General features: G+C 71.4%; 55 protein-coding genes (1 of these 55 cut by a window edge). 28 read left to right on the top strand and 27 right to left on the bottom strand.

The features are described 5' to 3' along the window. Positions 1-124: 124 nt before the first annotated feature. Positions 125-760, bottom strand: coding sequence for an alpha-ketoglutarate-dependent dioxygenase AlkB (locus ACIA5D_RS04140; protein ID WP_396028332.1), 636 nt, complete (start codon positions 758-760; stop codon positions 125-127). A 440-nt stretch (positions 761-1200) separates the two neighbouring features. Here ACIA5D_RS04140 and ACIA5D_RS04135 point away from each other — a divergent pair, with 440 nt between their 5' ends. Continuing rightward, positions 1201-3441, top strand: coding sequence for a beta-glucosidase (locus ACIA5D_RS04135; protein WP_396028331.1), 2241 nt, complete (start codon positions 1201-1203; stop codon positions 3439-3441). A gap of 231 nt (positions 3442-3672) precedes the next feature. On the opposite strand, the gene ACIA5D_RS04130 is transcribed toward ACIA5D_RS04135, so the two are convergent. Continuing rightward, entirely contained in the window at positions 3673-5193 is a 1521-nt protein-coding gene (locus ACIA5D_RS04130; RefSeq protein WP_396028330.1) for an MFS transporter, read from the bottom strand. An 87-nt stretch (positions 5194-5280) separates the two neighbouring features. On the opposite strand from ACIA5D_RS04130, the gene ACIA5D_RS04125 reads away from it, so the two are divergent. The 4 genes from ACIA5D_RS04125 to ACIA5D_RS04110 all read left to right on the top strand — a co-directional run bounded on the left by ACIA5D_RS04125 (position 5281) and on the right by ACIA5D_RS04110 (position 7698). Then, positions 5281-6057: a TetR/AcrR family transcriptional regulator gene (locus ACIA5D_RS04125; RefSeq protein ID WP_396028329.1), complete on the top strand. Its 777-nt coding sequence runs from the start codon at positions 5281-5283 to the stop codon at positions 6055-6057. Between the two features lie 34 nt (positions 6058-6091). Then, a complete protein-coding gene (locus ACIA5D_RS04120; protein ID WP_396028328.1) occupies positions 6092-6856 on the top strand; it encodes a class I SAM-dependent methyltransferase in 765 nt (254 codons plus the stop codon). 102 nt (positions 6857-6958) lie between these two features. Beyond that, a complete protein-coding gene (locus ACIA5D_RS04115; protein ID WP_396028327.1) occupies positions 6959-7183 on the top strand; it encodes a hypothetical protein in 225 nt (74 codons plus the stop codon). After that, on the top strand, positions 7156-7698 hold the full coding sequence (locus ACIA5D_RS04110) for a GNAT family N-acetyltransferase (RefSeq protein ID WP_396028326.1): 543 nt from the start codon (positions 7156-7158) through the stop codon (positions 7696-7698). The genes ACIA5D_RS04115 and ACIA5D_RS04110 overlap by 28 nt, the downstream gene beginning before the upstream one ends. A 253-nt stretch (positions 7699-7951) precedes the next feature. Here ACIA5D_RS04110 and ACIA5D_RS04105 read toward each other — a convergent pair whose 3' ends face one another. The 8 genes from ACIA5D_RS04105 to ACIA5D_RS04070 all read right to left on the bottom strand — a co-directional run bounded on the left by ACIA5D_RS04105 (position 7952) and on the right by ACIA5D_RS04070 (position 18767). Beyond that, a complete protein-coding gene (locus ACIA5D_RS04105; protein WP_396028325.1) occupies positions 7952-8962 on the bottom strand; it encodes a succinate dehydrogenase/fumarate reductase iron-sulfur subunit in 1011 nt (336 codons plus the stop codon). Continuing rightward, a complete protein-coding gene (locus ACIA5D_RS04100; RefSeq protein ID WP_396028324.1) occupies positions 8962-10884 on the bottom strand; it encodes a fumarate reductase/succinate dehydrogenase flavoprotein subunit in 1923 nt (640 codons plus the stop codon). The genes ACIA5D_RS04105 and ACIA5D_RS04100 overlap by 1 nt, the downstream gene beginning before the upstream one ends. A 14-nt stretch (positions 10885-10898) precedes the next feature. Further along, entirely contained in the window at positions 10899-11705 is an 807-nt protein-coding gene (locus ACIA5D_RS04095; RefSeq protein ID WP_396028323.1) for a hypothetical protein, read from the bottom strand. Positions 11706-12017: 312 nt separating this feature from the next. Then, positions 12018-13028 (bottom strand): hypothetical protein, encoded by a 1011-nt coding sequence (locus tag ACIA5D_RS04090; protein WP_396028322.1) that lies wholly within the window; start codon positions 13026-13028, stop codon positions 12018-12020. A gap of 237 nt (positions 13029-13265) precedes the next feature. Next, positions 13266-14816 (bottom strand): TldD/PmbA family protein, encoded by a 1551-nt coding sequence (locus ACIA5D_RS04085; protein WP_396028321.1) that lies wholly within the window; start codon positions 14814-14816, stop codon positions 13266-13268. Continuing rightward, positions 14813-16249 carry a TldD/PmbA family protein gene (locus tag ACIA5D_RS04080; protein ID WP_396028320.1) on the bottom strand — a complete coding sequence of 479 codons (1437 nt, stop codon included), beginning with the start codon at positions 16247-16249 and terminating at the stop codon, positions 14813-14815. Before ACIA5D_RS04080 ends, ACIA5D_RS04085 begins: the two co-directional genes overlap by 4 nt. Positions 16250-16281: 32 nt before the next feature. Beyond that, positions 16282-16836 carry a Uma2 family endonuclease gene (locus ACIA5D_RS04075; protein ID WP_396028319.1) on the bottom strand — a complete coding sequence of 185 codons (555 nt, stop codon included), beginning with the start codon at positions 16834-16836 and terminating at the stop codon, positions 16282-16284. 68 nt (positions 16837-16904) lie between these two features. Next, positions 16905-18767 (bottom strand): prolyl oligopeptidase family serine peptidase, encoded by a 1863-nt coding sequence (locus tag ACIA5D_RS04070; RefSeq protein WP_396028318.1) that lies wholly within the window; start codon positions 18765-18767, stop codon positions 16905-16907. An 83-nt stretch (positions 18768-18850) separates the two neighbouring features. Here ACIA5D_RS04070 and mshB point away from each other — a divergent pair, with 83 nt between their 5' ends. From mshB to ACIA5D_RS04055, 3 genes are all read left to right on the top strand, one after another. Further along, a complete protein-coding gene (gene mshB / locus ACIA5D_RS04065) occupies positions 18851-19744 on the top strand; it encodes an N-acetyl-1-D-myo-inositol-2-amino-2-deoxy-alpha-D-glucopyranoside deacetylase (protein ID WP_396028317.1) in 894 nt (297 codons plus the stop codon). After that, positions 19741-20220: a hypothetical protein gene (locus ACIA5D_RS04060; RefSeq protein WP_396028316.1), complete on the top strand. Its 480-nt coding sequence runs from the start codon at positions 19741-19743 to the stop codon at positions 20218-20220. Before mshB ends, ACIA5D_RS04060 begins: the two co-directional genes overlap by 4 nt. A gap of 136 nt (positions 20221-20356) precedes the next feature. Then, complete coding sequence (locus ACIA5D_RS04055; RefSeq protein ID WP_396028315.1) at positions 20357-20827, top strand: hypothetical protein; 471 nt, start codon at positions 20357-20359, stop codon at positions 20825-20827. Here the strand turns inward: ACIA5D_RS04055 and ACIA5D_RS04050 are convergent. Then, the gene (locus tag ACIA5D_RS04050; protein ID WP_396028314.1) at positions 20824-21789 is read right to left on the bottom strand and encodes a GNAT family N-acetyltransferase; all 966 of its coding nucleotides are present in this window, start codon (positions 21787-21789) and stop codon (positions 20824-20826) included. The two genes, ACIA5D_RS04055 and ACIA5D_RS04050, sit on opposite strands and share 4 nt — an antisense overlap. Before the next feature lie 83 nt (positions 21790-21872). Here ACIA5D_RS04050 and fdxA point away from each other — a divergent pair, with 83 nt between their 5' ends. From fdxA to ACIA5D_RS04035, 3 genes are all read left to right on the top strand, one after another. Further along, positions 21873-22196: a ferredoxin gene (fdxA, locus tag ACIA5D_RS04045; protein ID WP_396028313.1), complete on the top strand. Its 324-nt coding sequence runs from the start codon at positions 21873-21875 to the stop codon at positions 22194-22196. Continuing rightward, positions 22193-23284, top strand: a complete 1092-nt coding sequence (gene dapC / locus ACIA5D_RS04040) for a succinyldiaminopimelate transaminase (RefSeq protein ID WP_396028596.1) — start codon at positions 22193-22195, stop codon at positions 23282-23284. Before fdxA ends, dapC begins: the two co-directional genes overlap by 4 nt. Positions 23285-23383: 99 nt before the next feature. Then, on the top strand, positions 23384-23803 hold the full coding sequence (locus ACIA5D_RS04035) for a hypothetical protein (protein WP_396028312.1): 420 nt from the start codon (positions 23384-23386) through the stop codon (positions 23801-23803). A gap of 43 nt (positions 23804-23846) precedes the next feature. Here ACIA5D_RS04035 and ACIA5D_RS04030 read toward each other — a convergent pair whose 3' ends face one another. Next, entirely contained in the window at positions 23847-24047 is a 201-nt protein-coding gene (locus tag ACIA5D_RS04030) for a hypothetical protein (protein ID WP_396028311.1), read from the bottom strand. Here ACIA5D_RS04030 and ACIA5D_RS04025 point away from each other — a divergent pair. The 7 genes from ACIA5D_RS04025 (at position 24031) to ACIA5D_RS03995 (ending at position 30113) form a co-directional block, all read left to right on the top strand. After that, entirely contained in the window at positions 24031-25269 is a 1239-nt protein-coding gene (locus ACIA5D_RS04025; RefSeq protein ID WP_396028310.1) for a hypothetical protein, read from the top strand. The two genes, ACIA5D_RS04030 and ACIA5D_RS04025, sit on opposite strands and share 17 nt — an antisense overlap. A gap of 116 nt (positions 25270-25385) precedes the next feature. Further along, complete coding sequence (locus ACIA5D_RS04020) at positions 25386-26366, top strand: S8 family peptidase (protein ID WP_396028309.1); 981 nt, start codon at positions 25386-25388, stop codon at positions 26364-26366. Positions 26367-26630: 264 nt separating this feature from the next. Then, the gene (locus ACIA5D_RS04015; RefSeq protein ID WP_396028308.1) at positions 26631-27083 is read left to right on the top strand and encodes a hypothetical protein; all 453 of its coding nucleotides are present in this window, start codon (positions 26631-26633) and stop codon (positions 27081-27083) included. Then, entirely contained in the window at positions 27083-27412 is a 330-nt protein-coding gene (locus tag ACIA5D_RS04010) for a hypothetical protein (RefSeq protein WP_396028307.1), read from the top strand. Before ACIA5D_RS04015 ends, ACIA5D_RS04010 begins: the two co-directional genes overlap by 1 nt. Beyond that, the gene (locus ACIA5D_RS04005) at positions 27412-28065 is read left to right on the top strand and encodes a hypothetical protein (RefSeq protein WP_396028306.1); all 654 of its coding nucleotides are present in this window, start codon (positions 27412-27414) and stop codon (positions 28063-28065) included. The genes ACIA5D_RS04010 and ACIA5D_RS04005 overlap by 1 nt, the downstream gene beginning before the upstream one ends. 5 nt (positions 28066-28070) lie before the next feature. Beyond that, positions 28071-28712, top strand: a complete 642-nt coding sequence (locus tag ACIA5D_RS04000; protein WP_396028305.1) for an SIMPL domain-containing protein — start codon at positions 28071-28073, stop codon at positions 28710-28712. Between the two features lie 48 nt (positions 28713-28760). Continuing rightward, the gene (locus tag ACIA5D_RS03995; protein ID WP_396028304.1) at positions 28761-30113 is read left to right on the top strand and encodes a DUF4407 domain-containing protein; all 1353 of its coding nucleotides are present in this window, start codon (positions 28761-28763) and stop codon (positions 30111-30113) included. Here the strand turns inward: ACIA5D_RS03995 and ACIA5D_RS03990 are convergent. The 8 genes from ACIA5D_RS03990 to ACIA5D_RS03955 all read right to left on the bottom strand — a co-directional run bounded on the left by ACIA5D_RS03990 (position 30110) and on the right by ACIA5D_RS03955 (position 35412). Continuing rightward, a complete protein-coding gene (locus ACIA5D_RS03990; protein WP_396028303.1) occupies positions 30110-30721 on the bottom strand; it encodes a hypothetical protein in 612 nt (203 codons plus the stop codon). The genes ACIA5D_RS03995 and ACIA5D_RS03990 overlap by 4 nt on opposite strands. Before the next feature lie 294 nt (positions 30722-31015). Then, on the bottom strand, positions 31016-31411 hold the full coding sequence (locus tag ACIA5D_RS03985) for a RidA family protein (protein ID WP_396028302.1): 396 nt from the start codon (positions 31409-31411) through the stop codon (positions 31016-31018). Positions 31412-31464: 53 nt separating this feature from the next. Beyond that, positions 31465-32172, bottom strand: a complete 708-nt coding sequence (locus ACIA5D_RS03980; protein ID WP_396028301.1) for a carbon-nitrogen hydrolase family protein — start codon at positions 32170-32172, stop codon at positions 31465-31467. Positions 32173-32179: 7 nt separating this feature from the next. After that, positions 32180-32938: a class I SAM-dependent methyltransferase gene (locus tag ACIA5D_RS03975; RefSeq protein WP_396028300.1), complete on the bottom strand. Its 759-nt coding sequence runs from the start codon at positions 32936-32938 to the stop codon at positions 32180-32182. Positions 32939-33006: 68 nt separating this feature from the next. Then, positions 33007-33387 carry an SRPBCC domain-containing protein gene (locus ACIA5D_RS03970; RefSeq protein WP_396028299.1) on the bottom strand — a complete coding sequence of 127 codons (381 nt, stop codon included), beginning with the start codon at positions 33385-33387 and terminating at the stop codon, positions 33007-33009. Continuing rightward, positions 33384-33698 (bottom strand): metalloregulator ArsR/SmtB family transcription factor, encoded by a 315-nt coding sequence (locus ACIA5D_RS03965; RefSeq protein ID WP_396028298.1) that lies wholly within the window; start codon positions 33696-33698, stop codon positions 33384-33386. Before ACIA5D_RS03965 ends, ACIA5D_RS03970 begins: the two co-directional genes overlap by 4 nt. Positions 33699-33731: 33 nt before the next feature. Beyond that, the gene (locus ACIA5D_RS03960) at positions 33732-34754 is read right to left on the bottom strand and encodes a MerR family transcriptional regulator (protein WP_396028595.1); all 1023 of its coding nucleotides are present in this window, start codon (positions 34752-34754) and stop codon (positions 33732-33734) included. A gap of 61 nt (positions 34755-34815) precedes the next feature. After that, entirely contained in the window at positions 34816-35412 is a 597-nt protein-coding gene (locus ACIA5D_RS03955) for a LysE/ArgO family amino acid transporter (RefSeq protein WP_396028297.1), read from the bottom strand. Positions 35413-35492: 80 nt separating this feature from the next. Here ACIA5D_RS03955 and ACIA5D_RS03950 point away from each other — a divergent pair, with 80 nt between their 5' ends. Next, on the top strand, positions 35493-36296 hold the full coding sequence (locus ACIA5D_RS03950; protein WP_396028594.1) for a LysR family transcriptional regulator ArgP: 804 nt from the start codon (positions 35493-35495) through the stop codon (positions 36294-36296). Between the two features lie 13 nt (positions 36297-36309). Here ACIA5D_RS03950 and dapD read toward each other — a convergent pair whose 3' ends face one another. Then, complete coding sequence (dapD, locus tag ACIA5D_RS03945) at positions 36310-37257, bottom strand: 2,3,4,5-tetrahydropyridine-2,6-dicarboxylate N-succinyltransferase (protein ID WP_396028296.1); 948 nt, start codon at positions 37255-37257, stop codon at positions 36310-36312. 75 nt (positions 37258-37332) lie between these two features. Between dapD and dapE the strand changes: the two genes are divergently transcribed. After that, positions 37333-38412 (top strand): succinyl-diaminopimelate desuccinylase, encoded by a 1080-nt coding sequence (gene dapE / locus ACIA5D_RS03940; protein WP_396028295.1) that lies wholly within the window; start codon positions 37333-37335, stop codon positions 38410-38412. Positions 38413-38445: 33 nt separating this feature from the next. Here the strand turns inward: dapE and ACIA5D_RS03935 are convergent, their stop codons facing one another. Then, the gene (locus ACIA5D_RS03935) at positions 38446-38631 is read right to left on the bottom strand and encodes a hypothetical protein (RefSeq protein WP_396028294.1); all 186 of its coding nucleotides are present in this window, start codon (positions 38629-38631) and stop codon (positions 38446-38448) included. A gap of 190 nt (positions 38632-38821) precedes the next feature. Here ACIA5D_RS03935 and ACIA5D_RS03930 point away from each other — a divergent pair, with 190 nt between their 5' ends. From ACIA5D_RS03930 to ACIA5D_RS03910, 5 genes are all read left to right on the top strand, one after another. Continuing rightward, positions 38822-39601 carry a TIGR00730 family Rossman fold protein gene (locus ACIA5D_RS03930; protein WP_396028293.1) on the top strand — a complete coding sequence of 260 codons (780 nt, stop codon included), beginning with the start codon at positions 38822-38824 and terminating at the stop codon, positions 39599-39601. A 1-nt stretch (position 39602) separates the two neighbouring features. Beyond that, positions 39603-40145, top strand: coding sequence for a TIGR00730 family Rossman fold protein (locus ACIA5D_RS03925; RefSeq protein ID WP_396028292.1), 543 nt, complete (start codon positions 39603-39605; stop codon positions 40143-40145). 303 nt (positions 40146-40448) lie between these two features. Next, positions 40449-41471 (top strand): LacI family DNA-binding transcriptional regulator, encoded by a 1023-nt coding sequence (locus tag ACIA5D_RS03920; RefSeq protein ID WP_396028291.1) that lies wholly within the window; start codon positions 40449-40451, stop codon positions 41469-41471. A 29-nt stretch (positions 41472-41500) separates the two neighbouring features. Beyond that, a complete protein-coding gene (locus ACIA5D_RS03915; protein WP_396028290.1) occupies positions 41501-45412 on the top strand; it encodes a PD-(D/E)XK nuclease family protein in 3912 nt (1303 codons plus the stop codon). After that, positions 45409-48840: a UvrD-helicase domain-containing protein gene (locus tag ACIA5D_RS03910; RefSeq protein ID WP_396028289.1), complete on the top strand. Its 3432-nt coding sequence runs from the start codon at positions 45409-45411 to the stop codon at positions 48838-48840. The genes ACIA5D_RS03915 and ACIA5D_RS03910 overlap by 4 nt, the downstream gene beginning before the upstream one ends. On the opposite strand, the gene ACIA5D_RS03905 is transcribed toward ACIA5D_RS03910, so the two are convergent. Then, positions 48837-49202 carry a pilus assembly protein CpaE gene (locus ACIA5D_RS03905; protein WP_396028288.1) on the bottom strand — a complete coding sequence of 122 codons (366 nt, stop codon included), beginning with the start codon at positions 49200-49202 and terminating at the stop codon, positions 48837-48839. The genes ACIA5D_RS03910 and ACIA5D_RS03905 overlap by 4 nt on opposite strands. Before the next feature lie 265 nt (positions 49203-49467). Here ACIA5D_RS03905 and ACIA5D_RS03900 point away from each other — a divergent pair, with 265 nt between their 5' ends. Further along, positions 49468-49671 (top strand): cold-shock protein, encoded by a 204-nt coding sequence (locus tag ACIA5D_RS03900; protein ID WP_030442529.1) that lies wholly within the window; start codon positions 49468-49470, stop codon positions 49669-49671. 83 nt (positions 49672-49754) lie between these two features. Here ACIA5D_RS03900 and ACIA5D_RS03895 read toward each other — a convergent pair whose 3' ends face one another. Then, complete coding sequence (locus tag ACIA5D_RS03895; RefSeq protein WP_396028287.1) at positions 49755-50468, bottom strand: lysophospholipid acyltransferase family protein; 714 nt, start codon at positions 50466-50468, stop codon at positions 49755-49757. 113 nt (positions 50469-50581) lie between these two features. On the opposite strand from ACIA5D_RS03895, the gene ACIA5D_RS03890 reads away from it, so the two are divergent. Both ACIA5D_RS03890 and ACIA5D_RS03885 read left to right on the top strand, forming a co-directional pair. Continuing rightward, positions 50582-50782: a hypothetical protein gene (locus ACIA5D_RS03890; RefSeq protein WP_396028286.1), complete on the top strand. Its 201-nt coding sequence runs from the start codon at positions 50582-50584 to the stop codon at positions 50780-50782. Positions 50783-50816: 34 nt separating this feature from the next. Beyond that, positions 50817-51701, top strand: a complete 885-nt coding sequence (locus ACIA5D_RS03885; RefSeq protein WP_396028285.1) for a hypothetical protein — start codon at positions 50817-50819, stop codon at positions 51699-51701. On the opposite strand, the gene ACIA5D_RS03880 is transcribed toward ACIA5D_RS03885, so the two are convergent. The 3 genes in view from ACIA5D_RS03880 to ACIA5D_RS03870 are tightly spaced (at most 14 nt apart) and all read right to left on the bottom strand, a layout consistent with a single transcriptional unit that may run on beyond the window. Further along, a complete protein-coding gene (locus ACIA5D_RS03880) occupies positions 51698-52564 on the bottom strand; it encodes an ABC transporter permease (protein WP_396028284.1) in 867 nt (288 codons plus the stop codon). The two genes, ACIA5D_RS03885 and ACIA5D_RS03880, sit on opposite strands and share 4 nt — an antisense overlap. Beyond that, entirely contained in the window at positions 52554-53330 is a 777-nt protein-coding gene (locus ACIA5D_RS03875; RefSeq protein ID WP_396028283.1) for an ABC transporter ATP-binding protein, read from the bottom strand. The genes ACIA5D_RS03880 and ACIA5D_RS03875 overlap by 11 nt, the downstream gene beginning before the upstream one ends. Before the next feature lie 14 nt (positions 53331-53344). Further along, positions 53345-53754, bottom strand: partial view of an ABC transporter substrate-binding protein gene (locus ACIA5D_RS03870; RefSeq protein ID WP_396028282.1) — the 3' end only. The gene runs 661 nt beyond the window's last position; 410 of the gene's 1071 nt are visible here — the last part of the coding sequence; its start codon lies beyond the right edge, outside the window; it ends in the stop codon at positions 53345-53347.

The following is a 53754-nucleotide window of genomic DNA, read 5'->3' as shown; positions in this document are numbered from 1 at the left end:
CGTTGCGCCCCCCGCGCTGCCCCGCGCCCCTCGCGCCGCGCCGGCCTTCTGTTGCGCTGCCTCGGCCCCCGCGATGCCACCGCGTCGGCCGGCGCCATCTCCTGTCGCGTAGCGCCCGCTGGGCTCAAGACACGTTGATCGGGCGGAACTGGACGCTGATGCGGGGGCCGACGGGCCTGGCCGTCTTGAGGATCGCGTGTTCCCACGTGCGCTGGCAGGAGCCGCCCATGACGATCAGGTCGCCGTGGCCCAGCGGGAAGCGCAGAGTGTCGTGGCCACCGGCTCGTGGGCGCAGCGACAGGTAGCGCGGAGCGCCGAGCGACAGGATCGCGACCATGGTGTCGTGGCGGGCCGAGCGGCCGATGGTGTCGCCGTGCCAGGCGACGCTGTCGCGGCCGTCGCGGTAGAGGCACATGCCCGCGGTCACGAAGGGCTCGCCCAACTCGTCGGCGTAATGCTCGGAGAGCGCGGCGCGGGCCTCGGTGAGCGCCGGGTGGGGAAGCGGCTCGTCGCCGCCGAACCATCGCAGCAGGCGAGGGACGTCGACGACGTTGTCGTACATCTGGCGGCGGTCGGCCCGCCAGTCGATGCCGAGCAGGGTGTCGAAGACCTCGTCGGAGCCCTGGAGCCAGCCGGGCAGCACGTCGACCCAGGCGCCGGCGGTCAGCCGGTGGCGGGTCAGACGGTCGGCGAGCGACTCGAGGACGGGGGCGGGCCCGGCCACGAGGTCGAGCATCGACGGCTGGTAAGCGCTGGTCACCCGGCCATGTTAGTACATCCGTGCGAACGGTGGCCACGTGTCAGGCCGGACCTGTGGATAAGGTCCGGATCGATCAGCTCGCCTGATCTGTCCGCCTTCCGGCGAGCGCCGCCGCCTCGGCCGGCGGTGCTTGTCATTCCTACCCGCCAGTCTCTTCCGGCCATGCTCCCACCCATATCCAGCTGCGCAAACGCGCCCTCTTGGCCTTCCGCCCCCGTGGGGCCGGGTGAGTTTTGTGCTAACGCCGGTTCAATTTGGACTAGGTCCGCGGCTTCCCGCGGACGCATGATCAGGCGTGTTCACCGGCACGAAACAAGCCGGTGACAATCGGCTGATCCGCAGGCGCGAATCGGCGTTTTCTGGACCATCTCCTCTCTCGTTCGCACCCCCGCGAACCTCGCATCCCGCCGGATGCCGAGGTCCGATTAGGAGGCCGGAAAGTGAAACGTTCCAACACCTTTAGCCGCCGGAGAGTCGGTGCCGCCCTGAGCGTCACCGCCACGCTCGGCACGTTGCTGGCCACCGGCGCGGGCGCCCCCGCCGCCGGGCTCGCCCACTCCGGCAAGTACCCGGCCGGATGCCCGTGGATGGACACCCACAAGAGCGCCGACCAGCGCGCCAAGATCCTGCTCGAGCACAGCACCCTCGGGCAGAAGCTGCGCTGGCTCGACGAGCAGGCCGCGAACTCGCCGGCCCAGACCACGTTCAGCGGCGTGACCTACTCCGTCCAGGTCGCCTGCACCCCGACCGTGGTCTACGCCGACGGTCCTGACTACGTACGCGGACCGGCCGGAGTGACCGTCTTCCCGGCGCAACTCGCGCTGGCCGGCACGTGGAACGACAAGCTCGCGTACACCAAGGGCAAGACCCAGGCCGACGAGGCGTTCCGGGCCGGCAAGAACGTGCTGCTCGCGCCCGGCATCTCGAGCTCGCGCACGCCGCTGGCCGGCCGCACGCCCGAGTACCTCGGCGAGGACTCGCTGCTCAGCGGCAATCTCGCGGCCGCGTCGATCAACGGCATGCAGCGGGGCAACAAGGACCAGCCGGTGATGACCGTGGTGAAGCACTACGTCGCCAACGAGCAGGAGCTCGACCGGCAGACCAGCTCGTCCAACATCGACGGACGGACCCTGCGCCAGGTGTACGACCTGCCGTTCGCGATCGCCGTCGACAAGAGCGACCCCGGCGGCATCATGTGCTCCTACAACCAGATCAATGGCGCGTACGGGTGTGAGAGCCCGATCCTGAACAACCTGCTCAAGGGCGACGGCGGCTTCGACGGCTATGTGACCAGCGACTTCGGCGCGGTGCACTCGACCGCCCCGTCGCTGAACAACGGCCTCGACCAGGAGCTGAACCGGCCGCGGTTCTACACCCCGGCGAACATCGAGGCGGCGCTGGACACGGGCCAGGTCTCGATGAAGCAGATCGACGAGGCCGCCTTCCGGGTGGTGCGCGCCTACCTCAAGGCCGGGCTCTTCGACCACCCGCTGCCGGCCACGCCGTCGACCACCACGTCGACGGCGGCGAACAAGGCGGTGGCGCAGACGGTCGCCGAGCAGGGTTCGGTGCTGCTCAAGAACGAGGGTTCGGTGCTGCCGCTGACCAGCCGCTCGAAGACGATCGCGGTGATCGGCCAGACTGCCTCGAACACCCCGACGGACGGGGTCAACGCGGGCACGATCTGCGCGGAGGGCCGGAACAACGCGGCCGCCTGCCCGAACCCGGTCGCGCCGCTCGACGCGATCACGGCGCGGGCCGCGACGTCGGGCCAGACGGTCACCTACAGCAACGGCGCCGACCCGGCTGCCGCGGCGGCGGTCGCGCAGAGCGCGGATGTCGCGGTGGTCTTCGGGTACGCGAAGCAGGGCGAGTTCGCCGACCGTACGACGCTGGCACTGGACGGGAACGGTGACGCGCTGATCGCCGCGGTCGCCGCCGCCAACCCGAACACCGTGGTGGTGCTGGAGACCGGCACCGCGACGACGATGCCATGGCTCGCCGACGTCAAGGGCGTCATGGAGGCGTGGTACCCCGGCGACCAGCAAGGCACCGCGATCGCTCGCCTGCTGTACGGCGACGTCGACTTCACCGGCCGGCTGCCGATGACCTTCCCGAAGTCGCTGGCCGACACCCCGACCAACACCCCCGCCCAGTACCCCGGCACGTTCGCCGACGGCTCGACGACCCGCCCGGCCGGCAGCACCGCGATCCGCCAGGTCAGCTACAGCGAGGGCTTGAAGGTCGGCTACAAGTGGTACGACTCGCAGAACATCGAGCCGCTCTTCCCGTTCGGCTACGGCCTGTCGTACACGACCTTCGACTACAGGAACCTGAAGGTCACCCCGCGCCTGCACGGCAAATCCGGCACGGTGACCGTCACGGTCGACGTCCGCAACACCGGAACCCGTACGGGAACGGCCACGCCGCAGCTCTACCTGACGCTGCCGAGCTCCACCGGTGAGCCCGGCAAGCGCCTGGCCGGCTACGACAAGGTCACCCTGAAGCCCGGCCAGTCCACGAGGGTTCAGCTGACGATCGACGCGTCCTCGCCCGATCGCCCGCTGAGCTTCTGGAACTCCGCGGCCCACGCCTGGGACACCGCCCCCGGCGCCTACCAGATCCAGGTGGGCGCCAGCTCCCGGGACCTCCCGCTGGCCTCCTCCTTCACCATCGCCTGACCGCCCCCAACTCCGTCCGGCCGGGCCTCCTCCCGGCCGGACGGCCCATTCCCGCCGCTTGGCCAGTCGCGCCGCTTGGCCAGTCGCGCCGCCCTGGCCAGTCGCGCCGCCCTGGCCAGTCGCGCCGCCCTGGCCAGTCGCGCCGCCCTGGCCAGTCGCGCCGCCCCGGCCAGTCGCGCCGCCCTCGCCAGTCGCGCCGCCGAGGCGGCGCGGCCGGGCGGGCGTTGTCGGTCAGAGCTGGTGCTCGGGGATCGGGAGCTCGGCGGCGGTGGGGGTCGCGTCGGCCGGTGGCTTCGGCTTCGGGCGCAGGACCGCCACCGCGACGGCCGCTGCCGCGATGCCGCCGAACACCCCGATCAGCGAGGTGGTCGCCACGGCGTCGACGAAGGAGTCCTTCGCGACCTGGGCCAGCGCCGCGTCGCCGGTCTGGGCCGCGATCCGCAGCGCGTCGCCGATCGAGTCGCGGGCCTGGGCGACCACGTCGGCAGGCATCGCCGACCGGTAGGCCGCGGTCAGCACGCTGCCCAGGACCGCGATGCTCAGGGCCTGGCCGATCTGCTGCACGGTGTCGTTGACCGCCGAGCCGACGCCCACCCGCTCGGGCGGCAACGCGCCGAGCAGGGTGCCGTAGGCGGCTGGACCGGCCGTTCCGCTGCCCATGCCGATCACGACCAGCGCGGCCGCGAGCTTCAGATAGCCGTCGCCGGGCTCCAGGGAGGCGAGCACGCCGAACCCGCCCGCCATCAGCAGCAGCCCGATCGCCAGCGCGGCGCGGGTGCCCAGCCGCTTGTCGACGACCACGCCGACGCCGTTGAAGACCATCACGGTCAGGATCATCGGTACGAACGCGAGCCCGGCCTTGACCGGCGAATAGCCGAGCACGAACTGGATGTACTGCGTCAGCGCGAGCACCACGCCGCCGGCCGAGAACGACAGCAGCACGATGGAGAAACTCGACCCGGCGAAGTTGCGGTCGCGGAACAACGCCAGCGGCAGCATCGGCTCGGCGACGTGCCGTTCCCACAGAACGAACGCGGCGATCCCGAGCGCCGCGACGACGAACCCGCCGACGGTCTGCGCCGAGCCCCAGCCGTCGCGGGCGGTCGAGATGACGGCCCAGACCAGGGCGGTCATGCCGATCATGGAGAACAGCGCGCCGAGGAGGTCGGGCCGGATGGCCGCGCCGCGTGATTCGGGGATGATCAGCAGCGCCGCGATGATGGCGATCGCCGCGACCGGCACGTTCACCAGGAAGACCGATCCCCACCAGAAATGCTCCAGGAGCAGGCCGCCGATGACCGGGCTGCCGAGCCCGCCCAGCGCGAGCACGGAGCTCCAGATGGCGATTGCCTTTTTACGTTCCTGCTCGTCGAAGACCGTGGTGAGGATCGAGAGGGTGCCCGGCATCAGGAACGCGCCGCCCACGCCCATCAGGCCGCGCGCGGCGATCAGCTGCTCGGGGGTCTGGCACAGGGTGGCCAGCCCCGACCCGAAGCCGAAGACGACCAGGCCGATGATCAGGCCGCGCCGCCGGCCGTGCCGGTCGGAGAGGCTGCCCGCGGTCAGCAGCAGGCCGGCGAAAACCAGGATGTACGAGTCGATGATCCACTGGATTTCGGACGTGCTCGCCCCTAGATCGCGGATCAGCGACGGGATCGCGATGTTGAGCACCATGTTGTCGATGACGACCACGAGCAGGCTCAGGCAGAGCACGCCGAGGATCAACCAGCGACGGGGATTGCGGTCGGGCATGACGGGCTTCTCTCGTACGGTGTGCGAGGACTCGAACACCGTACCATCGAAGTCGCACGCTGTTCGAGCGACTTATAGGATGAGGGCATGTCTTCGAAGCCGGACTTCGTCCACGGCTCGGTGTGGATGCGACCGCCTCGCACCCGCGGCGGCCAGCCCACCCTCGGCCGTGAGCAGATAGTCCGGGCCGCGATCGAGCTGCTCGACGCCGACGGCGCCACCGGCCTGAGCATGCGCCGGCTCGGCTCCCACCTGGGCGCGGGCGCCACCTCGCTCTATTGGCACGTCTCGAACAAGGACGAGCTGCTCGAGCTGGCTCTCGACGAGGGGCTCGGCGAGGTCTACGTGCCCGAGCCGGGCGACGCGCCCTGGCGCATCAGCGTCTCGGTGTTCGCCAACAGCACGCGTGCCACGCTGCTGCGCCATCCCTGGATGATCGGGCTGCTCGGCATCAAGCCGACCCTGGGGCCCAACGCCATGCGCATGGGTGACCGCCTGGTCGCGCTGCTCACCACCGCCGGCTTCACCGGGTTCGCGATGGCGCACGTCAGCTCACTGATCCACGCGCACGCCATCGGCGCGGCGACCATCCAGGCGGCGATCGCCGCCGGCCTCGGCCAGGGCAACGCGCCGGTCTCCGAGGTGCTCAAGGACATCGAGCCGTATCTCGAGAAGATCGCGCCAGAGCACCCGCACTACGACCAGTGGCGCCGGGAAAATCCGCTGACCGGGTTCAGCCCGCAGCAGCTGTGGGACGACGGCTTCGCCTTCGGGCTCGAGCGCATTCTCGACGGCCTCGAGCATTGGCTGGCCGCCGGCCAACCGCTCACCCAGGCTCCCCGACCGGCGACAGATTGGGCTTGACCCTCCCCCTGAGGGAGGGGTTTAGCTTCGGGGCATGACGCAGACAGTCGCGGGGGATTTCGACTACGACACCCACGGTCAGGGCTATGCGCGGCGCCGCCGCCCCGACCCGCGTATCGCCGCGCTGATCCACACCGCGCTCGGCGACGCCCGTACGGTGCTCAATGTCGGCGCGGGCGCCGGCTCCTACGAGCCCGGCGACCGATACGTGCTGGCGGTCGAGCCGTCGGCGGCCATGCGCGCGCAGCGGCCGCCGGGCGCGGCGCCGGCGCTGGACGCGACGGCCGAGCGGTTGCCCTTCGACGACGACGCCTTCGACGCGGTGATGGCGACCGTGACCGTGCACCAATGGCGCGACGCGGTGAGCGGCCTGGCCGAGATGCGGCGGGTGGCGCGCGGCCCGGTCGTCGTGCTGACCTTCGACGGCGATGAGCTCGAGCGATTGTGGCTGGCGGCCTACGTCCCCGAGCTGGTGGCCGCCGAGCGCCTCCGCTACCCGGCCATCTCGTCCGTCGCGGCCGCGATCGGCCGCACCACCGAGGTGATCGAGGTCCCCATCCCGATCGACTGCGTCGACGGTTTCACCGAGGCCTATTACGCGCGTCCCGATGCCTTCCTCGATCCGCGCGTGCGAGCGGCCCAGTCGGCGTGGGGCTTCGTCACGCCGGAGGCGACCCACCGAGCCGTCGAAAAGTTGCGCGCCGACCTGGCTTCCGGCGCCTGGGAGCACACGTACGGGCATCTGCGCGCCCAACCGCAGTTCCTTGGCTCTCTGCGCCTGCTCGTCGGCCACCCGTGAGCCGTATCGCGGTTTGACCCGGACCCGAAGGCTCGGGTTTAGGGTCCTCCGCATGCGGGTCGGAGAGTTGGCGCGACAGACCGTGACGACCAGCGCGAGCTCGTGCACCGGCTGCGGCTGCCGTACCCGCTGCTGCCCGATCCGCGCATGACGCTCGCCGCGGCGCTCGGCCTGCCCACGTTCGGCGCCGGTGACATGGTTCTCTATCGCCGCCTCACGCTGGTCATCCGGGACGACGTGATCGAGCATGTCTTCCATCCGATCGCGGCGCCCGCGATGCACGCGTTGGAGGTTCTGGGATGGCTGAGCAAGCATCGGCGGAGCTGACGATCCGCGACGCGAGCGAGTCCGACGCTCCGGCCTGCGCGGCCATCTACCGGCCGTTCGTCCTGGGCACGGCGGTGAGCTTCGAGCTCAACCCGCCGACCGACGAAGAGATGGCCGCCCGCATCCGCGAGGCGTCGAGCTCGCACGCCTGGCTGGTCGCCGAAACCGGCGGCGAGGTGACCGGCTACGCCTACGCGCGCCCGTTCGCGGCCCGCGAGGCCTACCGCTGGTCGTGCGAGACGAGCATCTACCTGTCCCCGATCCGCCGTCGAGCGGGCCTGGGCCGTGCTCTCTACACCGCCCTTCTCGCCCGGTTGATCGAGCGCGGCTTCCGGGTCGCCGTGGCGAAGATGACTCTCCCGAACCCGGCAAGTGAGGGTCTGCATGCCGCCTTGGGCTTTCGCCCGGTGGGCGTTCACCCGCGGATCGGCTACAAGAACGGCGCCTGGCACGACATCGCCATCGCTCAGCTCACGCTCGCCGCCGACGACGACCCACCCATCGAGCCACGCTGACAACCCGCCCGGCGCGCGTCCGCCGGCCCGGCCCACCGCCGCGCCGCGTCGACGGCCGGTAGCGGATCTCTCAGCGCAACCGCCCACCGCGTCGACGGCCCGTAGCGGATCTCTCAGCGCAACCGCCCACCGACGCGTCATGCCGGGGACTGCGGTGTTTGTGGTTGGGCGCTGCCGTCGCCCGTACGGAAAAGGAGGCCGCCGGCCGAGAAACCGGCGGCCTCCTGCTGGAATGCGTTGCAGTGAGCCCGGATCAGTGGGATTCGTCGGACGCCGGCTTGTCGGCGGCCGGCGGGGTGTAGGTGATGTGATCGAGCGGGAAATCCTGGTCGTCGCCGAACGGGGACGGGCCGCCCTGGTGCGGCAGGGCCAGTTCGGCGACGTCCATGCGGCCGTCGCCGCGGACCGGCGGGCCCTCGGCGGGGCGCGCGCTCGTGAACGGGGTGCCCGCGGTGTGGACCTCGGGCACGGCCGCACCGACCGGTGCCGGGGTGCGGGACGGCTCGTCCAACTGGTCGCGGCGGAAGATCTTGCGGCCGAGCCAGACCAGTGGGTCGTAGCGGCGGTCCACGACGCGCTCCTTCATCGGGATGATCGCGTTGTCAGTGATCTTGATGTGCTCGGGGCAGACCTCGGTGCAGCACTTGGTGATGTTGCAATAGCCGAGGCCCTGATGCGCCTGCGCGTACTCCTTGCGGTCTTCCCGCGCGTCGAGCGGATGCATGTCGAGCTCGGCCGCGCGGATGAAGTAGCGCGGGCCCGAGAAGGCCGGCTTGTTCTCGTCGTGGTCGCGGACGACGTGGCAGGTGTTCTGGCACAGGAAGCACTCGATGCACTTGCGGAACTCCTGCGAGCGCTCGACGTCCACCTGCTGCATGCGGTACTCGCCGGGGGCCACACCCTCGGGCGGGGCGAACGCGGGGGTCTCGCGCGCCTTCTCGTAGTTGAACGAGACGTCGGTGACCAGGTCGCGGATGACCGGGAAGGTCCGCAGCGGCGTGATCGTGACGGTCTCGGTCTCCTCGAAGGTCGACATCCGCGTCATGCAGCCGAGCCGCGGCATGCCGTTGATCTCCATCGAGCAGGAGCCGCACTTGCCGGCCTTGCAGTTCCACCGGCAGGCCAGGTCAGGCGTCTGGGTCGCCTGCAGGCGGTGGATGATGTCGAGCACGACCTCGCCCTCGTTGACCTCGACATCGAAGTCCTGGATCTCGCCGCCGGACGAGTCCCCGCGCCAGACGCGGAAGTGGCGCTTGGTGCCCATTACTTCGCCTCCGTCATGCCCGCGCCGGCCAGCGCGTCGAACTCGGTCATTTCCTCATCGGTGAGGTACTTCGACAGCTCGACGCGGTCGAACAGGGTGATCAGCTCTTCGCGCATCTTGGGCAGTGGCTTGTGCTCGAGGTGCACGTCGCCGGTCTTGTCGACCGAGCAGACCAGGTTGACCTTCCGCCAGTCGGGGTTCATCGCCGGGAAGTCCTCGCGGGTGTGACCGCCGCGCGACTCCTCCCGCTCGAGCGCGGCCTTGGCCGTGCATTCCGAGACCACCAGCATGTTGCGCAGGTCGAGGGCGAGGTGCCAGCCCGGGTTGTACTGCCGGCCGCCGGCGGCGCCGACGTTGGCGACCCGCTGCTTGAGCTCTTGGAGCCGCTTGAGCGCGTCGGTCAGCTCGCCGGCCCGGCGGATGATGCCGACCAGGTCGCCCATGACCGCCTGAAGGTCCTGCTGCAACGTGTACGGGTTCTCGCCGCTCTGCCGCTGCAGCGGGGCGAGCGCCACGTCGACCGCGGACTCGACGTCGGACGTCGCGACCTTGGGCCGCTTGGTGAGCGCGTCGACGTACGACGAGGCGTGCTCGCCGGCCCGCTTGCCGAAGACCAGCAGGTCGGAAAGCGAGTTGCCGCCGAGCCGGTTGGAGCCGTGCATGCCGCCGGACACCTCGCCCGCCGCGAACAGGCCCGACACCGTGCCGGCCGCCGCCGCGGTGTCGGGTTCGACCTCGACGCCACCCATCACGTAGTGACAGGTCGGGCCGACCTCCATCGGCTCCTTGGTGATGTCGACGTCGGCCAGCTCTTTGAACTGGTGGTGCATCGACGGCAGCCGCTTGATGATCGTCTCGGCCGGCATGCGGGTGGAGACGTCGAGATAGACGCCGCCGGCCGGGGTGCCGCGGCCCTCTTTGACCTCGCTGTTGATCGCCCGGGCCACCTCGTCACGGGGCAGCAGCTCGGGCGGGCGGCGGTTGTTGTCGGGGTCGGTGTACCAGCGGTCGGCCTCCTCCTCGGTGTCCGCGTACTGCTTGCGGAACACGTCGGGGACGTAGTTGAACATGAACCGCTTGCCCTCGGAGTTGCGCAGCACGCCGCCGTCGCCCCGGACCGACTCGGTGACCAGGATGCCCTTGACACTGGGCGGCCAGACCATGCCGGTCGGGTGGAACTGGAGGAACTCCATGTTGATCAGCGTCGCGCCGGCGCGCAGGGCGAGCGCGTGGCCGTCGCCCGTGTACTCCCACGAATTCGACGTGACCTTGTAGCTGCGGCCGACGCCGCCGGTCGCGAGCACCACGGCCGGGGCCTCGAGCAGGAGGAACTCACCGGTCTCGCGGTAGTAGCCGAAGGCGCCGGCGACCCGGTCGCCGTCGAGCATGAGCTCGGTGATCGTGGTCTCGGCGAAGACGCGGATCTTGGACTCGTAGTTGCCGGTCGCCGCGAAGTCTTCCTGCTGGAGAGAGACGATCTTCTGCTGCAGCGTGCGGATCAGCTCGAGGCCGGTGCGGTCGCCGACGTGGGCGAGGCGAGGGTACTCGTGGCCACCGAAGTTGCGCTGCGAGATCCTGCCGTCCTTGGTGCGGTCGAAGAGCGCGCCGTAGGTCTCGAGCTCCCAGATGCGCTCGGGGGCTTCCTTGGCGTGCAACTCGGCCATCCGGAAGTTGTTCAGGAACTTGCCGCCGCGCATGGTGTCGCGGTAGTGCACCATCCAGTTGTCTTTGCTGTTCACGTTGCCCATGGCGGCGGCCGCGCCGCCCTCGGCCATGACCGTGTGGGCCTTGCCGAACAGCGACTTGGAAATGATCGCGGTGCGCTTACCGGCCAGCCGGGCCTCGATCGCCGCGCGCAGGCCGGCGCCGCCGGCGCCGATCACGACGACGTCGTAATGGTGCCGTTCGATGCGGGTGGTCATCGTCGTCGCTCCTCTCAGCCGATGAATCGCAGGTCGGAGATCCAGTCGGCGGAGACCGCCATGACGTAGAAATCGGTGAGCGCGAGCGTGCCCAGCGTGATCCAGGCCAGTCCCATGTGCCGCGTGTTCAGCTTGGACACGAAGGTCCAGAAGCGATAGCGCACCGGGTGCTTGGAGAAGTGCTTGAGGCGGCCGCCCGCGATGTGCCGGCAGGAGTGGCAGGACAGCGTGTAGAGCCAGAGCATCACCACGTTGCCGACCAGGATGATGTTGCCCAGGCCGAAGCCGAACCCGCTGGGGCTCTGGAAGGCGCGGATCGCGTCCCACGTGTTGATCAGCGAGATGATCCCGGCGGCGTAGAACGCGTACCGGTGGATGTTCTGGAAGATCAGCGGAAACCGGGTCTCACCGGTGTACTTCGCGTGGGAGTCCGGCACGGCGCAGGCCGGCGGGGAGAGCCAGAAGGCGCGGTAGTACGCCTTGCGGTAGTAGTAGCACGTCAGCCGGAACAGCAGCAGGAACGGCAGCGTGAGGGCGGCCTCGGGGATGAGCCAGAAGCTGGGCAGGAACGTGCCGAACTCGGCCGAGCCCTCGACGCACCGGTCGGTGATACACGGTGAGTAGAACGGCGTGAGGTAGTGGAAGTCCTCGACGTAATACCACTTGTGCATGAAGACGCGGACGGTCGCGTAGATGACCCATGCCGCTAGACCCACGAAGGTGACGAGTGGGGGAAACCACCACCGGTCGGTACGCAACGTCTTGGCCGTGATCGCTGCGCGTGCTTGCCCCGCGCCCGGCCTCGTTGCCGTCGTCGTCATTCGATCTCCTGACGTGCCTGTCATATGACCCGGCTGTTAACGGGCGAGAGAGCCCCACAGCCGCCATGCGTCCGTGATGTGTGGCACACGTTACGCCGGGGCTCAGACGCTTTGCGGCTCAGGGATGATGTCTATGTCACAAAATTTGAGGCCCATTCACATCGACAAGGGCAAACGAGATACTTGATCTTGAGAACGCCCGATTTGTGTAGCGCCGGTTTTGCCCAGCGAGGCTGGCTTGAGCGGTGAGGCCGGCTTGCCCCCTGATGCTGGTTTGCCCCCTGATGCCGGCTTGCCCGGCGTCGGCTTCGATCAGAGCTCCGGCGCCGCCAACCGGCGGATCGGTCCGGCGCATTGCGCCGGCGACCATTGCTCGAGCTCGTCGGTCACGGCAAGGCCGTCGGTGGTCCTGGGGGCAACATAAAACGCGGGCGTACGGGATTTGGCCTGCCGATCCAGCGCGTCGGCGAACACCGTGCGCGCGTCGAGCAACTGCCGCCAGGCGTCTTCGTCCCGCTGCGAGTCCAACTGGTCGACGTAGATGCGGACGGCCGAGTTCTCGTCGCGGACGGCGTTCGCCCGCGCGGCCGGGCCGGCGGTGGCGCCGGGCGGGATCAGGCGGTTGAGCCGGCGCTCGAGGTCGAGGCAGTTCGTCTCACGCACGGCCCGCGCATCCCGGGCATCGGCGGCCCGGTCTCGCGCCCCGTCGATCGCCGACACGATCGAGAGCCCGCCCGCACAGATCGCGAGCACGACGACCGCCGCTCCGATCGAGATACCCACCACGAACCAGCGCCGTCGCCGCCGCTGCCGCTCGTCCCTCGGATCGGTCACCGCCGGCCCGAAGCCCAGCATCCGCCGCCGGGCAGGCTTGCGGCCCGCCGCTTGCCCGCCACCGGCTTGGGCCGCCGCCTGTCCGCCGCCCGTTTGGCCCGCCGCTTGCCCGCCGCCCGTTTGGCCCGCCGCTTGCCCGCCGCCCGCTTGGCCCGCCGCTTGCCCGCCGCCCGCTTGGCCCGCCGCCTGTCCGCCGCCCGCTTGGCCCGCCGCCTGTCCACCCATTTGTGCGCCGCCCGCTTGCCCCGCCGACCCGGGGGCAGACGCCTGGTCGTTCACGCCGGAGCCGACTGCAGCGCCGGCTCCCGGAACCGCGCCCGTGGTCGAGCCCGCGCCCGAGGCCAAGCCCGCGGTTGTCTCGTCGCTCTCGTCCGAGGATGACGCCCAGCCGGATCCGCCGGAGGCGCTGGAGGGCGATCCGCCGAAGGACCAGCTGGACGACGCGCCCAAATTGGACGGATCGGCCGCGCCGGCCGGGGCGCCGGTCACCGGCTCGTCGGCGTGCTCCGGCCGCTCCCGGCCGAGTGAGAAGCGGCTGGTCGGGGCGTCGTCCTGGTCAGGGTCGCGCGGCGCGTCGCTCACCGGCCCAGTGAAACACGGCGGTCAATGCCAATGCTGCACCTGGGCCGTTACGCGGACGCCCGCGGGCACCGTCGAGATCGCCGATGCCCGCCGGCAAACGCGACGCGGGCCGGCGACCAGCCGCCGGCCCGCGCACCGCGCGGATCAGCCCGAGGCGTTGCCGGTGAGGTTCCAACTGGCCAGGTGCAGGGCGGGCGCCGCGAAGCGGACACCCGACCAGCGGTCGGGCAGCAGCACCGACTCGGCGCCGATGCCGCGCACCATGCCGATGCCCAGCGCCTGTGGGTAGGACTGGGTGAACCGCATGTTGCCCACCGCCGCGGTGACCTCGCCGTCTTCCACCAGCCAGACGCCGTTGCGGGTGAGGCCGGTGATGACCAGGCTCTTCGGGTCGAGGACCCGGGTGTACCAGAAGTCGGTGATGAGCAGGCCCCGTTCCATGTGCGCGACCAGCGGGCGGGCCGACTCGGCCGTCGGCCCCGGCTCGGCCGGCGGGCCCGGCTCGGCCGGCGGGCCCGGCTCGGCCGGCGGGCCCGGCTCGGCCGGCGGGCCCGGCTCGGCCGGCGGGCCCGGCTCGGCCGGCGGCAGGACCGGCTCGGTCGCGGCCGGCGCCGCCTCGAGCCGCATGCTCGTGGCGATCGGGCCCCACGTGCGCGACTCGGAGGAGGCGTGCCCGGTCGACTCGGCGCCCACCTCGGCCGCCGAGCGCCGGTCGTGGGCCACCGCCTTGGTCACCCCGTCGCGCACCAGCACCAGCGTTGCCCGCGGGGTGCCCTCGGTGTCGAACGGCAGGCCCGGCGCGGGCTCGCCCCGGCTGCCCAGCGGATCGTCCACGATGGTCACCGACGGGTCGAACTGCTCGGCGCCCAGCTCGGCGAACGACTGCCGCTGCGCGTACGACTTGCCGTTGAACCCGAACAGCGCGAAGTTGCCGAGCATGTCGGCGACCGCCTCGGGCTCCAGCACCACCTCGTAGCGCCCGGGCGGCAGTTCGATCGGCCTTTCCCCGGCCCGCGCCTTGGCCGCGGCCCGCTCGCCCAGCACCGCGCCGTCGAGGGTCGCCAGGCGGCCGCTGGCCAGACGGGCCACGCCGTCGGAGCCGTTGACGCGGGCGATGCCGTCCATGGCCGCCTCGGCGGCGCGTCCCTCGGCGGCCTGGCCCGCGCTGTTCGCGAAGGCGGTCGAGGTGTAGACCGTGCGGCAGAAACCGGCCGTCTCAAGGCCGCCGGCGGCCCGGACGAAATCGCGCACCCGCGCGGCCCGCTCGCCGGGGTCGGCCCGCGCGGTCGCCTCGTCGAAGCCGAAGTCGAGCCCCGAGCGCTCGCCCGAGCCGGGATGACCGGCCGAGACGTGCAGCGGCGAGGGCGGGGTCAGGCCGGGCCAGGTCGGGTCGGCCGGGCTGAGCCGTACCGCGTCGGCCGTACGCTCGACCAGCGCACGCAGCCCGTCGGCGGAGGTGATCGTGGTGGAGCCGCCGGCCGTGCGGCCGTCGACGTGCATCCGCAGCCGGACCGTGGTGGTCGCGTCGGCGACGTTCTGGTGGATGGCCGAGTTGGCGAAGCGGGTCAGCGCCTCGGCGTTGTGCCAGACCACCACCTCGGCCTGCGCGGCCGGGCCGACGAGGGAGCGCACCATCTCGACCACGCGGGCGGCCAGCTCGAGCTCGGCGCCGGTCCGGCTGATGTCGGCGGTCATCCGCGCACCCCCACCCGGACGTTGGTGAACCGGGCCGGCGCCGCCGGGTGACCGGTGTGCCCGACCTGGCCGGGCTGGCCCTTGCCGCAGTTCGGCGTGCCCCAGGGGACGATCTCGGAGGAGAGCATGTCCATCGACTGCCAGAACTTGGGGCCGATGCCGGTGTAGGTCGGGTTGCGCAGCATGCGGCCGCGTTTGCCGTTCCTCACCTCGTACCCGATCTCGCATCCGAATTGGAAGTTGAGCCGCCGGTCGTCGATCGACCAGGACCGGTTGGTCTCCATGTAGACGCCGTCGTCGGTGGCCTCGATGATCTCGTCGAGGGTGTGTGGCCCCGGCTCGAGGCCCACGTTGGTCATGCGGACCATCGGCAGCCTCGCCCAGCCGTCGGAGCGCACGCTGCCCGCGTAGTCGAGCCCGGCCACGGCCGCGGAATCGCGCCCGGCGAGCACGCCGACCCAGATGCCGTCGCGGACCGCGTCGCGCTTGGTGGCGGGGGTGCCCTCGTCGTCGTAGCCGAAGCTGCCGAGCGCGCCCGGGATGCGTGGGTCGATCGTGATGTTCATCAGCTCGGAGCCGTAGCGCAGCGAGCCGAGCCTTTCCAGGTCGAGCCAGCTGGTGCCGGCGAACGCCGCTTCCCACCCGAGGATGCGGTCGAGCTCGATGGCGTGACCGACCGACTCGTGGATCTGCAGGGCGAGCTGCTCGCCGCCGAGGATCAACGTGGTCTCGCCCGCCGGGCACAGCGGCGCGGTGATCAGGGCGCGCGCCTCCTCGGCCATGCGCGGCGCGTTGCCGACCAGGTCGAGCTCGTCGACGAGTTCCCAGCCGCGCGTGCCGTGTTGGCCGCCCCACGACGGCCAGGACCGGCGCTGGATCTCGCCGTCGCCGATGACGCTGGCCGACAGCCCCGCGCCGCATTCGCGGATGTGCTGGTCGATGCGGTGACCGTCGCTGGAGACGAACCACTTGCGGGTGTCCCAGATCTGGTAGAGGCCTTCGGCGATGTCGGCGCCCGCGTCCTTCGCCGCGGCGGTCGCCCGGACGAGCAGGTCGCCCTTGGTGGACAGCGGCACGCCGAGCGGGTCGATCACGCAGTCGCTGGCCCAGCTGGCCTCGCCGGCGCCGGCGGGCACGAGATCGATCGGCGGACCCGGCACGGTCGCGCTGGCCGCGGCGATCTGCGCGGCGCGGCGCCCGGCCGCGCGGGCGGCCGCGTCGGAGAGGTCGGGCACGGCATAGAAACCCCAGCTGGACCCCACCAGGGCACGGACGCCGAGACCGGCGCTCTCGTCGGAGCTCAGATCCTCGACGTCACCGTCACGGGCGGTCATCGACTCGGTGCGGCGCACCATGATGCGTGCGTCCGCATAACGCGCCCCGGCGTCAAGAGCGGCCTGAACCGCCGAATACGCCTCATCGAAGTGGCTCATGCACCGACCCTAGGCGACCGGTACGACAAAACTCAGAGCGCCGGAAGCAACTCGGCGGTGTCGATGGAGACGGCGACCGGCTCGGTTAGTCGGAGGACGTCGCCGGCTTCACAGGCGGCCTCCTCGAGGTACCGGTCGCCCTCGAGGCGATAGAGGAGCAGAGTGCGCGCCCTGGTGTCGATCAGGAGATACCACGGGATGCCGGCGACCGCGTAGTAGTGCATCTTGAGCACCTTGTCGGTCGAGGCGTTGGACGGCGAGGTGATCTCGCAGACGAAATGGACGTCGGAGGCGTCGATGATCAGCTCGTCCAGATCGATGTCACTCGCGAGGACAAGGTCGGGAATGGGAATTCTGCTTGGGCCGACACGGACATTCACTCCCTCGAGCACCTGAAGACCCGCCGCCTCCGCGGCGGCGTTCAGCTTCATGGCGAGGCGGAGCGAGATCCTTTGATGGCGTGGGGTGGGACCCGGGCTCACGTGGAGGCTCCCGTCAAAGAGCTCGATGCGCTCGGGCGTCTCACCGATCGCGAGGAACTCCTCCTCGGTCAGCGCATGCCCGTCGCTGAAGATGGCTGTCGTCATGGCGTCTCCCGTGTGATCGAGGTCAGACTCTCTCACAAATACTAGTCTCATGACAACTCTCCTCGCGACTACCGTCCAGGATGCTCCCGCAGGAAGGCTAGCTCCTCGTCAAGTGAGGCAGTCGGGACCGACTCGAGGCCGGGGAGGTCGGCGCCGACCAGCAGGAGCGGGCGCGAGCGATCCGACTGGGCGGCCGCCTCGGCCAGGCTGTGGTGGGCGTAGACGTCCGCCGCGTCCGAGCGGTCGCCGAGATATCGCTCGGCGAACGGCGCCGGCAGGCGGTACCAGTCGGTCACCGGGTCGCGGGCCACCGCCCGGTGGAAGACGTCCGGGCGCCGCAGCACCGCCATCGCCGCCAGCCAGCCGCCGAGGCCCGTGCCCCGCACCGACACCGCGTTCAGGTCGAGGTCGGGATGCTTGCCGACGAGCGCGTGCAAGGCGTCGACCTGGTCGGACAGGGCCACGTCGCCGAGGCGGCGGTGCACCACCTTCTCGAAGCTGGGCGCCACTCCGGGCGTACCCCTGGAATCGACACTGACCACCGCGAAGCCGGCGTCGGCCCACCATTGCCGCTCCTGCCAGGCCGCCGGGTCGGTCACGACCTGTTGGTGGCCGGTGCCGTCGCCGAGCGTGACCAGTACGGGGATCTTCGAGCCTCCGACGAAGCCGGCGGGGTACAGCACGGCGGCGGGCAGGCGCCGGTCGGTGACGCGTTCGAGGATCGGGCGGGGGTGGTAGGGGAGCGGCGCCGCGAAGTTGCGGAGGGTGGCGACGCGGGCATCGCCGCGCCACACGGTGTCGTCGAGGACGAGGACGTCGCCGTTGGCCTCGGCGCGATGCCAGCCGGGGGTCATGCTGATTTTGCGCGCTTCCGCGCCGCCTCCGCCCAATGAGGTACGGACGCGGAACACCGACTGCGCCGAGGGGTCGCCGTCGGTCCCTTCCACCACGAGGTCGGGCGCGCCGGTCGGGGCGCCGGCCCGCGGCAGCGTGCCCACCACCCGCCGCACGTAGAGGCCGGGCGGGGTGAGCAGGCTCCCGTCGGCGAACAGGCAGCGCGCGTCGAAGCCGTCGTGCGCCAGCTCGCCCCCGACCAGCACCCGGCCGTCCGGCAGGTGCCGCGGAGTGCCGGCGACCGGCTCCACCCAGCGGGCGTCAGCGAGCTCGGCGTGCACCTGCGTCTCCCCGGTGCGCGGGTCGATCGCCAGCACCAGCCCGTGCTGCTGCATCCGGCGCAGTACGGTCATCAGCGGCCCGCCGCCGTCGGCCCAGCGCACGTTGACCACGTACGGATAGGTCTCCCGGTCCCAATGCACGTCGACCCAGCCCTCGTCCAGGTCGAGCAGGTGCAGGCTGGTCGCGCCGGCCGTGCGGGTGGCCAGGATCTGGCCGCCGTCGGGCGACCACCACCAGCCGCGCTGCCGGCCGAACTGCACGGCCGCCGGGTCGGGCACGCCCCACGAGATCAGCCCGCCGTGCTCGCGCCACGCGTTGCCGAGCTCGCCGGCGAGCAGCCGGTCGCCGTCGGGCCCGACGACCCGCAGCGACGCCGAGCCGCTCTCGAAGGTCACGTACCCGATGAACCGGCCGGTCGGGTCGGGCCGTGGATCCTGGGCGGCGCCCTCGGCCGCCACCTCGGCGGCGTCGCCGTCCACCAGGTCGGCGCGGAAGAGCCGGCCGTCGCGGGCGAACGCCGCCGTCCGGGCGTCACGGTCCACCGCGTACGCGTCGATGGGCCCCTCGGCGACCATCGTCTCCACCCCGGTCGCCACGGTCAGCGTCCAGAGCGCCGCGGCCGGGTCCTCGGGCCCGGCCGAGCGTAGGAAGGCCACCCGGCCGCCATCGGCCCCGATCGTCACCGCGTGCGGCGCGCCGTAGCGGAAATGACCGGTGCGATCGGCAAGTCCGGGGTAGTCCACGCCGTCCAGCATCGCTGATCAAGGCATCATTCCGCCCCGCAAACTCGCAGCACGGCGAAGGAAAGCTGTCGGTGCCCCCGCGTAAAGTTGCGCGCGTGACTGACGCCCTGCCCGCGCGCCGCCTGCTGCTCGTGCACGCCCATCCCGACGACGAGGTCACCGGCACCGGCGCCACCATGGCCCACTACGTCGCCGCCGGCGCTCACGTGACGCTCGTGACCTGCACTCTCGGCGAGGAGGGCGAGATACACGTCCCCGAGCTGGCCCAGCTCGAGGCCAAGCAGGCCGACCAGCTCGGCGGCTATCGCCTGGTCGAGCTCCAGCGTGCGTGCGCCGCGCTCGGCGTGACCGATCACCGCCTGCTGGGCGGCCCGGGCCGCTACCGCGACTCCGGCATGATGGGCCTGCCGACCAACGATCATCCGCGCGCGTTCTGGGGCGCCGACGTCGACGAGGCCGCCGCCCTCCTGCTCGAGGTCATCAAGGAGATCCGGCCGCAGGTCATGATCACGTACGACGAGAACGGCTTCTACGGCCACCCCGACCACATCCAGGCGCACCGGGTGGCGATGCGCGCGGCCGAGCTGGCCGGCCCCGACGGCCCGCAGAAGATCTACTGGACGGCGATGCCGCTCAGCGTGCTCCGCGAGGGCATGGAGGCGTTCCGCGAGCTCGACGACAACCCCTTCGCCGACGTCGAGAAGGTGGAGGATCTGCCGTTCGGCCACACCGACGACGAGATCGCGGCCCGCATGGACGGCACCGACCACTACCAGCGGAAGGTCGCGGCGATGCGGTCGCACGCCACCCAGATCCCCGACAACTCCTGGCTGTACGGCATCGCCGGCGACTTCGGCGGCGAGTTCATGGGCGTGGAATATTTCTTGCTCGCCAAGGGGAGCCGTGGCCCCGGCGATGGCCCGCACAACTGGGAGAGCGATCTGTTCAGCGGCCTGAAAATAGAGCAGCCGGCGACGGCGACGAGATGATCCAGCCGCAGCAGGAGGTCCAGCCGGACGCGCCGGAGCAGCCCGCCCCCAAGAACTGGGAACCCCTCATCCGGGTCGGCGGCCTGCTCGTCGCGATCGCCGCGGCCCTCGTCACCGGCGTGCTCGAGCTGCTGCTGACCACGCTGCGCTGGGGCGACCTGGCGACCATCTGGCAGGGCGACCCGATCGGCTCGGGCAGCGGCCCGCTGCTCGGCGTCGCGATCCTGCTCGCGGTGGTGGCCAACTGGGCGATCGCCTGGTTCGCGGTCTCCACCACCGGACGCCGCTGGGCGCTCGGCCCGCCGTGGGCGCTGTGGACCCTCATGATGCTGTTCGCCGCCGGCGTGCGCACCCACGAGGGCGACTATCTGCTCGGTGGCGACGACTGGATCGCCCTCGTGATGATCCTGGCCGGCAGCCTGACCTTCGCCGTGTACTCGTACCGCGAGATCCTCAGGCGTATCCCTCGCGCATAACTCGCAGCGGACTCCCAGCTTGCCCCCACGGTCTCGCGGCGCGTCATCCGCAAAGATGGCCGACAGGTCGAGCGCCGGACGTTCACTTGGCGTTACGATCCCGTGCCACAGACAGGGGTTTCCCGGGGAGGGACGCATGAGGGAGCAGCGCTGGTTTCCGCCCGCGGCGCTGGCGGTCGGGTTGTTCGCGATCAATGTGGTGGCCCGCCTGATCATCCGCCTCGGTTTCGACGGCGACGACTCGGCCGAGAGCAACGCCACACTGGTCATGTTCGGCGTGCTGGGCCTGACCCTCGCCGTCTGGACGTTCGTCGCCTGCCAACGCAAGCGCCCGAGCGATTGGCTGCTGCCCGACCTGGTGGTCGGCGCGGTCGGCGGCATGCTGCTGACCGTCCTCGTCGGACCGTTCATCAGCGGCGGCGAGCCGTTCTCCAGCGGCGCCGGCGACTTCTTCTCGCAGGTCTGGCTCTACGCCGGCTTCGCGATCGTGGGCACGCTGCTTGGTTACTGGCTCGCCGTGATGCTCGGCCGCGACTACCGTTCGCGCTCGCTCAAGGCGTTCACCGAGACCCGCGCCGCGAAGCCGCGCAAGGTCGTCCGCCGCTAGCCGAGGGGCGCTTCGCGGGTCAGGTAGGTGTGGTGTGTGGTGAAGCCCACCCGGCCATAGAGCGCGACCGCGGCCGTGTTGCGCTCCTCCACCTGCAGGTAGGCGCGCGTGCTGCCGCGCTGCGTCGCCCATTGCGCCAGGCCGCCCATCACCTGCTGGGCGATGCCGCGGCGGCGCGCGGCCGGTGCGGTCTGCAGCAGCGAGATGCCGAGCCATCGGCCCGGGCCGGTCACCGCGCCGCGGGCCACGGCGATCAGGTCACCGCCGGCGTCGTGGACGCGAGCGAAAACCACGTCGGGTACGCCGGTGAGAATGCGTTCCGCGGCCGGTGGCAACGTGCCCTTGTGCTCGGCCACCATGGCGAACCAGTCCTCGCCGGGGGAGTCGGCCAGCTCGACCGGCGGCAGGTCGCCCCGCGCCGGGATAGCCGCGAGCAGCGACCCGATCGAGCTGGTCTGCACCAGGGTGAGCGGCCGCGCGGTCCAGCCGCGTTCGCCGAGGGCCGCGTTGACCGGCGCGGCCAGCGGCATCGGCGCGTTGATCAGCGGTTGCTGGCCGTGTGCCGCGTACCACTCGACGACCGCGTCGATCGCGGCCTCCAGCGTGCGGTCGGGGTCGCCCACGGCGAGCGCCGAGTTGGCACGTCCGGTCCAGTTGCCCGCCGCACGAAGGATCCAGCTGCCCAGCCGGGACTGGATCGGAGCAGGCCAGGCGTCGTTGGCGGCGAGCTCGAGGTCGATCACGTCGGCGGCCGGTGGCCGGCGGGCGGCGGGGACGCGTTTTGCCCGGTGCACCTCGTGCAGCGGCACCCGCAGCGTGCCCTTCTCGGTGGCGATGGTGAGTTCGGTCTCGGTGAGGTCGACCAGCTCTCCGAGTGCGTCGGAATACAGCGTTCGCTCCTGGGACACGCCTACAATCCGGCGTACCACCACCCTGTGTCCCACATCCTGCCGACGGAGCACGTGTCACCTCCTCCGGCGGAGATACTAGGCTCTGCATCTGTCGCGGGTGGTTTCCCGCGGCGTGGCTTTGGAGGGAAAGACCCGTGACCTACATCATCGCTGAGCCGTGCGTCGATGTGCTCGACAAGGCATGCATCGAGGAGTGCCCGGTCGACTGCATCTACGAGGGCAACCGGATGCTGTACATCCACCCCGATGAGTGTGTGGACTGCGGTGCGTGTGAGCCGGTGTGCCCGGTCGAGGCGATCTTCTATGAGGACGACGTGCCGGACCAGTGGAAGGACTACACGAACGCGAACTACGAGTTCTTCGAGGACCTCGGTTCGCCCGGCGGCGCCGCCAAGAAGGGCAAGATCGACAAGGACGCCGCGTTCGTGGCCGCCCAGCCGCCCCGGGAAGACCACTGAGCGCTCTCGCGTCGGCCCTGCCGGATTTCCCCTGGGACCTGCTGGAGCCGGCGAAGGCCAAGGCCGCCGCGCACCCGGGCGGCATCGTCGACCTGTCGGTCGGCACCCCCGTCGACCCGGTTCCGCCGCTCATCCGCCGTGCGCTCGCCGACGCGTCGGACGCGCCGGGCTACCCGCTGACCGCGGGCACCCCGGCGCTCCGCGCGGCGATCGCCGGCTGGATCGGCCGGGCCTGCGGCGCCTCGGGTGAGCTCGGCGTGCTGCCCACGATCGGTTCGAAGGAACTGGTCGCCTGGCTGCCCACGCTGCTCGGCGTCCGCCCCGGCGACGTCGTGGCGATCCCGTCGGTGTGCTACCCGACGTACGAGGTGGGCGCCTTGCTCGCCGGCGCGACGGTGGTCCGCAGCGACTCGCTCACCGGACTCGGGCCGAACCCCCGCATCAAGCTGATCTGGATCAACTCGCCGTCCAACCCGACCGGCAAGGTGCTCCCGGTCGACCACCTGCGTAAGGTCGTCTCCTGGGCCCGCGAGCGCGGCGTCACGGTCGTCAGCGACGAGTGCTACCTGGCGCTGGGCTGGGAGACCCGACCGGTCTCGGTGCTCGACGACCGGGTGACCGACGGCGACTACACCGGCGTGATCGCCGTGCACTCGCTCTCCAAGCGGTCGAACTTGGCCGGCTACCGCGCCGGCTTCCTCGGCGGCGACCCGGCGCTGATCGCGCGCCTGCTCGAGGTGCGCAAGCACGCCGGCATGATCGTTCCTGCCCCCATACAGGCTGCGATGATCGCCGCGCTCGGCGACGAGGAACACGTCGGCCACCAGCGGGAGCGTTACTCGGCCCGCCGCGACGTGCTGCGTACGGCGCTGACCAAGGCGGGCTTCAAGATCAGCCACTCCGAGGCCGGCCTCTACCTGTGGGCGACCCGCGCGGAAGACTGCTGGAAGACCGTCGGCGACCTCGCCGAGCTGGGCATCCTCGCGGCGCCCGGCGCTTTCTACGGCCCGGCCGCGGCCCAGCACGTACGCGTCGCACTGACCGCCACCGATGAACGAGTAGCCGCCGCAGTGGCCCGCCTCACCTGACGCAACGTAATCTGCTCGTGGCAGATGGGGTTCCCTCACGTCGACAACCATCGCTACCCTCGGGGCGTTATCAGACGACGACGCTGCGGGGAGGCGGTCGTGGCCGACGGAGTGCGCGTCGAGACCGACGGGCTGAACAAGTTCTCCAACCAGGTCCAGAACGACACGGCACAGACCTTGGAATCGGGGTATTCGCGCGCCAGCGTGGACCTCTCCTCCGGGGTCGAGTTCGGGGCAACCAGCGCCAGCGGCGGCGTGCACGCGGCCAAGGAGCGCTACGCGCAGAGCCTGAAGGCCTCGACTGACAACGTCGTGGCCTATATGGAGGCCGCGCGAGTGCTGGCCGCGGCAGCCGGCAAGGTCGCGACGGCGCTCGACGCCACCGACGGCCGGGCCGCCCAGCGCGCCTCCGACGTGCGCGGGCTCATGGCCGAGGCGGTGGCCGACTCTCAGCAGCGCCGCGCCGAGGTCGACGGCCATCCCACCACCCGCCACGCGGGAGGGGCTGAGGCGGTATGAGCGACCCGGTGCTGACCAGCAGTTGGTGCACGAACTGGGGCGCCTACAACACGCCCCGGCTGTGGTCGATGGTGATGAACGAGGACGACGGCCCCGGCCGCCAGCAGGTGAGCGCGTGGCGCACACTGGCCGGCTCGGTGCGCAGCCAGCGCGCGTCGTTGCTGACCGCACGAGCCGAGCTGGTCGCGGCCTGGCCCCCGGAGGAGAACGAGTCGTCGGCCGCCTTCGTGGCCGAGCTCGACACCCTGATTGCCCGCCTGGATTCGGCCTCGGCCGACGCCGATTCCACGGCCAGCGGTCTCGACAACATCCTCACCGCGATCCAGACGGCGAAGACGACGATCCAGCCTCTCTGGGAGAGGTACAAGGACAAGAGCGACGACCTGGTCCCGCGCTGGTGGGACAACGCCGAGGACGAGATCGACGACGAGGCGCGCAAGGCGATGATCAGCGCCGAGCGTGCGGTCGAGGATTCGGTTGCCCTGCTCAAGGTCCCCGACAGCTACAAGCCGTTCGAAGATCAGATCGACGAGCCGGGGTCTGGCGAGGACAACGGAAGTCCGTCCCGGACGACCTCCACCTCGGGCTCTGCGGGAATCAGCGCCTCAGTGAGGCACGATCCGGTCCCACCCCTGCCTGGGCAGAACCCCACGACGCCGGACGGCGGTGGCCAGTCGAGCGCCGACACCGGCGGATCGGTCGGCGTCGGTGGAGCTGTCGCCGGTAGCGGCGGTGCGGTCGGCGGTGGCGTGGGTGGCGCGGTGCCTGGCGGCGGTGGACCCGATCTGGCCGGTGTGATCACCCCACCCGGCGGCGCCCCGATCGTGCCAGGTGGCGAGGCGATAGGGATCCCAGGTGGCGGCGGTGGCGGCGGTCCAATCAGCCCAGTGGTGCCCGGCCTGCTGCCCACCGGCGGTGGCGCCCCGATCGCTCCGACCGGGCGTGGCCAGCGCGGTGGGCGGTTGGCTCGACCCGCCACGCCGGGCGGTGTCATCGGCGAACCGGCAGTGGGGGGCGGCGTCGGTCGCTCAGGTGCCGGCCCGATCGGCACCGCCGGTGGCCGTGGCGGCCTGAGCAGCCGAGCGGGCCGAACAGGCCGAGCAGGCACCCTCGGTGGCAGCCTGGAGGAGCCAGGTGGTGCCCGCGGCATTCGCGGCGGCGGGGGCATCACGGGTGAAGGCTTGGGCAGTGCTAGCGGTGGCCGCGGCACGACGGCGGGCAAACGCGGGAATCGCCAACCACGCCCGTCCTGGCTTCCCGACGACCCGGTCGGGCCGAACCGCAACACCGGCGCGATGGCCAGCTCCCCCGGCCGTGCGGGCCGCCGTCAGTCCGGCGACGACAGCCACGGCTTCGACCCCGACAATCCGTGGGAGGTGGCCGAGGGCGTCGATCCGGTGATCGCGCCATCCACCGAAGACCCACGGCACGATCCCGGCCCGAATGTGATCGGCTGGCGCGGGTGATCCATTTTCTTCGCAGGGGCGGCGCTGCGGGGAGCGCCGCCCTCCTCGTTGTCCTACTGACTGGCACCCCCGCCCACGCCGATAGCACGCGGGACAGCCAGTGGTACTTCGCCCCCATGCGGCTGGCGGAGGCTCAGAAGGCCGGCAAGGGCGGCGAGGGGGTGGTCGTCGCGGTGGTCGACTCCGGTGTCGACGGTGCTCATCAGGACCTGCGTGGTGCGATGGTCCCCGGCCGCAACATAGCCCGTGACGTCGAGGACGACGACCTCGACAGCGGGCCGCACGGCACCGGGATGGCCGTTCTGATCGCCGGCCGGGGCCACGGCGACGGTGATGGCCTGCTCGGCGTGGCGCCGCGCAGCAAGGTGATGTCGGTGACGCCGACCGGTGACCAACCTCTGATCGCCGAGGGCATCCGGTGGGCCGTCCAGCACCGCGCCAAGGTGATCAACATGTCGTTCGCTCAGTACGATGCGGGCGACGCTATGAGGGAGGCGGTCGAGGAGGCCGTCGCTGCCGATGTGGTGCTCGTGGCCGGGTCCGGCAACGACCACAAGCAGGTCGCGTTCCCGGCTGCGCTACCCGGCGTGATCGCTGTCGGTGCGGTGGATCGGAAGAACAAGGCCGCGTCGTTCTCCAACTACGGCGACCAACTCGACATCGTCGCCTACGGCACCGCGATGACCGTGGCGCGACCGCACAACCGGTACGAGGTCGTGCACGGCACCAGCGACTCGACCGCCCTGGTCTCCGGCATTGCCGCTCTGATGCGGGCCCGCTACCCCGACATGTCCGCCGCCGAGGTGGCCGACCGTCTGACCCGCACCGCGATCGACCGCGGCACCAAGGGACGCGACGACTACTACGGGTACGGGCAGGTCGACGCGCTCGCCGCGCTGACCGCGCCGCGAACGCCACCCAGCGCGACCGCAACCGCCGCCTCCCCAGCACCGGCGCAGGACGACAATCCGGTCGCCTATGCACCGGTCTTGAAGACCAAGGCTCCGCCTCCGTTGCTGTTCGTGGCGGTGGGTGTGCTTCTGCTGATGCTCTGCCTCGCCCTCTTCATGATCGTGAGAGCCCGTCGAAAGACCTGATCAACAGCGCGGATTGGCACGAACGCACGCATTCGAGGGGTCGAATGCGTATCCCCCTGTGCGTTACTCTCGGTGCGCTCAGATCTGGGGGGATCTACGTTGTTTCCATCCGTTCAAGCGGAACGGGACGACGACGCACGCGTGGGGGACGCGCGCCGGTTCGTGACCGAAGTAGAGGATATGGCGATTCGTGCCCGTGGCGGTGGTCCGCCGCCTCGGCTCGATCGGATCGGCGGGCCTGATCGCACCGGCACGGCGTTTGCCGTGGTTGACGCGTTGGGCCGGTTCGTCGACCTCAGCCTGCACCCGTCCTGGTGGTCCGCGCTGGGTCCGGGTCGCGTGGCGGCCGGACTGCTCGAGGCGCTCGAGAGCGCGCGCATGAAGGCCGCGCTCGTTCCGATGATTCTGCGCCGTCACGGTTACGCTCCGTTGCCGGAACGGGAGCCGGCGCACGCTCGGCCCGAGGGGGAGAGCGACCTCCGCGCGCAGATCGCCGACGCCTACCGCCTGATCGACGACGCCGGCAAGCGGCTTCGGGAGCGCGAGACCCTCCGGGTCGTCGACGGCCCGCGTGGTCTGTTCCGCCTTCATCTGCGCGGCGGCCGGATCGAGAGGGCCGAGCTCCTCGCCCGGCCGGTCCCCGGCGACACCGACCGGCTGGTGGCCGACGCCCGCGAGGCGCTCGCCGAGCTGGCCAAGGTTCGCGGGGAGCTCTGATGGACGACGTCGCTGCCGCTGCCGACGCCATGCGGGCGCAGGCGAAGAGCTGGGACGAGCTGGCGGAAACGGTGACCACAGTGCGGGCCCGGCTCACCGACCTGACCCTGCACGCCGACGCGTTCTCCCTGGAGAAGCAAGCGACCTCCCTGGGGAAGCATGCGACAGGGTTCGCCGAGGCGTACGCGGAACGCAGCGAGCGCCTCGTCGCCCAGCTCGGCCGGGCCGGCAAGGAGTTCGACCGCATGGCCCGCGACCTACGCGCCGCCGCCGACGCCTACGACGAGGGCGACCGGGCCGCCGCCGACCGGCTGGGCAGCGTGTGGTGATGGACGCCCTGGCGGCACTCGGCGCGTTCCGCGAGGCCACCGACCTGGTGCAGGAGGCGACCACCAGGGTTCGCGAGGTGTGGGCCGAGCTGCTCGCCGCCCTGCACGACCTGCTGCGTCGCGCGCGCCTGTGGCGAAGCGAGGACGCCGTGGCGCGCCTGCTCGCCGCCGAGATCGACGCGTCGGCGGCCGCGGTCGACGCGCTGGTGGCCCGGCTGCGGCCCGGGATCGAGGCCGAGCTCGGCACGCTGGCCGAGACCGCGAACCGGGCCGTGCCCGTGTTCACCCTCTTCGACACGGCGATCGATCTCGCCGGCGCCGCCGGGCACCTGGCCGGCCTGTCCGCCGAGATGACCGGCCGCGGCGACCTCGAGGCATGGAGCGGCGCCGCGCGCGAGAGCTACGACCGGCGAGTGCGCGAGCAGATCACCGCCGCCGACGTGGCGGCCGAGGAGGCGGCGGCCACGTCACGATGGCTGACGGAGATCGGCACGGCCGGCGCGGCGTACGTGACAAAGGTTGGTCATCGCGGCGCCGAGCTGGTGAATCGGCTGGCCGAGGCGGCCGTCCAGGCCGTCGAGGCGGCACCGGCCGAGCTTGCCCGGATCGTGACCACGCTGGACCGTCTCGAGATGGCCATGCGGGAAGAATGAACGTCATGCAGCCGACGATCGTGGTGCGCGGCGAGGCCGTTCGCGAGGTCCCGCCCGAGATTGCCGTCATCAACGTCTCGGTGACCGCCCGCGGCAAGAACAAGGACGCCGTGCTGGCCCGCCTCACCGAGCAGTCCGCGGTGCTCCGCGCCGAGCTCGACGCCTACGGCGAGGCGATCGAGCGCCGCGAGACGGCCGGGGTGCAGGTCTATCCCGATTTCAAGAAAAGCGAGTACGTCGGCAACGTCGACACCACGGTGACCGTGGCCGATTTCGGCGCGCTCGGCGAGATGCTGCCGCGCCTGGCCGGCATGGCGCAGGTCTCGATCTTCGGGCCGTGGTGGCAGCTGCGGCGCGGCAGCAAGGCCGGCGCCGAGGTCCGCCGGGCCGCGATCACCGACGCCCTCGACCGGGCCCGGGAGTACGCGTCGGCGGTCGGCGCCCGGATCGACAAGCTGGTCGAGATCTCCGACGAGATCGCCGGCGCCGGGGGTGTCGTGCCGATCGCGGCTCGCGCCATGGCCTTCGACGCCCAGCGCGGGCCCGCCCCGGCCCTGGAGCTCGATCCGCAGCGGCAGACCGTGCAGGCCTCGGTGCTGGTCCGGGTCACCATCACCGAGCCCGACCTATCCGAACAAAGCCAATAAAGGCGAATAAACCCCACGACCGGGGGATGATCCGTAAGACTCAGCATCATGCCCAAGGGTCGCCGAGACGTCCTACTGAGGGTGGCGAACGTCAACCCGGACAGCGTGCTCACCCACACCGACCAGGTGCTCTACTCCGCGATCGGCGTCTTCATCGTCCTGTACTTCGTGTACGCCACGGTCGGCGGCGCGGCCTTCATCGACGCCAGCTCGAACTACCAGCAGCCGTGGTACCGCTGGCTGGTCGGCCCGCTGGTGGCGGCGGGCGTGGTCGCGTTCGACCGGGCCGTCGTGGGGCGGGTGTCGATCAGCTACGACAAGCTCGAGTCCACCGACCCGCGCGAGTTCCTGCGCAGGCCCACCTTCGGCCTGTACGCCGGCCGGCTCGGCCTCGCCGTCCTGTTCGCGGTGATCATCACCGAGCCGCTGATGCTCGCCCGCTACCAGGGCGAGATCGACGCCCGGCTCAACGAGGTGCACAACCAGCAGCTCAGCCGGATCGACACGAGCGGCGCGATCGGCACCTGGACCTCCCGGCTCGACCAGCTCAAGCGGGAGACCGCGGCCGACGACGCGGCCGTGCGCGACCTGACCGACCGGTCCGCACAGAAGCGGCAGGACGCGCGCCTGCTCTACCAGCAGGCGGTCGACGACGCGGCCGGCCAGGGCGTCACCAGATCAACCGGCTGCCCGCGCGGCGGCTACTGCGACCAGCTCGTGCACCGCTCCCGCGGCCTCGACGCCGAGGCCGCCCAGCTCGACCGGCAGGCCGGCGACCTGCTCGGCACGCAGCGGGCCGCCCGCGACGCCCGGGCCGCCGAGCAGGCCCAGCTCACCCGGCAGATCGGGGAGCAGCGGCTGGCGAACAGCCGGGCGGTGAAGGACGACTCCGGCTTCGGCGCGCGGACGGCGGCCATGTGGCACCTGGTGACCGGCGACTTCTGGGGCGTTGGCGTCTTCTACCTGGGCATCACGCTGCTGCTGGTCTCGCTGGACTGCGCCGCGGTCGGCCTGAAGTTCGTCTCCCGGAGCAACGCCTACGAGCGCAACGAGGCCCGGATCGCCCGGCGCCGCGAGCACGAGGCGGCGCTGCTGCACGAGCGCGAGATCCACGACGCGCGCACCTACGGCGCGGCGATGGCCAAGGTGGTGGCCGACGGCATCGAGGCCGCGGTGCACGACGAGCGGGTGGCCCGGGAGTCGGCCGAGCGGGCCAGCGAGGTGCTGCGTACGTCGGTGGTCGTGCCCGACGAGGTGCGCAAGCTGACCGCCCACCACGGCCGGCATCACCGGCCCTTGCGCGGCGAGCTGGTGACCGGCGGTGGCCGCCACCGCCGCACCCCGGTGATCTTCACCGAGGACGAGATGCGCACCCTGCCGGCGGCCGAGAACCAGGACTAGGAGCTCCCGGACGCCTGGATCGGCACGGTGAACAACGCGCCGTGACAGACCGCGGGTGAGTCGGCCGGCATCGACAGCGCGCCCGGGATGGTGAAGGCGCCGATCGTGTTGCGCGGCACCTCCCACGAGACGGCGAACCGATCCCTGGTCAGTTGCACCCCCGAGTCCCGGCAACCGTGCTCGCGGTGCTCCGCGTCGGCCACGACGCGGCCGGCCCCGGGGCTCACCGAGGTGATCTTGATGGGGACGTCGTCGTCGTTGGTCACCGTCACCGTGAGGTTGCCGGTCTGTCCGGCGGCCAACGGACGGTTGAGGTCCGAGCGGGCACGCAGTGCGATCTCGACGGTGGTCGCGGCGCCCCAATGGCCGGTCTCCGAGCCGGTGATCTGCCAGTACAGCCAGGCCGCGCCGGCGTTCACCACCACCGCGGCGGCCGCGGCCAGCCAGAGGATCGCCCGGGTGCGCCCGTCCAGCCGGCGCCGGGGCTGGTCACCGGGCTGGCGGACCTCCCACGTCGGCTCCTCGTGATCGGACGGTCGCAGCTCGATGTGCCCGGTCCGCTCGCGACCGGCGGCGCGCCGGCGGCTCAGCGCGTCGAGCCTGATCACGAGAGTGACTGCTTTCGCATGAGGGCGCGTTCCTCCTGAGGGACCCGATAGAACTGGTTGTTCAACGGTCCCCGAGGAGCCAAGGTCATGTGATCGGTTTTTGGTCCGCCATTGCGCGCGGATACATCGCACAGGTGGGCCTGTCCGGCTTAACCCCAACGGGGGACGGCGCATCGCAACGGTGACGGCGAATTCGAGGTGGTCACGCCGGGCGAGCGGGCCACGGAAAGGAGAATGCGCGACGCGAAGCGGTGCGAGCGGGAACTGCACCCGGTCGGCCTAATCCGTACGCGCCTAAGGGATCGACCGGACCGCCGCGATCGCCTCGATCTCGACCCGGAAGGCAGGGTGAACCAGCCCGCTGACCTGCACGAGCGAGCTCGCCGGCGGCCGCTGCGTATCCACGAACTCGTCCCGCACCTGGCGGAACGCGGTCAGGTCGGACATATTCGTGAGGAAGATGGTCAGCTTCACCACGTCGCCCATCGTGGACCCGGCCGCCTCCAGCGCGACCTCGAGGTTCCGGAACACCTGCCGCGTCTGCTCGGCGGCGTCGTCGTACCCGACAAGCCGCCCCTCGGCGTCGAGCGGCACCTGCCCGGAGATCACCACGATCGGCCCGGCGAAGGACACCGCGTGGCTGTAGCCGTTGGCCGGGGGCGACCCTTCGGGCCGGACATGGTGCTGCATGCCGCGCAGCCTAACGGCTGCGGTCGGACCGTGACGCTGGTGCTGGCAATGCCTCAGAGGCGGGCCAGCGAAGAGGCCACCATCGTGGCCCGCGCGATCTCGCCCGGCGCCCGCCCGGCCCGCGCCTCCACCCGGCCGTCCGGCGCCCAGATGCCCGACCGCCCGGCCGTCTCGGTGTACCCGCCGCCGGTCGGCCCGGCGAACGACGACACGGCCACCCACACGCCGTGCTCCTTGTTGACCCGCCGCGCCCGCTCGGCCATGACGGTCTCGCCCGCCGGCGGGTCGACGACCCCGGCCACGTACGCGTCGATGCCCAGCGCCGCGGTCTCGGCCGCGTGCTCGGGGATTCCCGTGTCCCGGCAGATCGCGAGCCCCAGCCGCCAGCCGTCGACCTCGAGCACCTCGGGCGCCGGGCCGGGCAGGAACCGCTCCTCGCTCGAATGCGGGTGCTGCTTGCGGTAGGCCACCCGCGCCCCGCCGCGGTCGATCGCCAGCATCCCGATGTACGGCCCGTCGATCGGCGCGCCCACCAGCGCCACCGTGTCGGTCGCCGCGCACGCCTCGACCAGCGGAGCGAGCCGCGGATCGTCGAGCGCGACGATCGGCGCGTCGAGCTCGTAGCCGGTCAGCGACATCTCGGGGAAGACCACGACCCGGGCCGCGGCCGCGCGCACCGCGGCGGCGTGCCGGGTCGCATTGGTGGTGACATCGAGGGCCACGACACGGGGCTGACAGACGGCGATGACCAGGGAGCGCATGGGCCGATCATTCCTTCGGGGGGTAGGGGCGGACCGCTTGGACGAGGAAGCGATGGGCGGTCACGACGAGCCCGCCGTGCAGCCGGATGTACGAGTCGACGCGGCCCAGGGCGTCCGCGTACTTCTCGGGGCTGAAGTCGCGGATCTGCCAGGGCAGGTCGCGCAGCCGGCGCACGACCGACGCGGTGTCGTCGAAGTGGAGCGTGGGGCGTTCCTCGCGCACGTCGGTCACCTGGAGGCCGGCCGCCTCGAGCCGGGCGACCGCGATCTCGGCGTTCCACGACCGCGGGTAGGCCGCGGGCGCGCCGAGCGCGGTGTTGAGCTCGGCGAGGTCGTCGCTGCCGACCTGCTGGCTGAGCAGGCACCCCCCGGGGCGCAGCAGCCGGTAGATGTCGGCGGCGGGCAGCCGGCCGTGCCGGCTGAGCACCACGTCGAACTCGTCCTCGCCGCCCGGCAGTTCGGTGAGCACCGGCACCCCGAAGGGGCCGAGCCGGTCGCGGGCGACGGGGGTGTTGCGGGCCCAGCTCTCGACGGCGACGGTGTGTGCCGGCAACGGGGCGAGCTCGGCGAGGAGCTCACCGCTGCCGGTGTCGAGATCGAGCAGGGAGTCGGCACGGCGCAGCAGGGCGCGGGCGAGGTCGGGGTACGACCACGACGGCTCCCCGGGACGGCCGTCCAGCCAGGCGAATTCCAGGCCGGTGGCGCGCTCGCCGAGGGCGGTCGTGGTCGAGTCGACCGGCTCGCCGTACTGCTGCCCGCTGCGCACATGCCGACGTTAGTCACGCCACCTATGAGTCGGCCTCGGTTGTGACGCGACTCAAGCCGGAAACATGGTTACGGTATGACAACGGCCAGGTGGGCGAGGATGCCCGGCCAGCCGTTGCCCATTCCCTCGAGCGCCTGCGAACCGGGCTCGAAGCCGTCGTGCACGAGGAAGAGCCGGGTGCCGTTGCCCTCGGCCTCGAGCCGCCAGGTGATCGTAGTGTTCAGCACGCCCTCGGCGAACGTGTAGCTGAGCAGCCGCTCGGGCTCGACCTCGAGCACCTCGCAGGGCTGCTGACCCCACTCGCCCATGTCCATGGTGAAGCGGTGGCCGACGACCGGCTTGATGTCTCCGGGCGCCCACCAGGAGGCCAGCAGGTGGGGCTCGGTGAGCGCCCGCCACACCGCGGCGGGTTGCCGGGCGATGAACTGGTCGCACTCGATCTTGCTCATTCAGAATCTCCTTCGACGAGGTCGCGCAGCGCGGTGAGGCGCTGCCGCCAGTAGCGCTCGAACGGATGCAGCCAGTCCTGCACGTCGGCCAGCGGCTCGGCGGCCAGGTGGTAGTAGCGATGGCGGCCGCGCGGCTCCTCGGTGACGAGCCGGGCCTGGCGCAGGACGGCCAGGTGCTCGGAGATCGAGGGCCGGCTCAGCGAGAAGCGCGCGGCGAGCTCACCCGCGGGGAGCGGCCCGCCGCGCAGGGCCTCGAGCAGTTGACGGCGCACCGGGTTGGCCAGCGCGCCGAAGACGTCCATCTCCGGCATGCCGTCGATAATGCGTCGGAAATCTCCGACACGTCAAGGGCGTACCGGCATCAGGACCGAGAAGCGGGACTCGCCGGGCACGCGCACCGCCAGCGGGTGGATCGGCCCGTCCAGCTCCAGCACGAGCTGCCCCGCGCCGCCCGCGTCCAGCGCCTCCAGCAGGAACTCCCGGTTCACCGCCACGTGCTGCTCCGACCACTCGCTCTCCGCGGCGAGCCGCACGCTTCCATCCAGATCAACACCAAAGATCACGATTTCGTACGCCGTCCCGTCGTGTTCCCGCGGCGTCCCCGGCGCGGCCGCCACCAGCTCGCGCAGCGCGGCGGTGTCGACCGTGGCGCGGACGGCCGGCTCGCGTCCGTGATCGAGCAGGCGGCGGTAGTCGGGGAAGTCGACCGGAAGCGGCTTGCACCCGATGACCCTCCCGCCGGCCTCGGCCCGCACCTCCCCGGCCAGGTCGAGGGTGACGGCGCCGTCGAGGGTCAGCAGCTCTTCGACGAACTCCAGCGGCAGCGCCAGCCGCGCCGGCGGCCCCTCGACGATGGCGCCCACCTCGGCCAGCGCCATCCGGTAGCGGTCGGTCGCCACCAGGGTCAGCAGTCCGTCGCCGGTGTCGAAGAGCACGCCGGGCAACAGGCCGGCGGGGTCGGCGGCGGCGAAGCGCACGGCGTCGAGGCTCGCGGCGAGGTCGCGTGCGGGCAGCGTGATCCGGGTCATCAGGTTCTCCTCCAGATCGAGCAGGGCGTGAATGCGGAGGAGCTCACGCTTGGCGTCGGCCAGACCGTCCTCGAGCCGCCGGCGATGGCGGTCGAGCCGGTCACGGACCGCGTCGGGGTCGCCCATCTCGCGGACGGCCTCGGCGATCTCGGTGACCGGCAGGCCCACGCGGCGCAGGCCGGCGATCAGCCGCGCGGCGCGCACCTGCTCGTCGGTGTACCGGCGGTAGCCGTTCGCCGGGTCGACTTCGGCCGGGACCAGCACGCCCGCGTTGTCGTAGAACCGCAGCGCGCTGACCGCCAGGCCACTGGCCCGGGCCACCTCGCCGATGCCGCGCATCTCTCCTCGCACCTGCCCGACTCTGGTGTCTCCACTAGCTGGAGAGTCAAGGGGGCCGACGCTAGCCCGTGATGAGGCTCGCGGCCACGCCCAGCATGACCAGGGCGATCAGCCCGTCGAGGAGGCGCCAGGCGGCTGGGCGGGCCAGCAGCGGGGCGAGCTTGTGCGCGCCGGCGCCGAGCGCCGTGAACCAAGCCAGGCTGGCCGCCGCGGCGCCGATGCCGAAGAGCCAGCGGTGCGGGTGGTGTTGCGCGATCGAGCCGAGCAGCAGCACGGTGTCGAGGTAGACGTGCGGGTTCAGGTAAGTGAGGGCCAGGCAGGTGAGCAGGGTCGCGCGCAGCGTGGCGGGCGCGCGCTCGGCGGGGTTCAGCTTGGCGGGGCGCATCGCGCGCCGCGCCGCCATGATCGCGTACGTCACCAGGAAGGCCGCCCCGATCCAGCGGATCACCGTCACCGCGTCGGGACGGGCCGAGACCACCGCGCCCAGGCCGCCGATCCCAGCCAGGATCAGCACCAGGTCGGAGAGCGCGCAAACCGCCACGACCGCGAGCACGTGCTCCCGGCGCAGACCCTGGCGCAGGACGAAGGCGTTCTGCGCGCCGATGGCGACGATCAGGACGGCGGAGGCGGCGAAACCGGCGAGGACGGAGGTGAACACGCTATCGACGTTAAGCGGTGCTCAACCCGTACTCAAACTAAAGATTTTGAAGTTGGTTTAGATTCTCTTACGTGGACCTGATGCAGTTGGCGACATTCCAGGCGGTCGTGGACACGGGGAGTTTCGAGGCGGCGGCGCGGCAGCTGCACGTGACGCCCTCGGCCGTGAGCCAGCGGATCAAGGCGCTGGAGAGCGCGGTCGGGCAGGTGCTGGTGCGCCGGGCGAAACCGTGCGTGGCCACTCCCGCGGGTGAGGCGCTGGTCCGCTTCGCGGGGCAGGTCGAGTTGCTGCAGCGCGAGGCGCTCGCCCAGGCCCGTGACGGCACCCGCGTGTCGATCGTGGTGAACGCGGACTCGCTGGACACCTGGTTCCTGCCGGCGCTGGCGGCCGTGCCGGGACCCGCCTACGAACTGCACACCGACGACCAGGATTACACGGCCGACCTGCTGCGCTCGGGCACCGCGATGGCCGCGGTCACCGCCGAGCACGTGGCGGTGCAGGGCTGCCGGCTCGAGCCGCTCGGGTCGATGCGCTACCTGCCGGTCGGCACCGGCGATCTGGACTCGCCGATGATCGTCTACAACCGCAAGGACCGGCTTCAGCACCGATTTCTCGCCTCGCTGCGCCGGCGCACGGATCCGCCGATCCACTATGTGCCGGCCGCGGCGGCTTTCGTCGAGGCGATCCGACTAGGCCTGGGCTGGGGGATGGTCCCCGAGCAGCGCGCCCTGTCCGACATCGCGGCCGGGAACTATCGTCCCCTTTCTCCGGATAAATACCTCGACGTGCCGCTCTACTGGCAGTACTGGAAGATCGAGTCGGCCGTGCTGAAGGACATCACGGCGGCGGTCAAGACGGCCGCCGCCGCGGCGCTGCGGCCCTAGTCGTTGGAGTGCCCTAGTCGTTGGAGTGCAGGGCCGAGTTCAGCTCGATGCCCGTGCCCACGCGCGGCCGCGCCTCGAGCGTGCCCGTCACCGAGTTCTGCCAGAAGAGCAGGTTGTCTTGCCCGCTCAGCTCGCGGGCCTTGACCACGCGGCCGTCCGGCAGGGTCAGCTTCGAGCCCGCGGTGATGTAGACGCCGGCCGCGACCACGCAGTCGTCGCCGAGCGAGATGCCGATGCCCGAGTTCGCCCCGATCAGGCTGCGCTCGCCGACGCTGACCCGGTCTTTTCCGCCGCCGGAGAGCGTGCCCATGATCGACGACCCGCCGCCGATGTCGGAGCCGTCGCCCACCACGACGCCCTGCGTGATGCGGCCCTCGACCATCGAGACGCCCAGCGTGCCGGCGTTGAAGTTGACGAAGCCCTCGTGCATGACCGTGGTGCCGGCGGCCAGGTGGGCGCCGAGGCGCACCCGGTCGGCGTCGGCGATGCGCACGCCCGTCGGGGTGACGTAGTCGGTCATCCGCGGGAACTTGTCGAGGCCGTACACCTGCAGGTGGCGGCCCGCGGCCCGCTCGATCAGGCGAAGGTCGTCGACCCGGTCGGGCAGGCACGGGCCGGCCGACGTCCACGCGACGTTGGCCAGCGCGCCGAAGATGCCCTCGAGGTTGACCGTGTTCGGCCGCATGAGGCGGTGCGACAGCAGGTGGAGCCGCAGGTACGCGTCGGAGGCGTCCTTGATCGGGTCGGTCAGCGAGTCGATCGCGACGCTCACCTCGATCACCGACAGCCCCGGCAGTGAGCGCGGGCCGGTCAGCCCGGCCGGCAGCGTCGGCGCCTCGGCCGGGGCGTCGCCGAGGCCGAGGAAGCCGGTCGGATACCAGGCGTCGAGGACCTGGCCGTCGGCCGTGACCGTGGCGAGGCCGATACCCCAGGCGGGCGAGGTCGAGAGGGCGGTTTCCACGCAGCAGACCCTACTAAACGTGACGAGGATCTTAACCCCGAGGGTGATTCACGCTAGGCCGGTATGGTGCGCCCTATGGCCAACCCGCTTACCCCGGACGTGCTGGTCGACCCCGTCGTGCTGACCCGCGCTCTGGTCGACATCGAGTCCGTCTCGCGCAACGAGAAGGTGATCGCCGACTGTGTCGAGGAGGTCCTGCGGAAGGCGCCGCATCTGAGTGTGGACCGGCTCGGCAACACGGTGATGGCCTGCACCGATCTGGGACGGGAACAGCGGGTGGTGCTGGCCGGCCACCTCGACACGGTGCCGATCAACAACAACTTCCCCTCGACGGTCGTCGACGACCTCATCTACGGCTGCGGCACGTCCGACATGAAGTCCGGCACCGCGCTCGCCCTGCACTTGGCGGCGACCCTGCCCGATCCTCGCTACGACCTCACCTACCTCTTCTACGAGGCGGAAGAGATCGAGTCGCAGTACAACGGGCTCGCGCTGGTCGCCGAGGCCCACCCGGAGTGGCTGCTCGCCGACTTCGCGGTGCTGCTCGAGCCGACCTACGGCGTCGTGGAGGCCGGCTGCCAGGGCACGATGCGGGCGCTGGTGCGCACGCACGGCCGACGGGCGCACACCGCTCGCGCCTGGCGGGGGGTCAACGCGATCCACGCGGCCGGCGAGGTGCTGCGGCGACTTCAGGATTACCGTCCCCGCACGGTCACGATCGACGGGTGTACGTATCGGGAGGGGCTCAACGCCGTACGCATCTCGGGGGGTGTCGCCGGCAACGTCGTGCCGGACGAATGCGTGGTCGAGGTCAACATGCGCTTCGCCCCCGACCGCACCGAGAAGCAGGCGCTCGAGCACGTGCAGGAGGTGTTCGAGGGCTTCGAGCTCGAGCTCACCGACTCGGCGCCGGGCGCGCTGCCCGGGCTCACCGCGGCGCCGGCCCGCGAGTTCCTGGCCGCGGTCGGCTCGGAGCCGGCGGCCAAGCTGGGCTGGACCGACGTGGCCCGCTTCGCGGCGCTGGGCATCCCGGCGCTCAACTACGGTCCGGGCGACCCTCTGCTCGCACACGCGCCCGACGAGCACGTCGAGATCGGCAAGATCCGTGACGGAGCGGCGACGCTGCACCGCTGGTTGGCAGCGCCTTCTTTCTGAGGGGCGTGCTTTCTAAAGGGCAGGGCGTGCTTTCTAAAGGGCGTGGACCGGGAACCGCCCGATCGCGCGTAGCGCCTGCGGCGGGATCTCGATCGTCTGCTCGGGATCGCTCGGCGGCCCGGGGGTCTCGGCGCGGGCGATCCGCCGCTCCTCGACCACCAGACGGATGCGCCGCTGCATGCGGCGCTGGGCCTTCAAACGCTCGTACCTGTTCGTCACGGTGGCTCCCTAAGCCAGGAGCCCGGCCGAGGCCGGGCGCCGAGCTGCCGTGGATTTCGTAACTGTACAGACGCTTCAGAGCTACCGTCCGTTGCTTCAACCTGCCAAAAACGTTCGCCGGTCGCAATCCTCTTGCCGAAACCCAACCGGTTATTCACCGGCTACTGACCGTCCGCACTACCTTTGTGGCATGACGGACAGCACCAACGGGCGACGGCGCACGGAGCCGGAGCGTCATCGCGGAGCGGTCACGCTGCGCCGCGAATCCCTTCCCGCGAGCACGGCGGACGAAAAGCTGCTCGACTCGCATCACCGGCGAGAGTGGAAGACCAAGGACGCCTGGCGGGCGCTGCGCATCCTGTCCGAGTTCGTCGAGGGCTTCGACACGCTGGCCGACCTGCCGCCCGCCGTGAGCGTCTTCGGCTCGGCGCGCAGCAAGCCCGACAGCGAGGAGTGCGAGATGGCCGCCGACCTCGGCGCCGCGCTGGCCGAGGCCGGCTATGCGGTGATCACCGGGGGTGGGCCGGGTGTGATGGAGGCGGCCAACCGCGGCGCCACCGAGGCCGGCGGCATGTCCGTCGGGCTCGGCATCGAGCTGCCGTTCGAGCAGGGTCTCAACGACTGGGTCGACGTCGGCATCGACTTCCGCTACTTCTTCGTCCGCAAGACCATGTTCGTCAAGTACGCGCAGGCGTTCGTGGTGCTGCCCGGCGGGTTCGGCACGCTCGACGAGCTGTTCGAGGCGATCACGCTGGTGCAGACCAAGAAGGTCACCCGCTTCCCGGTGATCCTCATGGGTTCCGAGTACTGGTCGGGCCTGATCGAGTGGATCAAGCGGACGCTGCTCAAGGACGGCAAGGTGAGCGAGTCCGACCTGGACCTCATCCTGGTGACCGACGACGTCGACGAGGCAGTGCAGATCATCGTCGACGCCGACGCCGCCCTCGCCGCCGCCGACGGGAAGCGGTGACGTGGCCGCGATCTGCGTCTTCTGCGCCTCCTCCAGCACCCTCGACCAGAAGTGGCTCGACCTGGCCACCCAGACCGGCGCCGAGCTCGCCGCCCGCGGCCACACGCTCGTCTCCGGCGGGGGCTGCGTCGGCATGATGGGCGCGGTGGCCGACGGCGCCCGCTCGGGCGGCGGCCATACGCTCGGCATCATCCCGCAGTCCCTGGTGGACCTCGAGGTCGCCGACCTCAACTCCGACGAGCTGATCGTCACCGACGACATGGGCACCCGGAAAAATCTCATGATCGAGCGGTCGGACGCGTTCATCACGTTGCCCGGCGGCCTCGGCACCCTCGACGAGCTCTTCGAGGTGTGGACCACCGCCACGCTCGACCTGCACGCGAAGCCGATCGTCCTGCTCGACCCGGACGGCTTCTACGACGGGCTGCTCGCCTGGCTCGGCCGGCTGGCCGACGCGGCCTTCGTGCGCCCGGCGGCGCTCGCCCGCGTCTCGGTCGCCAAGTCGATCGGCGCGGCTCTCGACGAGATCGAATCCGCCTCGTAGGAGTCGCCACGCCGGGATGGGTGTCACCACACCCATCCCGGCGTGGCCTCGGCCCCGGTGAACCCGCGGGGTGAATCGGGGCGCTCCTGTCGCGCGCTCTCACCGGACGCGTTCGGTGCGCTCGCTCCGGGTCACCCGACGGGGTCGCAACTCGCCGGGGCACGTTTGCCCCATCGTTTGCTTTGCTCAATCGGTCTAAATCGACCCTGGCCCCCGTTCGGGTGACCGTCAAGACATGTCGATCGGTAATCGCCCGATTACTCCATGGCAAATATCTGGGTTCCATGTGGAACACTGCGTGTCATGCCGCCGCAACGGGCGACCCTTCTGCAGGTCGCGCAGCGGGCCGGCGTGTCCCGCAGCACGGCCTCCTTCGTCCTGGCCGGACGTCACCAGGACATGAGGATCTCCGAAGACGCGCGCCTTCGGGTCCTCCGGGCGGCCCAGGAGCTGGACTACCGGCCCAACCTGATGGCGCGCAGCCTGCGGACGAAGGTCACCAGAACGATCGCCCTGGTCTCCGACACGATCGCCTCCGACCCGTACGCGGGCCGCGCCATCCACGGCAGCTTGGCCGCCGCCGTCGCCCGCGGGCATCTGCTGTTCATCGGTGAGACCGAGGGCGACCCAGTCGTCGAGGAGAAGCTGATCGCCGACTTCCTCGACCGGCAGGTCGACGCGTTCATCTACGCCAGCATGTTCACCCGGTACATCGCGGTGCCCAAGCAGCTGCGCGGACGCCCGGTCGTCCTGCTCAACTGCCTGACGCGGGGCGCCCGGCCGGCGCACCACTCGATCATTCCCGACGAGCTGGCGGCCGGTCTTGCCGCGGCGCGGGTGCTGCTCGAGGCCGGCCACCAGCGCGGAATCTACGTCGTCGGCCATCCGGGCCGGGGCGTCTTCGCCTCGCGCGAGCGGCTGGCCGGCATCAAGGAAGGCCTCGGCGAGGCCGGGGCACGGCTCGCCGGCACGATCGACTGCAACTGGTGGCCCGACTCGGCGTACGAGGCGGTCAGCCGGGCGCTCGCCGACGGCCTCGACCCCCGGGCGCTGATCTGCCTCAATGACCGGGTGGCGCTCGGGGCGTACCAGGCGCTGCGCGAGGCCGGTGTCGACATCCCCGACGACATCTCGGTGATCTCCTTCGACGACTCCGAGCTCGCGGCCTGGCTGCGACCCCAGCTGACCAGCATCGCGCTGCCGCACTACGAGCTCGGCTGGCAGGCGGTCGAGACGCTGCTCGGCCCGCAGTCGCCGCCCGACGTGACCCGCCTGCCGATGCCGATCCGCCGCCGGCGCTCGGTGAGCAAGCCGCCCGTCGAATAACGTCGTACCCACGTGGTTTCCTTGATGCCGTGAGCACGCCGGCCGCTTCTGCCTCGGTGCGCCGGCCTGTCTACCGCCTGGTCCGGCGCCGTCCTTCGGCGCTGCCCGTTCTGCACGACGACGAGATCCAGCGTTACGTCGCCGATCACGTCGACGGGCCGCTGCTGGTGGTCGGCGGCCCCGGCACCGGCAAGACGACGATGCTGGTCGAGGCGGTGGCGGCGCGTATCGCCGAGGGCGTCGACCCCGAGCGCATCCTGGTCCTGACCTTCGGCCGCCGCGGCGCCGCGGCCCTGCGCGACCGCATCGAGGCCCGCATAGCCGGCGACCGCGGCCGCATCATGCACGAGCCGCTGGTGCGCACGTTCCATGCCTATTCGTACGCGTTGTTGCGCCGCTCGGCGGCCGAGCGCGGCGAGCCGTCCCCCCGGCTGCTCACCGGCCCCGAGCAAGATCTGATCATCCGAGAGCTCCTCGAGGTGGTCGGCGACCCCGACGCTCCCGACGAGATCGGCTGGCCCGAGGCGCTGCGGTCCGCGATCCCCACCCGGGCCTTCGCCCAGCAGCTGCGCGACCTGATGCAGCGCGCCGCCGAGCGCGGCGTCGGCCCGGCCGAGCTGGCCCGCCTGGGCGAGCGCCTCGGCCGCGACGACTGGCCGGCGGCCGCCCGCTTCCTCCGGGAGTACGTCGCGGTTCTCGCCCTGCGCGACGTGACCACCCGCGGCTCCTCCGCCTACGACCCCGCCGAGCTGGTCCGCGCCGCGACGGGCCTGCTGGCCGACGACACCGGCCTGCTGGCCACCGAGCGCGACCGCCTCGCCTACGTCTACGTCGACGAGCTGGCCGACACCGACCCTGCCCAGATCGAGCTGCTGCACCGGGTGGCCGGCGGGGGCAAGCCCGTGGTCGCGTTCGCCGACCCCGACTCGTCGATCTACGGCTTCCGGGGCGCCGACCCCGCCGCGGTGCCCGACTTCGCGTCGAAGTTCCGCACCGCCTCGGGCGCCGTGGCCGAAACGATCACCCTCCACACGAACTACCGCGCCACGTCACCCCTGCTCACGGCGACGTCCAGGGTGGCACGCCACATGCGAGGCCCGATCACCCACCGCCCGATGCACCCACCACCCCCACCCGCCACCACCGATCCCGGCGCGGCCCAGCCCAGCCCGACCCAGCCCGCCCCGGCAAGCGGCCCGAGCGGCCCGAGCGGCCCCGCTCAGGCTGGCGCGGCAGGCGGCGCGAGCGGCCCGGCTCAAGCTGGCCAGGCAGGCGGCGCGAGCGGCCCGGCTCAGGCTGGCCAGGCAGGCGGCGCGAGCGGCCCGGCTCAGGCCGGCCAGGCAGGCGGCGCGAGCGGCCCCGCTCAGGCCGGCCACCCGCCGGCCGGGGGCCTTCCCGAGGGCGCGGTCGTGCGTACCTTCCGGGCGTCCACTGCCGAGAGCGCCTATGTCGCCCACGCCCTCCGCGAGGCTCACCTCCTGCACGGCGTCCCCTGGTCGCGGATGGCGGTGCTGCTCCGCTCGACCTCCCTGCAGCTGCCCTCCTACCAGCGAGCCCTCGCCGCGGCCGGTGTCCCGACCGTGACGCACGCCGAAGACATGCCGCTGCACCTCCAACCGGCCGTGGCACCCTTCCTCCTGCTGCTGCGCTGCGCCCTCGACCCGGAATCCCTCAACGAGGAAGCGACCGTAGCCCTCCTGCACTCCCCGCTGGGCCGGGCCGATCCACTGGCCGAGCGGCGACTCCGCCAGGGCCTGCGCGCCCTGGCCCTGGCCGCCGGCGACCGCCGCCCCTCGGGCGAGCTGCTGGTCGACGCCGTCCGCGACCCGGCCGGTCTCGACATGGTCGAGCGCCGCTGGGCCGTCCCCGCACAGAATGTTGCCCGCCTGATCGCCACCGCCCGCGAGGCCGCCGCGGCGCCCGGCGCGAACGCCGAACAGGTCTTGTGGACGGTCTGGCGGGAGAGCCGCCTCTCCGACCGCTGGTACGGCATGAGCACCCGGGTCGGCCTCGCCGACGACGCCGACGTGGCCCGTGCTCGCCAGTGGCGCGCCGAGGCCGCCGATCGCGACCTCGACTCGATGGTGGTCCTCTTCGACGCGGCTGCCCGCTTCGTCGACCGCCTTCCCGGCGCCCGCACCGAGGTCTTCCTCGATCACGTCCTGGGCCAAGACCTCCCGGCCGACTCGATCGCACCCAGCGCCGACCGCGGCGAGGCCGTCCGCCTGCTCACCGCCCACGCCGCCAAGGGCCTCGAGTGGGACGTCGTGGTGCTGGCCGGCGTCCAGGAGGGCATCTGGCCCGATCTCCGCCTGCGCGGCAGCCTGCTGGGCTCGGAACGCCTGGTGGACGTCCTGGCCGGCCGCGCCGCCTCCGGCCTCGCCGCGGTCGTCGGCGAGACCTCGGCCCTGCTCGACGAGGAGCGCCGCCTCTTCTACGTGGCCGCCACCCGAGCCCGCCGCAAGCTGATCGTCACCGCCGTGGCGTCGGCCGGCGTGGGTGGCGCCGAGGGTGAGGAGCAGCCCAGCCGCTTCCTCACGGAGCTGTCGTTCCCGCTCCCCGGCGACCCCGGCTCCCCACCCCGACCCCCCGACGTGCCACCAGCTCCGGACACGCCGCCCGACCCGGACCCGTGGGACACCGGCCCACCCGAACCCGGCTCACCCGACCCCGGCTCACCCGAACCCGGCTCACCCGACCCCGGCTCACCCGACCCCGGCTCACCCGACCCCGGCTCACCCGACCCCGGCTCACCTGAGTCCGGCTCACCTGAGTCCGGCTCACCTGAGTCCGGCCCACCTGAGCCCGGCCCATCCGACGCCCCCGCCCTGCCGGACAAGTCGGATTCTTCCGGCTCGTCGGAAGAGGCGGCCTCGATCGAGCCGGCCGATCCCGAGGAGAGCGCACCCTCCGACGGGGGCGAGCCGCGGTCGTTCCTCGAAACGGAGATTCCGGTCGGCCGGGCGCCGCGTGCCCTGACGCTGTCCGGCCTGGTGGCCGAGCTGCGAACCGTCGTGGTCGGCCGCGACCAGACCCCCGGCCGGCGCTTCGCCGCCGCCAAAGAGCTGGCTCGCCTCGCCGCCGCCGGTGTACCGGGCGCTCACCCGGACGAGTGGTGGGGGCTGCGCCCGCTCTCCGACGACCGCCCGCTGGTCGACGAGGGCCAGCCGGTCAAGGTCACCCCGTCCTCGATGGAGAGCGCCCTCCGCTGCAGCCTGCGCTGGCTGCTCGAACGCCACGGCGGCGCCGCGCCGCCCGGCCCCGCCCAGGGCGTCGGCAACCTCGTGCACGCCGCCGCCATGCTCGCCGAGGACGCCAACTCCGATCGGGAGAAGCTCGTCGAGTACGTCTCGGCGCGGTTCGATGCGATCGAGCTCGCCGCCCGCTGGCTGGCCGGCCCCGAGCAGGAGCGCGCCGAGGGCATGGTCGACAAGCTGTTGCGCTGGCTCGCCGCCAACCCGCGGCGGCTCCTGGCGATCGAGCACGAGTTCACCGTGCGGCTCGAGGACGAGCGGCGGCCGATCCAGCTCACCGGGCGGGTCGACCGGCTCGAGGTCGACGAGGAAGGCCGTCTGGTCGTCATCGACCTCAAGACCGGCAAGACGACCGCCGTGGCGAATGCCGACCTCGAGGAGCACGCGCAGCTGGCCGGTTATCAGGCCGCCGTCGAGGCGGGTGCGTTCGCCGACCATGGCATCGAGAGCGGCGGCGCGGCGCTGGTGCAGCTCGGCCCGGGCAAGGATGCCCGCGAGCAGATGCAGGTTCCGCTGGCCGACGCGACCGATCCGCGCTGGGCGCACGAGATGGTCCGGCGCACCGCCGAGACCATGGCCGCTGCTACCTTCTCCGCTGTGGCGAACAGCCGGTGCCGGGTCTGCCCGGTCCGCACCAGCTGCCCGATCTCCGGCAAGGGACGTCAGGTAGTAGAAGATACGCAGTGACCCAGCCCAGCCTCTTCGCCGACGAACCGGCGGCGCCGCGCCGCCGTGCCGACTCGGGACCGCGTTACACGCCGTCCGAGCTGGCCAGGCTGCTGCGCCTGCCACTGCCCACGACCGAGCAGTCCGACATCATCTCGGCGCGGGTCGAGCCGCTGCTCGTGGTCGCGGGGGCCGGCTCGGGCAAGACCGAGACGATGGCCTCCCGGGTGGTGTGGCTGGTCGCCAACGGGTACGCCCACCCCGACCAGATCCTCGGCCTCACCTTCACCCGGAAGGCGGCCGGCGAGCTCGCCCACCGGGTACGCGTCCGCCTCGGCCAGCTGGTGCGCCGCCTGGGACGCGACGACGCGCTGGTCGGCGAGGCCACGATCTCCACCTACCACTCGTACGCGGCCCGCATCGTCACCGAGCACGGCCTGCGCGCCGGGTTCGAGCCGTCGGCCCGCCTGCTCACCGAGGCCGCTCGCTGGCAGATCGTCGACTCGCTGGTCCGCGGGTACACGGGGGAGATGACCGGCCTGAACCGCGCCCCCGGCACGGTGACCGACGACGTGCTCGCGCTCGCCGCCGAGCTGGCCGAGCATCTCGTCAGCCCGGACGAGCTGGCCGCGTGGACCGGGCGCTTCTTCGCCGAGGTGCAGGAGATGCCCGGCCGGGTCTACAAGGACGTGGCCGACGTGCTGCAACGGCAGCGGCACCGGCTCACCCTCCTGCCGCTGGTGCGCCTCTACGAGCAGCGCAAGCTCGACCTGGAGGCAATGGACTTCGGCGATCAGATGGCTCGCGCGGCGCTGGTGGCCCGCGACCACCCCGAGGTCGGCGAGATCGAGCGTGGCCGCTACCGGATCGTCCTGCTCGACGAGTACCAGGACACCAGCCACGCCCAGGTGACGATGCTGAACGCGCTGTTCGGCGGCGGCCACCCGGTGACCGCGGTCGGCGACCCCTGCCAGTCGATCTACGGCTGGCGCGGCGCCTCGGCCGGCACCCTCGACCGCTTCCCGGGCGAGTTCACCACGAAGGCGGGCGAGGACGCCGCGATAGAGAGCCTCACCAAGAGCTGGCGGAACCGTCCCGAGATCCTCGAGGTGGCCAACGAGCTGTCCCGACCGCTGCGCGACTTCGGCGCCCAGGTGGCCACGCTGCAGTCGGCACCCCGGGTCGCGGCGAGCGTCGGTGGCCGCACGGTCACGTGCGCGCTGCTCGACACGTACGCGGAGGAGGCCGACTGGATCGCCGACCAGATGCTCGCCGCGTGGCGGATCACCGCGGGCATGCTCGACGCGGCGCCCGAGCAGATCCCGGTCGAGAAGCGCCCGACCAGCGCCGTGCTGGTGCGGGTGCGCAGCCAGATCGCGGTGATCGAGCAGGCGCTGCGCGCCCGGGGGCTGCCGGTCGAGGTGGTCGGACTGGGCGGCCTGCTGGACACCCCCGAGGTACGCGACGTGGTGTCGACGCTGCGGGTGCTGGCCGACCCGACCGACGGGGCGTCGCTGTTGCGCCTGCTGACCGGCGCCCGGTGGCGGATCGGCCCGCGCGACCTGGTGGCGCTGCACCGCCGCGCCCGCGGGCTGGCCGCCGCCCGCGCCGAGGTGGTCAACCGCGCCGACCCGGAGGAGTTCCTGAGCGACCGGCTCGACGACGCCACGCTGATCGAGGCGATGGCCGACCTGGGCGCTCCCCAGCAGTATTCGGCCGAGGGCTACGCCCGGCTGCGCGCGTACAGCCGGGAGCTGAGCGCTCTGCGGCAGCGGCTGGACCAGCCGCTGCCCGATCTGGTGGCCGACATCGAGCGGACGGCCGGCCTGGACGTCGAGGTCGCCGTGCGCGGCTGGCGGGCCGGTGACGCCGGACTGGCCCGCGGCCACCTGGACGCGCTGGGCGACGTGGCGGCCCGCTACGCGGGTGAGACCGACGGCGGCACGCTGGCCGGCTTCCTCGCCTTCCTGGCCGCCGCCGAAGAGGAGGAGCGAGGGCTCGAGCCGGGCCAGGTCGACGTGGTGGAGGGCGCGGTGCAGATCCTCACCGCACACGCCGCGAAGGGCCTGGAATGGGACGTGGTGTCGGTGGCCGGGCTGAGCCGTGGCGTCTGGCCGGGCCAGGTCCGCGGCACCGACCACTACCTGATGGGCATCGGCGTGCTGCCGTTCCCGCTGCGTGGGGACTCCGCGGGGCTGCCGCGGCTGGACCTTTCCGAGGCGGTCGACCAGAAGGGGGTCCTGGCCGCGGTCACCGCCTTCGGCCGGGCCTGGCGGGAACACGACGAGCGGGAGGAACGCCGGCTCACATACGTGGCGGTCACGCGCCCCCGCCGCCTGTTGTTGTGTTCCGGTTACTGGTGGGGCGACGGCGTGAAGCGCCCGCGCGGCCCGTCGGTCTTCCTCGACGAGATCCGCGTGACCTGCGCGAGCGGCTCGGGCTTGGTCGACCGCTGGGCGCCGGAGCCCGCCCCCGACGCTTCCAACCCCTCCGGGGAGGAGGTGCAGTCGCTGGAGTGGCCGCTCGACCCGCTGGGCCGCCGCCGCCCGGCCATGACCGCCGCCGCCGACCTGATCCGTCGCATGATCTCCCGGCCGGAAGCCTCGGCCGCCGAGGCGTTCGCCGAGCTGGCCGCGCACGAGCCCGAGATCGCCGCGCGGGCGGGTTTCGCGGCCGACCTGGTGGGTCTGCCGACGCTGGACGAGGCCGCCGCGGCCGCGGTGATCACGGCGGCCGAGGACGAGATGGCGGCCGACCCGGACGTCGCCCGCTGGCGCCGCGAGGCCGACCTGCTGCTGGCCGAGCGGGAGGAGCGGGGCCGCCGGGACGGCCCGATCGAGGTGGCGCTGCCCGCCCACCTGTCCGTGTCGCAGCTGGTGGTGCTGCGCCGCGACCCGCAGGGCCTGGCCCGGTCGCTGCGCCGCCCGCTGCCGCAGCGGCCCGCGCCGTACGCCCGCCGCGGCACCGCCTTCCACGCCTGGCTGGAGCAGCGCTTCGGCTCGGTCCGCCTGATCGACATCGACGAGCTGCCCGGCGCGGCCGACGACGACGCGGCCGCCGACGAGGAGCTGGCGGCCCTGCAGGAGGCGTTCCTGACCGGCGAGTGGGCCGACCGCACCCCGATCGAGGTCGAGGTCCCGTTCGCGACCTCGGTGGCCGGCGTGGTGGTGCGCGGCCGGATGGACGCGGTCTTCGCCGAGTCGGGCAACCGCTACGACGTGATCGACTGGAAGACCGGCCGCCGCCCGTCCGGCCCGGAGGCGGAGGCGGCGGCGGTGCAGCTGGCGGCGTACCGGATCGCCTGGGCCTCGCTGGCGGGTGTGCCGGTCAATCGGGTGCGCGCCGGCTTCCACTACGTGCGCGAGCAGGTAACCGTCCGCCCGGCCGACCTCCTCGACGCCGAGGCTTTGGCGGCCCTTGTCGCAGAAGTGCCTGAATCGAGTGTTTAGGCGGTGGCTGCCGCCAGAAGGTGCAGCAGCGCGGCCGCGTACGCGTCTTCGGGAGCCGGACCGACGAACCGCCGCTCCTCGCCCAGCAGATCGATCGTCACCTCGTAGCCCGCGGGATCGCGGCGCAGGCCGCGGAACGTCCCGCCGAGCAGTTCCCGCAGCTGGTCCTCCCTGGGCAGCCAGACGGTCTCCTCGATCTCCACGTCGTCCAGCGCCCACTCGGTGGTGCCGTTGAAGCCGATCACGCGCCCCTCGGGCATCGTGTGCACCTCGATGGTCATATTGCTGAGCACGAAGACCTCGTCGTCGAGGTCGCGGTCGGGGATGGCGAAGCGGTCGCCGAGCGCCGGCTTCCAGGCCAACCCGGCCTCCCTGAGCTGTCGTGCGAGTTGTACGCCGATCACCGCTGAGCCTCCATACGCGTGCTACGCTCCGACCGTTGTTCGTTTGGTTCCCAAGTACTCAGGAGCGCCTGTGGGGAAGTCTGCCCCAGGCGCTCTTTGTCGTAACCCGGATTCCTCCGGTACGGGCGATCAGTACGGCGACACGAGACCCGGGGAATCCGGGTCTTACCACCTCGTTCCCGTCCATAATGGTCGGGAGCGATCGACCGTCGAGGAGACGATCATGGTTACCGGCGTTGTGAAGTGGTTCAACGCGGACAAGGGCTTCGGGTTCATCACCCCTGACGACGGCGGAGCCGACGTCTTCGCCCACTTCTCCGCGATCCAGATGTCGGGCTACCGCAGCCTGGAGGAGAACCAGCGAGTCGAGTTCGAGGTCACCCAGGGCCAGAAGGGCCCGCAGGCCGCGAACATCCGCGCTGTCTGATCTCCCAGAGATCAGAACCGAATGAGGCGGCGCCGCATCCCTGGGGCCAGGGATGCGGCGCCGTGCGCCCTCAGCCGGAATGATCAGACGGCTGCTGCCTCCGGCAGCGGCGCCGTGCCACCCAGGTGAGCGGGAAGCCACCAGCGCTCGTCGGGGCTTGCGGGCTTGTCCGGGTACGCCTTCTGCACCGCGCCGAGGAGCCCGCTCAGGCGCTCTTTCAGCAGCGCGGTGAGCGCGTCGGGCGAGACGCCCTTGGGCATCTCGATCGCCTCGCCCACCTTGATCAGCACCGGAACGTGCCGCTTGGTCAGCTCTTTCTTGTGGCCCTTGGTCCATAGCCGGTGCGGGCCCCAGACCACCATCGGGACCAGCGGCACCTTGGCCGTGCGCGCCAGCCGGACCGCACCCGACTTGAGCTCTTTCACCGTGAACGACTCGCTGATCGTCGCCTCGGGGAACACGCCGACCACCTCGCCGCCCTTCAGCGCGTTGGTCGCCTCGCGGAATGACGCCGCACCGGCGTCGCGGTCGACGGGGATGTGCCGCATGCCCCGCATCAGCGGACCGCTGACCTTGTGGTCGAAAACCGACTTCTTCGCCATGAACCGGACCAGTCGCTTGGTCGGCTGGGCGGCAAGCCCGCAGAAGATGAAGTCGAGATAGCTCACGTGGTTACTCGCCAGCACCGCCCCACCCTCGCGCGGGATGTGCTCGGCGCCGTCGACCTGAATTTTCAGGTCGAGCGCGCGGAACATCGTCTTGGCGAAGGCGATGACCGGTGGATACACGAGTTCCATGGAGAGACGGTAGCCGACCTTTCTGAAGATCGGCTGGGTCGGGGTGCAACCGGCGGAGGCCTGGCTGCGTCTTAACCTGTGACGCTTCTGTTCGCCGGCCCGGGAGGAACCGCATGCGCAGCACGCCCGCCCGTCGTGAACTGGCTTTCGTGCTGGCCGTGGCATGCGCCGGCCTGGCCTTGGTGCTGGTGGTGGTGTTCGCGCCGTGGTACCCGGCCGCACCACCTGCCACTTCGGAGATCACGACCGTCGGCGACCATATCGCCCGTCTCGTCGGCCAGGAACAGGACGGGGGCGCGTCCCTGACGCCGTGACGCGTTCTCAGGCGCGTGGTGTTCACTGGGATTCATGTCTGAGCCGACCCCGGAGACGTTCGCCTGGCAGCGCCCGGGCGACCGGTTCGCGTCGGGTGTGGTGACCGCGCCGGGGGCGCCCCCGGTCGCGCCGCCGCCCACCCCGCCGGGTCCTCCGCGGCCCGACGGCCCGCAACGCCGCCGGCGGCAGCTTCAGATCTTCGGCGGCATAGCCGGCGGGATCGTCGCCGTCGGCCTGGTGATCATCCTGGCGCTGGCGTTCTCGGGGGAATCCAACCCGTTTCGCGACAAGGCCTCGGCGCCCACCGATGTGCGCCCACCCTTGGCCCAGGCGTGCCCCGCGCCGACCGAGTCGCCGAGCGCCGCGCCCACCCAGGCGCCCAGCGCTCCGCCCGCGGCGACCGGCGCCCGCACGGTCGACGAGGAGGCCGGCATCTCCTACAAGGCGTACGGGGCGCCGTGGGTGCCGTGGGGGGAGGTGTGGCGGGCCGGGACCCTGGAGGTGCCGTACAAGGTCGGCCAGCACTTCGTGACCGAGAGGTACAGCGGCGGCGGTTACCACGCCTCGATCCTGTCGGCCGCGGTGCCGGCCGCCGACAACGACGCCGTCTCGCTCAACCTCGAGTGCGTCGGCCGCCAGGTGGCCGCCGACGTGCGCGCCGAGTACTACCCGCAGCCCAACACGCTGGAGCCGATCAGCGACGGCCTCACCACCTTGGGCGGCCGCCCGGCCTACCTGAGCGAGTTCCGCCTGCATTTCCACGCCCTGGGCCTGAAAGCCACCGAGGAACTGTCCGCGGTAGCTGTCATAGACGTAGGCAAGCCCACCGCCGCCGTCCTGTACGTCTCCATCCCAGGCACACACAAGCAGTGGGACTACGTAGTAGAAGACGTAATGAAATCAGTCCGAGTCCTCTAACTACCCGTCAGGCCCCAGCGCTTGCGCAACGCGTTGTCGGCGGCGTTGAACAGGACGTCGATCAGGATGCCGATCACCAGGACGACGATGATGTAGCAGATCACCAGGCTGGAGTCGGACAGGTCGCGTGCCTGCTGCATGCGTACGCCGATGGAGAGCGCCCCCGGCACGATCACCAGCAGCTCGCCGGCCATCAGGCTGCGCCAGGAGAACGCCCACCCCTGCTTGAGCCCCGAGATGAACGACGGCAGCGACGCCGGCAGGATCAGGTGCCGATACTTCGCGATGCCCCGCATGCCCAGCACCTGCCCGACCCGCAGCCAGGTGCGCGGCACGTAGTCGATGCCGCTGATCAGGCCGTTCGCCACCGACGGCGCGGCGCCGATGACCACGACGAACATGATCGCGCTCTCGCTGATCTGGAAGAGCAGGATGGCGAGCGGGAACCACATGATCGACGGCATCGTCTGGAGGCCGGTGATCAGCGAGCCGATCGCGGCCCGCAGCGGCGGGAACTGGGAGACGGCCGCGCCGACCACGGTGCCGATCGCCACCGCCAGCGCGAAACCGGTCAGCGCCCGGGTCAGGGTCAGGCGTACGCCGTCCCAGAAGTCGCCGCTGGTGACCACGTCGCCGAGGTCGCTGAAGACCTGGCTGGGGCCGGGCAGCACGTACTCCGGCTTCCACTCGGACCAGACCACCACCTGCCAGCCGATCAGCACGATCGCGACGGCCAGCAGCTTGGGCCAGGTGTTGCGCCAGATCCGCTTGCCGATCGTGCCCTTGTTGGTCTTGGGCGCGAGCTCGAGATTGTCGAGGCCGCTGACTTCGGCGGACTCGACGACTGCGGTGTCAGTTGGCATGGCGGGCCACCTCCGCGCGGAGCCGGTCGGTGATCTCGGCGGCCTGGCCGGAGACCTCGGGGGAATCGATGCGCCGGGGCCGGGGGTGGGTGACCGGGAAGTCCTCGATCACCCGGCCGGGCCGGCTGCTGAGCAGGACGACCCGGTCGCCGAGCCGTACCGCCTCGCGCACGTTGTGCGTCACGAACAGGACGGTGAGCTCCTGCTCCCGCCAGATCCGCTCGAGCTCGTCGTGCAGGATGTCGCGGGTCATCGCGTCGAGCGCGCCGAACGGCTCGTCCATCAGCAGGATGTCGGCGTCCTGTGCCAGCGCGCGGGCGAGGGCCACACGCTGGCGCATACCGCCGGAGAGCTCGTGCGGCCGCTTGTTGCCGAAGCCGCGCAGCCGCACGATCTCGAGCAGCTCCTCGGCGCGCCGCTTGCGCTCGGCCCGGCCCACGCCCTGCAGCCGCAGGGGCAGCTCGACGTTGCCGGAGACCGAGAGCCACGGGAAGAGGGCGGCCTCCTGGAACATCAGCGACACCTTCCGCCCGCCGATGTCCAGGGTGCCCCCACTGATCTTGTCGAGCCCCGCGACCAGCGAGAGCAACGTGCTCTTGCCGCAGCCGGAGGCGCCCAGCAGGCAGACGAACTCGCCCTGCCGGACCGTCAGCGAGACGCGGTCGAGCGCCAGCAGCGCCGAGCTGCCCGACCCGTACTGCTTGGAGACGTTCTCGAGGCGTACCAGGGGATCCGTACGGACTCCGGTGTGTTCCAGGAGGCTCATTGATCTCTCGCCTTTCAGGCCGCGGCGTCGCTCACCTCGGGCTGACCGGCCGCCTTGAGCAGCTCGTTCAGCGGGCCGAGGTCGTAGATGCCCTTGAGGTCGACCGGCTTGAGCAGGCCGACGTCCTGGGCGTGCTGAGCGCTGGTGAACAGGGAGGAGGCGATCGGGTCGGCGGTGAAGTTCAGGTTCTTGAACGACGCGGCCAGGATGTTGTCCTTGAGCGGCTTGCCGGAGAGCGCCTCGAGCTGGGCGTTGGCCGCCTTCTCCGCGCCGGGCTCGTCGGTCTTGATGTAGTCGAGCGCCTTGAGGTGGCCCTGGAGCAGCTTCTTGACCGTGCCCGGGTACTTCTTCAGGAACTCCTGCGAGACGATCACGTGGGTGGTGACGAACTGGCCGCCCGGCCACAGGTCCTTCTCGTTGACCA

Origin of the sequence: Actinoplanes sp. NPDC051513, from assembly GCF_044454685.1 — a bacterium.
In the GTDB taxonomy this organism is placed as follows: Bacteria; Actinomycetota; Actinomycetes; order Mycobacteriales; family Micromonosporaceae; genus Actinoplanes.
Note: the sequence above shows the minus strand (reverse complement) of the source record. Positions and strands in the feature narration are given on the sequence as shown.

Coding starts and splice junctions, on each gene's coding strand:
- ACIA5D_RS04130 (WP_396028330.1), bottom strand. CDS start 5,193: ATGCCCGACCGCAATCCCCGTCGCTGGTTGATCCTCGGCGTGCTCTGC.
- ACIA5D_RS04125 (WP_396028329.1), top strand. CDS start 5,281: ATGTCTTCGAAGCCGGACTTCGTCCACGGCTCGGTGTGGATGCGACCG.
- ACIA5D_RS04120 (WP_396028328.1), top strand. CDS start 6,092: ATGACGCAGACAGTCGCGGGGGATTTCGACTACGACACCCACGGTCAG.
- ACIA5D_RS04110 (WP_396028326.1), top strand. CDS start 7,156: ATGGCTGAGCAAGCATCGGCGGAGCTGACGATCCGCGACGCGAGCGAG.
- ACIA5D_RS04105 (WP_396028325.1), bottom strand. CDS start 8,962: ATGGGCACCAAGCGCCACTTCCGCGTCTGGCGCGGGGACTCGTCCGGC.
- ACIA5D_RS04100 (WP_396028324.1), bottom strand. CDS start 10,884: ATGACCACCCGCATCGAACGGCACCATTACGACGTCGTCGTGATCGGC.
- ACIA5D_RS04095 (WP_396028323.1), bottom strand. CDS start 11,705: ATGACGACGACGGCAACGAGGCCGGGCGCGGGGCAAGCACGCGCAGCG.
- ACIA5D_RS04085 (WP_396028321.1), bottom strand. CDS start 14,816: ATGACCGCCGACATCAGCCGGACCGGCGCCGAGCTCGAGCTGGCCGCC.
- ACIA5D_RS04080 (WP_396028320.1), bottom strand. CDS start 16,249: ATGAGCCACTTCGATGAGGCGTATTCGGCGGTTCAGGCCGCTCTTGAC.
- ACIA5D_RS04075 (WP_396028319.1), bottom strand. CDS start 16,836: ATGACGACAGCCATCTTCAGCGACGGGCATGCGCTGACCGAGGAGGAG.
- ACIA5D_RS04070 (WP_396028318.1), bottom strand. CDS start 18,767: ATGCTGGACGGCGTGGACTACCCCGGACTTGCCGATCGCACCGGTCAT.
- ACIA5D_RS04060 (WP_396028316.1), top strand. CDS start 19,741: ATGATCCAGCCGCAGCAGGAGGTCCAGCCGGACGCGCCGGAGCAGCCC.
- ACIA5D_RS04055 (WP_396028315.1), top strand. CDS start 20,357: ATGAGGGAGCAGCGCTGGTTTCCGCCCGCGGCGCTGGCGGTCGGGTTG.
- ACIA5D_RS04020 (WP_396028309.1), top strand. CDS start 25,386: ATGCGGCTGGCGGAGGCTCAGAAGGCCGGCAAGGGCGGCGAGGGGGTG.
- ACIA5D_RS04010 (WP_396028307.1), top strand. CDS start 27,083: ATGGACGACGTCGCTGCCGCTGCCGACGCCATGCGGGCGCAGGCGAAG.
- ACIA5D_RS04005 (WP_396028306.1), top strand. CDS start 27,412: ATGGACGCCCTGGCGGCACTCGGCGCGTTCCGCGAGGCCACCGACCTG.
- ACIA5D_RS04000 (WP_396028305.1), top strand. CDS start 28,071: ATGCAGCCGACGATCGTGGTGCGCGGCGAGGCCGTTCGCGAGGTCCCG.
- ACIA5D_RS03995 (WP_396028304.1), top strand. CDS start 28,761: ATGCCCAAGGGTCGCCGAGACGTCCTACTGAGGGTGGCGAACGTCAAC.
- ACIA5D_RS03985 (WP_396028302.1), bottom strand. CDS start 31,411: ATGCAGCACCATGTCCGGCCCGAAGGGTCGCCCCCGGCCAACGGCTAC.
- ACIA5D_RS03980 (WP_396028301.1), bottom strand. CDS start 32,172: ATGCGCTCCCTGGTCATCGCCGTCTGTCAGCCCCGTGTCGTGGCCCTC.
- ACIA5D_RS03970 (WP_396028299.1), bottom strand. CDS start 33,387: ATGAGCAAGATCGAGTGCGACCAGTTCATCGCCCGGCAACCCGCCGCG.
- ACIA5D_RS03965 (WP_396028298.1), bottom strand. CDS start 33,698: ATGCCGGAGATGGACGTCTTCGGCGCGCTGGCCAACCCGGTGCGCCGT.
- ACIA5D_RS03960 (WP_396028595.1), bottom strand. CDS start 34,754: ATGCGCGGCATCGGCGAGGTGGCCCGGGCCAGTGGCCTGGCGGTCAGC.
- ACIA5D_RS03950 (WP_396028594.1), top strand. CDS start 35,493: ATGCAGTTGGCGACATTCCAGGCGGTCGTGGACACGGGGAGTTTCGAG.
- dapE (WP_396028295.1), top strand. CDS start 37,333: ATGGCCAACCCGCTTACCCCGGACGTGCTGGTCGACCCCGTCGTGCTG.
- ACIA5D_RS03930 (WP_396028293.1), top strand. CDS start 38,822: ATGACGGACAGCACCAACGGGCGACGGCGCACGGAGCCGGAGCGTCAT.
- ACIA5D_RS03920 (WP_396028291.1), top strand. CDS start 40,449: ATGCCGCCGCAACGGGCGACCCTTCTGCAGGTCGCGCAGCGGGCCGGC.
- ACIA5D_RS03900 (WP_030442529.1), top strand. CDS start 49,468: ATGGTTACCGGCGTTGTGAAGTGGTTCAACGCGGACAAGGGCTTCGGG.
- ACIA5D_RS03895 (WP_396028287.1), bottom strand. CDS start 50,468: ATGGAACTCGTGTATCCACCGGTCATCGCCTTCGCCAAGACGATGTTC.
- ACIA5D_RS03890 (WP_396028286.1), top strand. CDS start 50,582: ATGCGCAGCACGCCCGCCCGTCGTGAACTGGCTTTCGTGCTGGCCGTG.
- ACIA5D_RS03885 (WP_396028285.1), top strand. CDS start 50,817: ATGTCTGAGCCGACCCCGGAGACGTTCGCCTGGCAGCGCCCGGGCGAC.
- ACIA5D_RS03880 (WP_396028284.1), bottom strand. CDS start 52,564: ATGCCAACTGACACCGCAGTCGTCGAGTCCGCCGAAGTCAGCGGCCTC.
- ACIA5D_RS03875 (WP_396028283.1), bottom strand. CDS start 53,330: ATGAGCCTCCTGGAACACACCGGAGTCCGTACGGATCCCCTGGTACGC.